The following is a 57,671-nucleotide window of genomic DNA, read 5'->3' as shown; positions in this document are numbered from 1 at the left end:
CAGCAACAGCAGGGCGATCCCCATATAGGGCACCGGCGATTCTGTTTCTTTTTCTGTCGCGCCATTTTCGCCATTGCTGTAATCATTCCCGCCATAGACCGCTACGGCATCTTCTTTCTTGATAATTTCAAATTTATCGGTTCCATCAACCAGAACAATGCGGTAATTGGCATTATTCAAACTCCCTAAAAAAATGTCATAACTGCCCACCGCTTCGCCGGCTTCGCGTTCTAAGGAGCCAAACATCACATCGTCAGCATACAATCCCTTATTAAAACCATCGCCAGCATCATCCTGCCAGACCGTGTAGGTTAATGCCGGGTCTGCTTCGCCCTGAATTTTTGAAACAGAGGCCGGGATAACCGTTACCGAGGCTGGGGTAATGTCGTATTTTTTCTTCGATATAACCGTTTGATTATTAATTGTATAATTATCGGCGTTTGTCCCGTTGATTCCATATAAGTAGAACCCCCCTGTTGCCCATACATAATAACTTCCCACTGCTTTTTGCTGGACATTAATATCTCCGTAGTAGGGATAAAACTTTTCAGATCCAAATGCACCTAATTCTTCACCCTGGATCAGATCCGTTTTGGTAACCGATAGTTGGTAATCATAGAGGTTTGGTGTTCCGTCATAAACCTTGTCCTGACCGGTAATGAGGACTTGCACCGGTTTGGGTAAGATACTTGCAACCAGTGATATGTCGATGCTCGCCAATGGTTTAATCTCTTTTTTTTCATCGACAATGATATAGTTTTTACCCTTGTCGCCTGAAACCGTCATATCTTTGAGGATAATCAGATTGGAATTTACCGGTTTTACATCTTTAAACAAAAAACTGGCAGATTTATAGTTAAATGTAACTTCATTTATATCTGCATCGACAACACCGGTGTTCCCCAATCCCTTTAAGGCATTTTCGGGCGCACTGGTATTCCCATCATAAATTTTAGTAATTGGCTTTTCAGTGAAAAATTCTGTTGTTTTGAGTTCAATGGGTTTTATTTTAATTTCTTTTTTATCGTCAATGCTTTGATAGGCGTCGTCACCGCGATATCCTACAAAAACCATATAGGTTCCTGCCGCTGATGGCGGAATTGTTGATAATGGATAGGTTTCTCCATTTGCCTGAATCCCTTTATAGGTGATCTCAATCCGTTCCGGATTAAGATCAGGTCCATCAACAGCTGGATTTACGACTGCTAAAACTTGGGGATTTCCATTATAAACCGGGTCGGAGGAGAAAACAATAATCGGGATTAATGTTCCCTGTTCAGCCTGGTTTTCTGCCAATACGCCTATTGGAAAGCATGCCACATTCAAAATGATCGTCAAGACTAGGCCCAAAAACAGCCTGATACTTTTGGTCTTTTTCATTGGTTACTTCCTTGTATTATGAATTGTCACTATATCTTGTATTTTTTCCTAATTATACCTATTTATATCTCTGTGTACAATGAAACCAGACCATTGTTCGTTTAGAATTTACTTTGTTGTTATTTGTTTACAATCATTACATAAAAAGAACAAATTAAAACCCACCTTTACGGCGGGTTTTTGGAGTCGATTATTTAGATGATTTCCAATTCATCGCTTTCACTGGTTTTTGGTTTTTTTAAAATCCTGAGCATCAGCATGCTAGCCACTGAGCCGGTCACTAAGGCAATCACGTAACCAAAGGGACTTCCCACTAGCGGAAATACGAAAATCCCCCCATGAGGAGCCATCAGTGTACAGCCAAAGAACATCGATAATCCACCGGCCAGTGCCGAACCGACGATACAGGAAGGAATCACCCGGAGCGGATCTTCTGAGGCAAAAGGGATTGCCCCTTCAGTAATAAAGGAGAGTCCCATCACGTAATTGGCAATCCCGGCTTCCCGCTCTTTTTTGGTGAAGCGACTCTTAAAAATGGTGGTGGCCAGGGCAATGCCCAGCGGTGGAACCATTCCCCCTACCATAACTGCCGCCATAATATCATACTGACCGGTGGCCAGTGATGCCAGACCAAATGTATAAGAAGCCTTGTTAACTGGCCCGCCCATATCCACCGCCATCATGCCGCCAAGGATAATGCCGAGAATGACCTTGCTGGATGTCCCCATACTATTCAACCCGGCACTTAAAGCTGCATTGAGTGCCGCAACGGGGGGATTAATGACAAAGACCATCAAGGCACCAATCAGTAGAATCCCAAAGAAGGGATAAATCAAGATCGGTTTAATACCTTCCAGACTGGCCGGCAGTTTGGCGAAGACTTTTTTAAGTCCCAGTACCAGATAACCGGCAGCAAAACCAGCCAACAATGCGCCAAGGAAACCGGCACCACCAGTGTTGGCAAGCATCCCACCGACAAAACCAACAGCCAGAGCCGGTCGATCACCAATGCTCATGGCAATGTAACCCGCCAACACCGGTAACATAAAGGCAAATGCCGTCCCGCCTACCTTCATCAGAAACGCTGCGAATGGGGTGTTGCTTCCAAAGTTGGCTGGATCAATGCTGTAGTCATCAAACAAAAATGCCAGCGCAATTAGAATCCCGCCGCCAATAACGAAGGGTAGCATATGAGAGACTCCGTTCATCAGATCTTTATAAACCTTACGGCCGACACTTTCCTTTTCCCCGGTGCCGCCGGTTTCTTCCAGACTCTGGGCTCCCCCAGAATACACCGGTACCTTTCCGGCCAGAGCTTCTTCAATGAGTTCCTGGGGTTTGTGAATCCCCCGGGCCACATTGGTTTGAATAACGGGTTTCCCATTAAAGCGGCCCATTGCCACGTTGGTGTCGGCAGCAATAATAATGCAATCCGCCGCTTCAATTTCTGCTGCCGTCAATTGATTTTTGACCCCGCCGGAACCGTTCGTTTCCACCTTGATAGCAATGCCCATTTGTTTAGCCTTGTTTTCCAGACTTTCGGCTGCCATATAGGTATGGGCAATCCCGGTGGGACAGGCGGTGACCGCCAGAAGCTGATAGTTTCTGACCGTATCGGGGGTTTCTGCCGCTTTCACGCCTCCGAATTTTTCCTGTTCTTTTTCATCAACGAGTTTTAAAAACGTTTGCGTATCGGGTGCGGCAATGAGCCTGGCTCTAAATGCTTCATCCATCAAAATAGTGGACAGCCGACTGAGCACTTCCAGATGGAGGTCGTTTGCCGCTTCAGGGGCCGCAATTAAAAAGAACAGATAGGCCGGTTCTCCGTCCAATGCTTCAAAGTCAGTACCTTCTCTAACCACCATGGCGGCCAGCCCGGCATCCTTAACCACGATTGATTTACCATGCGGAATGGCCACCCCTTCGCCGACTCCCGTAGTTCCTTCTTCTTCCCGGGCCATTACCGCTTTTTTGAAGACCTCTTGATCCGTGATCTTTCCGCTTGCAGCCATCAACGCCACGAGTTGTTCAATGATTACTTCCTTGGATGCCGGTTTTCCGGCAAGATCAATGCCCTTTTCGTTTAACAAATCAACAATCCGCATTTTTTCTTCCCCCTTGTCTTTCATTTTCTTCGATTTTATTCAATTGTTTCAGAACCTCTTCCCTGGTGGCCAATGTTTCTGAAAAGGCGGATGCACTTCCCGTTGCTACCCCCATTTTAAAAGCCTCCCGATAATTCTGATTTTTAAGATAGCCGGCAATAAATCCCGCCACCATCGAATCTCCTGCACCGACCGAATTTTTAACCACACCTACCGGCGGTTTCATTTCATGGATATTTCCGTTATCATCTACGAGAATGGCACCTTCTCCGGCCATGGACACCAGCACATTTCCGGCCCCCATTTCCTGCAAGCGCTTAGCATGAATAATAATATCCTCCCGACCATTTAATGTAACCCCAAACATATCTCCCAACTCATGGTTATTGGGTTTAATCAGGAACGGCTGGTACTTAACCACTCTGAGCAACAGTTCCCCGGTAGCATCCACGGCGATTTTAACACCGCGGTTTTCCAGAAATTTCATAATATTTTCGTAGCTGTCCTCTGGCAGTGCCGCGGGAATACTTCCGGCTAAAACCAGCATATCTCCTTTTTCGATCAATTCCAGCTTGTTAAACAGCTGGTCAAGTTCTTTTTTGCTGATGTCGGGCCCCTGTCCATTGATTTCGCTTTCTTGATCCGCTTTTATTTTGACATTAATTCTCGAATTCCCTGATCTCAACTTGACAAAATCCGTATCGCAACCAAATTCTTTGACTCTGCGTTGGATTTCATTACCGGTAAATCCGCCAATGAAACCCAGGGCAATATTTCTGATCTCCAGGTTTTTTAAAACCATGGACACGTTGATGCCTTTCCCCCCCGGATAGAGTTGCTCCCATTCACTGCGATTGACCGCACCTTCCCGAAAGGAATCCAACCCCACAACATAATCCAATGATGGATTAAAGGTTACCGTAAAAATCATGTGATACCACCTCCCAAACCTTCGCGTATTTTGCTACCGTCACTTCTTATCTTTGTATTTATGTTTATTTCATCTTTTGGTTACTTATTACCCACTTTTTCTTCATAAATACAAAAAAAGATAGAACCGCTTGGATCCTATCTCATAAAACTTTTCATATCTTCTCTATTCTGCCAGGGGCAGGATGATCGCCGCTTTGAAGAGATCCCCATCTATTTCCAGTTTCAGTTCGCCTTGCTGGATCGTCATTAAATCCTTGGCAATGGCCAGGCCCAAACCGCTGCCTTCACTGTTTCTGGTTTCATCTCCGCGTTTAAACCGTTCCATCAATTCATCAGGTGAAATGTTCAGGGGTTGCGCCGAGACATTTTTAAATATCACGATTCCTGTTTTATCTTCGTCACATTTTGAAAATTCAATGTATACCCGGGATTCCTTTTGGGCATATTTCAAAATATTGAACAGTAGATTTTCAATGACCCGCCAGATCAGACGGCCGTCAGCCGTGACGACAAACAAATCCTTGGGGTATTGGGTGATAAACTCCAGCTGGGAATTTTGCAGTTCTTCTTCCATCTCGCCGAGGCCTTGGGTCATCAGCATTTCCATGTCGACAGCCTGAAACTCCACTTCAATATTTCCTGATGAAGCTTTGGCAGCTTCAAATAAATCGTCGGTCAGCACTTTCAGGCGGTGAGCCTTATTTTCCAGAATATCTAAATATTTCTGTTCTTCCTCAGGATTCAGTTTTCCGTTTTTCAACAGATCGATGGAGGTGATAATCGACGTCAGCGGAGTTCTGATATCGTGGGATACATTGGTCAGGAGCTCAGTTTTTAACCGTTGGCTTTTTACTTCTTCGGATACTGCCAATGAAATGCCATCGCCAATGGCGTTAATGCCCTCAGCCAATTCTCCCAAAGCACCATCAAAACCCGTCAGTTTATAATCAACCTCACCATTTTTTATGCGTTCCAATCCTTCCCGAATCCCATCATACTTTTTGGCTTTTTTGCCACCCAAATAGAGCAGATAAATAATGCAGATAAACGAGCAGATGCCCAAAATCGGCACCTGTACCGACAAGGCCAGAACAACCAGTAGAATTGCCCAGAACATAAATCGTTTCACAGTCGGAGATCCCTTCATAACATCATTATAATAGCTGATAATTTTCTTGAACTGGTCTTTAACAAATTTCCATGCCTGTCTGATCAGTTTCAGAAACAACAACCGTTCCCCGAAACTGCCATCTTTTAAAATTCGTACCAGTGATAGTAAAAAGTTCAACCCCAAAGCCGCACCCACGGCAAAGAGCATCAACATATCGGCCCGGGGGAAATTCTGATCATAGAAAAAAACAATTGCGGCAATAACCAGGGTTTCTACCATCAGTAATAATAAAAAGTGGGCATCGATCCAGAATGCATCAATCGGCAAAAGTTGAATACCCTCGCGATCTTTTTTACGCCCGGCCGAAATACAGGCCAGCAGCGTACAAATAGCCGCCAGTATCAAAGACACAATAAAGATGCTCATCAGCCACAAAAATTCCAGCCGTTCGGCCTGATACATCACTTCCCGCTGGGCGATATAGGCATCATCGAATCCGATGATGACCTGAAAATCCGGTTCAACAGCGTAGTCCAATGGTTCAAATCGATCAATATTGGGCAAACTGGATGAAATCGCCCCCTTATTATAGGTAAAGTTCACCCGGCGCTTGAGTAGATCATCCTGGACCGCTTCTTTGGGCTGACTGTTTTTAACCCCTTTGCTGTCAATAATATAGGTCAACCCCTGAGTTTGCTCCAGCTCTTTTTTTAATCGTTCATACTGAAACAACCCCTCGTTGATTAGCTGCTTTTTTTTGGCCTCAAGCTCATCGCCGTATGGTTCCCAGAAACTTGCATCATTGAGCATTTCCTGCTCGGTTGCAACGCCCATTTCGTCCGGATCAGTAATATCCACTCCCGCTAAGATATCCCATTTATAGGCTTCGATCGCTTCGGGATCAATGGCATTTCCCGCGCGAATATTTTCTTCACTCTGGTAGAAATTATAAACCTGATCGATATTATCGTAGGCGGTCAACACTTTATTCTGCAGCTCGGCACTCTCTAAATAATTATTGGTATTCGCCATATAATCCCAATTGAACCAGTATGCTTCAAATAGAGCACCAAAACTGATGGTGATTAAGACAACCGTTAAAAACGAACAAGCGATTTTAAATTTCTGATCAGTCCAGATAGTTTTCAATTTTGTAGCCAATGCCCCACACCACCTTTAAATATTTTGGTTCTTTCGGATTAATTTCGATTTTTTCCCGAATCCGCCGAATGTGCACAGCCACGGTATTGTCTGAATTATAGGCCGGTTCTTCCCAGGCGTGCTCGTAAATCTGATCAATAGAAAAAACTTTCCCTTTTTCTGACATTAGAAAAAGCATGATCTTATATTCTACCGGCGTCAATTTAACCTCTTCCCCATCCACGGTCAGGCGTTTATAGTCATCTTCCAGAACCAGTCCCCCAGTGCGGTAGGTTCCCACTTTTTCCGGACATCCCCCCAGGGTATTGTAGCGTCTCAATTGAGATTTTACCCGGGCGATGACCTCCATCGGATTAAAGGGTTTGGTAATATAATCATCGCCGCCCATGGTTAGACCCATGATTTTGTCATTATCTTCGGTTTTGGCCGATAGAAAGATGATCGGGATATTTTTTGTCTCTCTTATTTTCATGGTTGCCCGAAGCCCATCCATCTCTGGCATCATCACATCCATAATGATCAATTGAACCTCTTCTTTTTCCACCAGTGCTATGGCTTCTTTTCCTGTATAGGCTTTTAAAATCGCGTATCCTTCGTTTTTTAAATAAAGTTCCAAAGCTTCAACGATTTCTTTTTCGTCATCGCATATTAAAATACTCATGTTCTAAGCTTCCGCCTTTCCATTTCATCTTGGTTTAACTTTAACACAAACTTCTGTCAAAACAACTCTGAATTTCCTTAAGAAATTCTTACAACCGAACTCCATCTAAGGATGCCGGCAATCCAAACCGCAAAAAAGGCAGCATCCATTGGATTGCTGCCCTTAAAACTGTTTAGATTAAAAATTTAATACCTTCCGGTTTGTTTTTATTTGAGAATTCAAAACCCTGCTGGATCGTGTTTTCGATCATTTCGCCATCCAGATTCATCAGTCTGAACAAATTTCGGATAAAGAAATAAATCATTGCCCGGCTGGTAAACTTAATGTTCTTTTCATAGAAATCTATGAAAAGTTCTTTTCGGGCCCCATATTCTGAACGGGCGATGACTTCCAGATCTGCCTCAATGTAGTTTTTATTGAGAAAATCCAGGCAGGATCGATTGAGGGTATTGGTAATATTGGTTCGTCCGTGAGGATTTACATTTTTAACCAGCACCTCATAATATAGCGTTTTATTATGCTCATCATTTAGTATCGCTTCATAATACAGTACCAGGGAATAACAATACTTGGTATAAAGATTGAGATTCTCAGAAACCGACGAGACATAGTCATACAATGCTAAAAAGAACACATTGTAGATATCAGTGATCATATCGTCTTTCTTTTTATAATAATAAGTAATGGTTCCCAGTTTGACATCGGCGCGATCGGCAATGTCCTGAATGCCGGTTTTATTATAACCATTCTCATAAAATAAAATCTTTGCGGTTGTTATTATATTGCTCTTTGTTTGGGTTCCTTTTCTTGACGTTGCCATGGTTTGCCTTTCCTGTATAAATCATTTTATTAGTTACATTTAATTCATACCTTTGATCTTACGAAAAGTTTTGCGGAATGTCAATAGGAAATTTACGAATATTTCTAATTTACCCTAAGAAGTTAAATTATTTCAGCAACAGGGTTTCGCGATCCAATAGATTTATTTCAGTTACTTTTTCCAGGGTTTCAATGGCCTTCTGCTGAACCTCGTCATCAACCCGAATGATAATGATGGCATTGTCCGTTTTTTTCGGCAAAAAGGAATAGGCGTAGACAATATTTATTTTTGCCTGGGTCAGCGCGTCTACCAAAGTGCTTAATCCGCCGGGATCATCGGAAATCTCTGCTGCCAAAACCGGTGTCACCGTGGTAATGATATCATTTTTCTTAAGAACCTCAATCCCTTTTTCAGTTTCCTGCAAAATTAGTCGCACGATTCCAAAATCGGTGGCATCAGCAATATTCAGGGAGCGAATATTGATCTTATTGTCGGCCAGAATTTTCAAGATATGATTCAGTCGGCCTTCATGGTTTTCGATGAATATGGAAACTTGTCGTATCATTTTTTCTTCTCCTAAATTTTTCTTAAATCGACAACCCGTTGGCTTTTTCCTTCACTTCGGGGCAGGCTTTTGGGTTCCACCAGGGCCACCTTGGCATTGACGCCAATGGTTGATTGGATCCGATCTCTGATCCGTTTTTCCAGGTTCTCCAGATTGCTGATCCGATCCGAGAATAAGGCTTCACTGAGTTCAACCTTTATTTCCAGGGTATCCAGCGAGCCGTCTCGTCTGACCACCAATTGATAATGGGGTTCCACTTCGCCGATTTCCAGCAGCACGCTTTCAATCTGGGTCGGGAAGACGTTAACACCACGGATAATCAGCATATCATCGGTTCGTCCCTGGAGTCGACTGATCCGCAAATGGGTTCGGCCGCAGGCACAGGGTTCCGGTTTGATAGTGGTAATATCCCGGGTCCGGTAACGCAGAATCGGAATTCCCTCCTTGGTGATGGTGGTGATCACTAGTTCACCCTGTTCACCATATGGCAGCACCTTTAAGGTCACCGGATCAATAATTTCCGGAATGAAGTGATCTTCCCAAACATGAAGACCATCCTGACATTCACACTCAATGGCAACGCCTGGTCCCATGATTTCGGATAAACCATAAATGTCATAGGCTTTGATTTTCAGTTTTTTCTCAATATCTTTGCGGATATTTTCTGACCAGGGTTCGGCTCCAAAAATACCAGCCCGAATCTTCAAGCTGGCCGGATCAATGCCGGATTCAGCCAACACCTCTGATAAATAAATAGCATAGGATGGGGTACATGTCAACACCGTTGAGCCAAAATCTTGCATTATCATAATCTGCTTGGCCGTATTCCCCCCGGAGATAGGAATGATCGAGGCGCCCAGTCTTTCGGCCCCATAGTGTACTCCCAAGCCGCCGGTAAACAACCCATAACCATAGGCATTTTGGATCACCGAGTGCGGACCAGCGCCGGCTGCCACCAGACAGCGGGCCATCAGCTCCGACCACATCGAAATATCATTTCGGGTATAACCAACAACCGTCGGTTTACCAGTGGTTCCGGATGATGCATGGATTCGGACGATCTGTTCCAGAGGCACCGTGAAAAGACCATAGGGATAATTATCCCGCAAATCAACCTTGGTGGTAAAGGGCAGCTTCTGAAGGTCTTCCAGTGATTTAACATCCTCTGGCATCAGACCTTTTTCCTGAAATTTATTGCGGTAGAAGGGCACATCGTGATAAATTCGATTGACCATTCGCTTTAATCGTTCCAATTGCAGTTCCTGCAATTTTTCTCTTGGCATGCATTCGTAGCTCTTATTCCAGTACATTTTTTCCTCCAAAATTTTCTTTCTGATTCTAAATAAAAAGACCCGTCCTTATCGAAAAGGACGAGTCTGACTCGCGGTACCACCTAATTTGATTATTAACTAATCCACCTTTATAGAACACGATTCATAAGCATCCTGTTCTTACTTTTGCTAACGGTGAGCGACACCGGATTTGCCTAGTAAACCGGTAAATAAACTAATTTATTCACACTTGTTCAGCCAATCAGCTCCTGAGGGAACTTCACTCACGTCATCGTCATTGGTTTCCAGCCTTACCAACTCTCTGTCGACTCCAACGAAAATTACTTTCCTCATTCACAGCTTTTAATTATTTCAATTATTATATTACTAACCGCAAAATAATGTCAAGATTTTTTTAGACCAGCCTGCTCAAAGACCTCATTTTCAACCAAAATCACCTGCCTGACAACTTATGAATTTGCTGTTTGAAAATAGATTTGATAGGATTAGCGTAATCCGTTATAATTATTTCATTACTTTAATCTTACCCCCTAATTGATAAGGAGGTTCTTATGGACCGGGTTCTTATTTCACTGAACACCATTTCCAAATATTTTGGCAGAAAACTAATCCTAAAAGATATTGATCTTGAGATCACCCCCCAAAGTGCCATTGCCTTACTGGGCCCTAACGGCAGCGGTAAAAGCACCCTGCTGAAAATCATCGCTGGTCTGGCAAAAACTTCTTCTGGCTCTATCAACTATGCGCCGCAACTTAAAATTGCTTATATCCCCGAAAATTTCCCCAAAATTGATCTGACCCCCGCAGAATTTATTATATCTCTGGGTTTGATTGGCGGTCTGACACCGGAACAAGTCAGCACCAGCATGACCGACTTGTTCCAGACCTTTCAGATGGACGAGATGCGCGATGTTCCAATCAAGCATCTTTCCAAAGGCACGATTCAGAAGGTTGCGGTTATCCAGGCTTTGCTTACTACCCCAGATGTCTTACTGCTAGATGAACCGTTATCCGGTCAGGACATCCAATCCCAACAATTGTTTATCCAAATGGTTCAAAAACTGCAGCAACAAGGCGTGGCGACAGTTATGTCCTGCCACGAGCGTTTTCTCGTCAATCAACTGGCTCACACCGCCTACGAAATATCAGACCATCAGTTAATACCCCTCAATTTATCTGGCTTAAAGCAAGTTAAATATGATGTGATGATTTTTGAAGCGCCGGCCGAAACAACGCTTGATTCAGAGCTGGATAGTTTAATTGTGCAAGCCGAATGGGATCATAATCGTTTAAAGCTGATTGTCCCAAGCGATCACAGCGATGTGGTTTTAAAGGAACTGTTAAAACATCAGTTTAAACTGCGGGCCATGGAAGGAATGGAGCAATGAAAAATTTGTTAATTTATCACTTTAAAACCTATCTCAAATCTTATAAATTACTGCTGCCCTTTTTAATCTACCTGATCTATTTATTTGCCGCTTATGGGATCATGCCTTTTTCAATTGTTTCCAGCTTTTCTGAATCGGCCGGCGTTCTTTTCTTTATCATGGCCTATGTTGGATTCAGCTACGCTGAACTTGAAAACCCGGTTACTGAACAGCTGATTTTGCTCCGGATCAATAATGACACCCTTTATTACCTGAGTCGACTGACCGTACTGCTGATCATTGGCTTTGTCATGAGCCTCCTTGGCCTCCTGTATCCGCTGATTTTAAACAGCGTCAACAATAATCACTTATTCACCCGCAGTTTACAGTTAGCAGATGTGACCATCGGGTTTTTCCTGCATTGTTTAATGGCCTTTTTAGGCGCCATGACCGGTTCGTTTTTTCATCCCCGGATTATCAAAAATCGAAAACTGGCCGTGTTGCTGCTGTTCTTTGTCACCGTCATGGGCATATCAAAGGGCGCCCTGGCCAACTATATCCCGCAAACCCGCTTTGTTTCCTGGATTTTTCCGCCTGTTTTTGATATCCTCATCTCATTTACAAAGCTGGATTATTTTGCTATCCCGGCTATGGTATTACCGGTTACGCTGGCCATCGTTTATGGTTTAGTTTTAATGATTGGTCAAATTCAATTGTTAAAACGCTCAAAATTCTAGACCCTTTCCATCACAATCCTTGACGTTATCCAAGTCGATCCTAAAAAAAACCCATCAAAAGATTTCGCTTTTGATGGGCTTTAATACTACAAATTTAATTCTTAGACAACACCCAGGCCAACATCGCCATAGGTTGCCATTTCGCGATTCATGTACAGGGCGGCTTCGACAATATTAAAGGCAATGGCCGCGCCGCTGCCTTCACCCAAACGCATGCCCATATTCAGGAATGGTTTGGCGCCAATAAATTCCGAAGCATAGGCGGCCCCCTTTTCAGCCGAAGCATGGGAACAGATCAGATAACCTTTGACCTCCGGATTGATCCCGATCGCAATGGCAGCAGCCGCTGTCGAGATAAAGCCATCAATCAACACGGGAATGTGATTGGCGGCTCCGGCCAGCATCGCTCCAGCCATGGCGCCGATTTCAAATCCACCGACCTTTGCCAGAACATCCACCGCATCGCTTTTATCGGGCTGATTAAGGGCAATGGCGTCCCGGATTACCTGGGCTTTGACAACCTGTTTATCTTCCGACAGGTTGGCACCAGCACCCGTCAGTTCTGCTGCATCAACACCGCTAAGAGCCGAAATGATGGCCGCACTGGCGGTTGTATTTGAGATCCCTACTTCTCCAGTACCTAAAATATTGTAACCGTTATTAATCGCCCGTTGAGCCACATCGATGCCAACTTCCAGCGATTGAACCGCTTCTTCCCGGGTCATTGCCGGACCTTTTCGCATATTCGATGTTGCTTTTCTGATTTTTTTATCTAAAATTTTCGATTTGGGTTCCAAATCAGCATTCATGCCCACATCGCAAACAAAAATATCCGCTCCGGCTTGTTTACTTAAAGCAGCAACCCCGCTTTTTCCGGTCACAACCATCTGCGCCATCAAACCAGTAACTTCCTGGGGTGCTGCAGCAACGCCTTCTTCAAACACGCCATGGTCGGCGGCAAAAACCAGCATCGCTTTTTTGCTGACATCCGGATACATTTCACCGGTAATGCCAGCCAATTGTACGGCGATCTCTTCCAGCGTTCCCAGACTGCCCACTGGTTTGAGCAGAAAATCTACCCGTTCCTTGGCGGTTTTCATCATTTCTTCATTTAGTGGTTGGATTTTTGCTAATGTTTCATTAAATAAACTCATTCTTATCTCCTGTCAATTCGACTGTTTTTTCTCATTATAACATATCTGCGGAGTTTGAAAATTCAAAATTTAAAGTTTTTCTAGCGGCAGTCGCACTTCAAACCAGACGCCGTTTTCCCGGTTATCCACAGCCACCTTGCCGCCATGGCAGATTATGATGCCTTTGACGATAGCCAGACCCAAACCAGTGCCTTTTTTATCCGACTGAGCCTTATAAAAGTATTCCCAGATCTGATTGATCTCATTTTCCGGGATCGACTTACCCACATTATAAACAGAAACAATCCACTCTTTTTCCCGGATTTCACAGCCAACCTGAATAATCCCATCCGCCGGGCTAACATGTTTGATGGCATTATTTAAGAGATTGTAAAAAACCTGTTCCATCCGTTTGCGATCGATCGTCAATTTTCTTTCCGGTTCACAGTGATTATCAAAGACAATATTTTTTTCGGGATAGGTATTCACAAACCGCTCAACCACCGAAGCGATGACCTCAACCCCGGAAACAGTTTCTTTTTTGAGCTGATAGGCTCCGGATTCGATTTGCGCCAGATCCAGCAGATCGCTGGCGATGCCGCTGATTTTATCGGCTTCCTTCTGGATCGTCACAAAGTATTCCCGTTCTTCCTCGCGATTCTCAAGGATTCCGTCTTCCAGGGCTTCGGCGTAGCTTTTGATCACCGCCAAAGGGGTTTGGATTTCATGGGATACCTGGGCGGTAAAACGCTGCCGCATTTTTTCAAAGGTTCGTTCCTTATCCAATTCTTCCTGAAGCTTCAAAATCGCCCCTTCCAGTTCATCCGAAATATGATTCAGGGTCTCCCCCAACTGACCGATCTCATCCTTTCTTCCGCCCTGATATTTTTGGGTAAAATTCAAATTTCCCATTTCCCGGGAAAGACGATTTAAAGAAATAATCGGCCTGGAAATGCCCCGGGAAAAAAAATAGGCAAAAAGCAACGAACAGGTAAAAACAATCATTAAGAAAATCAGCAGAAAATTTTCCACAATCTCAACGACCTCGTGCACTGAATAAAGCGGAATTCGACCGATGATCTGGGCGCCATCAACAGCGACGACCTTATGGGTCAGCCATTCGACCTGATGATCGTCATTCCCCAAGACAATCACAAAGCTTTCATCCGCCTGATGTTCTTTCACCTGATTCTCAATACTGTTTTGTTGACCAGCACCAGAACCGTGTTCTGTCCCACTGCCGGATCCACTGCCTGATCCACTGCCGGATCCACTGCCCGATCCTGACCCGTTACCGGTACCGCTGCCAGTGCCAGCACCGGCTTCATTCCCTTCACCACTGTGTTCACTGCCTGCTGCCAGACGCTTCTTTTCAACGATGGTCAGTCCCGAACCATCTGTTTGATCCACTCCATCCAACGCTTGACTTGCAGCCATTATTACACTGGTATCAGTTTCCTTAGAAATTTCTTCTGAGCTAGTTTGTTGCTTGATAATCTGAATAACGATCCCTTCTTCTTCGGCGACATCAATATACGCCTGCAGTTCCGAATTTAATCCACCCTGATTATAGAGGACTGCGGCCTGATTCGTTTTATCAATTAAGACTGCCGTTCTTTTCTCGGTATAATACACTTCAAAATAGGAACCAAGCACATAATAAGTCATTAGACACAGCACCAGAAAGAAAGCCCCCAAATAGAGCATTAATCTAGAAAATATCGAAGATCTCATTCTTTAAACTTGTATCCCAGCCCTCTGACGGTTTGGATACATTCTCCTTTTTCGTTCATTTTTTTACGCAGCCGTTTGATGGTGGTGTCAACCACCCGAATATCGCCTTCATAATCATAGCCCCAGACCCGATCCAGGATCTGTTCCCGGGACAAGACCAGCTTATGATGATTGATAAAATAAATCAGCACCTCAAATTCCTTCTGGGTCAGGTTAATAATTTCGTCATCGATGGTTATTTCCCGTTCTTCCGCATTCAAATGCATCCCGCAGACATCAAGCTTGTTGTCTGCAGTGACGACGCCGCTTCGTTTTAATAAGGCTTTGATGCGAACCATCAATTCCCGGGGACTAAAAGGCTTGGTCACATAATCATCCGCTCCGACTTCAAAGCCCTGAATCTTATCATCTTCTTCCCGGCGGGCCGTCAGCATGATCACCGGCACATTGTCGGTTTGCCTGATTTCAGCCAACACCTCAAAGCCATCCATCTTCGGCATGGTGACGTCAAGAATAATGCAATCCGGTTTTTTTTCAGCCCATAAATCCAGAGCCGCTTCCCCATCGGCGGCACCGAAACCTTCATAACCTTCTTTATGCAAATATTTCAAGACGATTTCCCGCAATTTATCTTCATCTTCCGCCACCAGAATACGAATACCCTTCATTGTCATGCGCCTCCCTTTTCTTCTTATTTATAAGAGTTTATCACATTACTAAGACAAGATTGTGTCAATATTAACTGTTCGGCCCAGGCTAATTTCGCTTTCATTTTATCATATGATTTTCATCACTGTCTTTTATTTTTAATTTTTGACACAGGAATGACATATAACCGTCATATAATACAGACATCAACCAAACACAATAAAAAAACGGAGGAATTTAAAATGAAAGCAAAATTAATTTTAGTAACATCATTAGCATTGATGCTGGCAACCGCCGGAAGCGCCATGGCTGCTTCAACCAATGGAGTCGGCAATGGAACTGGTGCCTGTAACGGCCTGACTGAACAACAACGGATCGAACGCCAGGCCAGCCATGATACCAATGGCGACGGTGTCTGTGACACCCCTGGTGCTGGTGGAGCTGGCGCCGGTGCATTTGTTGACGCCGATGGCGACGGAGTATGTGATGTTGGTGGCGGAACTCAACCTCAGGATGGATCCGGCATGCGTCATGGCGGCAGAACCCGCTAATAAGCATCTATAAATTTTAAAGACCCAATGAAATTTTACTTTCATTGGGTCTTTTTTATTTGCTTATTCTACTTCTTTATTCTTAAGCTTGGTAACGTAGGTTCGGGTTTCGGCAACAACCACCCCACTTAAAGCGATTAAGGCAATAAGGTTAGGTAATGCCATTAAACCATTAAAAATATCAGCGATGGTCCAAACGGCTGAAACAGTCATAAATGGTCCAATAAAAACGGCCAGAATATATAAATATCGATAGGTTAGAACGGCCTTTATATTCCCATTTGACAGGTACTCCAGACAGCGTTCCCCGTAATAATTCCAGCCCAAGATGGTGGTAAAGGCAAAGAATACCAGACAGGTCATCAATAGAAAAGAGCTGACTTCCGGGGCAAATGGCAAGCCTGCCTGAAAAGCATTGGTGGTGACTGCTACCCCTTCCAGACCTATATTCCAGGAGCCTGTTAAGACGATGGCCAGTCCGGTCATCGTACAAACCACAATGGTATCTAAAAAGGTTCCCGTCATTGAAACCAGGCCCTGACGTACCGGTTCATTAGTTTGTGCCGCGGCTGCAGCAATTGGCGCGCTCCCAAGACCAGCCTCATTGGAAAAGATTCCCCGGGCAATCCCTTTTTGCATGGCAATCAGCACTGCCCCCAAGGCACCGCCGGCGACAGCCCGCAGACCAAAGGCACTGGCGACAATTTCAGTAATGGCGGCCGGTATCAATCCGGCATTGGTAATTAAAATAATAACACAGCAGATCACATAAATAACCATCATAAAGGGAACAATAATCTGAGAAACATTAGCGATCCGTTTCAGACCCCCAATAACAACCAATCCCACAAAAATGGTAACAATTGTTCCGGTAATAACCACACTCCAGGAATAATCCATTCCCAAAAGATTGACCGTCCATTGGTTATTGGGATCAAAAAAATTATTGGCCGCACTGGCAATCCCGTTGACCTGGGTAAAGGTTCCTATTCCCAACAGACCAACCCCAGCACCAAAAAAGGCAAATATTTTTGCCAGCCAGCGCCATTTTATGCCCATACCATTTTCGATATAGTAAAAAGGTCCGCCCAATACATGTCCGTCCGGTTCAATCACCCGGTATTTAATGGCCAGAACCCCTTCTGCAAATTTGGTCGCCATACCGAATAGGGCGGCAATCCACATCCAAAACAAAGCTCCCGGTCCTCCGGCGACAATCGCAGTGGCAACACCTACAATATTCCCCGTTCCGACGGTTGCTGAAAGGGCCGTACACAGGGCTCCAAAACTGGATACCTCGCCTTTGCCGCCTTCTTCATTCTTCACCATATACTTCAGCGCTTTTGGTAAATAGCGGATCTGAAGTCCGTGCAATCGGATGGTCAGGAAAATCCCCACCACCAGGATCAGCACAATCAATGGCACACCCCATACGAGGTCGTCAAACCATACTAAAAATTCATTAAATTGTTGAAACATTTTGTTCCTCCTTCTCTAAATTGTGAAGAGGGAGAACAACTCCAATGGGTTGCTCTGTCCTTTTGCCTGAGAGATAGCCTGAAATGCTCAGTCGTTGCCGGACCGATATTTTCAGGGGTACACCTTCGGCGCTCATCTTTGAGACTCTCCAGAGTGCTGTGATTTTACGACAGCGTTAAAATAATATCACAATTCATTTGACGGACGCAACATTATTTTGAAAATCAACCCAATCCTGATTTCCAGACAAAAAAAGAAACGCCTCGATTCGAGACGTTTGAGGTAGTCGATAAACTACCGTACCGACCAATTGTTAATCTGTTGTTCGCCGCGGAATCGGACAGGCTCTGCCGTGTCCGCTCCGATGCGTACAACATGATGTAACAATTGTCGGTACTGGGTTATCTTTTCGACAGTCTAAAACACCTTGATTTGAGACGTTTCCCGGACCTTTTGACTTAGGACATCGGTACCACGGCACCCTGATAATTGCTTTCGATAAAGCTGATGACCTTTTCGCTTTGCAGTGCTTTCATCAGCGCCAGGGTTTTTTCGCTAGTTTCTTCGCCGGCACGGACTGCGACAATGTTGGCATAGGTCTGTGCTGCCAGTGAATCTTTTTCTTCTTTGGCAATGGCATCGGTGCCAGCATTCAGCCCGGCTTCAATGGCATAATTACCATTAATGACAGCCAAATCTACATCAGGAAGTGATCGGGCCAGCTGGGCTGCTTCCAGTTCTTTAAAGACGATATTTTTAGGATTTTCGATAACATCTTTTGGTGTTGCTTCCAAACCGACATTGGGATCAACTTTGATCAAGCCAATAGTCTGTAGCAGCAACAGCGCCCGGGCTTCATTGGTGGTATCGTTGGGAATGGCAATGGTCGCGCCACTGGCAATCGCATCCAGGGTTTTTATTTTCCCCGGGTATAAACCCAATGGTTCATAGTGAACGGCGCCGGCACTAACCAGCTTGGTGTTGTTTTTGACATTAAAGTCTTCCAGGTAAGGAAGATGCTGGAAAAAGTTGGCATCCAACTCTTTGTTTTCCAGGGTTAAATTCGGTTGGACATAATCGGTGAATTCTTTAACTTCAAGGGTGTAACCCTCTTCTTTTAATACTTCTCCCGCGACTGCTAAAATCTCTCCATGAGGCGTTGGGCTGGCTCCAACAACGATGGTTTTGTCATCTGTGCCTTTAGCTGCACAGCCTGTGAATAGGGCCAAACCGAGAACGCTGATCAATAATACTGAACCTAATTTCTTCATGATCTTCTCCTTTTCATTTCTTTCATATAATTCCTAGTTGAATAATATGTAATATAACACGGACATCGTCCGCTGTCAACCCCCATCGTCGACTGATCGCAACATCCCGCTACTTTATTTTCGGCGATCCTGTTTCTGGGCGATTTTCATTCCCACTTCCTGGAATAGCTGCACAATTAAAACCAGCAGTACCACAGTAATGACCATCATGCCGGTTTCATAACGATAGTAGCCAAAACGGATGGCGATATCTCCCAAACCGCCGCCACCAACAATCCCCGCCATGGCTGAGTAGCCTAAGATAGTGGTTGTGGCAATAGCCGCACCAATAATCAGCGACGGTTTTGCCTCGGGAATCATCACCTTGGTCACCACCTGCATCGGGCTGGCCCCCATCGACAGCGATGCTTCGATAATGCCATAATCCACCTCTTTGATGGAAGATTCCACCAACCGGGCAATAAATGGTGCCGCTGCAATAACCAGCGGTACGATCGTGGCCGTGGATCCGATGGTAGTTCCGGTGATCAGCCGGGTCAGCGGGATTACCGCAATCAGCAAGATCAAAAATGGGATCGAGCGGGTAATATTGACCACAATATTAAGCACCTGGTTGAGTAACCGCATCGGTACAATCCCCTCGGCATCGCTGGTGACCAGCAAGACCCCCATGGGTAATCCGATCAGATAAGCCAGCAGTGTTGATGCTAATGTCATATAAAGGGTTTCAAAGGTCCCTTGAACAATCAATGCTGTCATTGAACTATCCCACATGACTGCCCACCTCCTCAACTGTTATTTGGTGAGAGCGCAGATAGTTAATGGCCCGGGCCGCACTCAGCTCGTCCTCAGGCAATTGAATCACCATTTGCCCGAAAGCGAAACCATCAATATTTTTCATGTCGGCATGGAGGATATTGACCAGGCATTTTGTTTCCAGAATCATTTTTGCCATTACCGAATCACTGGACGATTTTTCATCAAAAACAATCCGATAGGTGTTTTTGCCCATCACCACCGGACCTTGATCACCTTCAGAAAAGATCATTTTTTTGGCAATCTCGGTTTTCGGGTTTCGGAAGATGTCCTCAACTTCGCCATCTTCGGCAATCCGGCTTTTATCGATGATCGCTACATGGCTGCAGATCTGTTCGACCACACTCATTTCATGAGTGATGATCACAATGGTAATGCCCAATTTATGATTGATTTCTTTTAACAGTTTAAGAATGGAATTGGTTGTGGACGGATCAAGGGCTGATGTGGCCTCGTCACACAGCAGAATCTTGGGATTATTGGCCAACGCTCGGGCAATCGCAATCCGTTGTTTTTGTCCCCCGGACAATTGCGAGGGATAGGCCTTCGCCTTATCTGGCAAGCCCACCAATTCCAAAAGTTCAGCGGTTCGCTTTTTGGCCGTTTCTTTATCCACCCCGGCAATTTCAAGGGGAAAGAGAATATTTTTCTCGGCGGTTCGCTGCATCAGCAAATTAAATTGCTGAAAAATCATACCTACCGAGTAACGCACCGTTCGCAGTTCTTTTTCAGTTATTTTAGATATATCTTGTCCATCAATGAAGACACTGCCGCTGGTGGGCTTTTCAAGCAGATTGATACAGCGAACCAGGGTGCTTTTGCCAGCTCCGCTCATACCAATAATGCCATAAATATCACCCTGGTTGATGCTTAGATTAATACCATCTAAAGCTTTTACTTCGCCACTTTTGGGCCGAAAAGTTTTCCCCAGATCTTTTATTTCAATGATGGGTTTTTGGGACGTCTTTTTCGTTTCGATGTTCCTTACCCTCCTACAATCAACAAATTTATATAAACAAAATCATATTAAAAACAGTGGGTTTATTATACACCCACCGTTTATTATAGTATCGATTTCATTTTCTTGTCAAGCTTAATAGCTTTTTCCCTTACTTAAATATCGGTAATTTGTGCGCCAAAGGGAAACAATGCCAGCTTGGCAAATTTAAACCATTGTAGTCCAAAAGGGATTCCAATCAGAGTAATGCAATAGATAATCCCTAGAATAGCGGATCCTGCTGCCAGACCCCAGCCGAAAATCAGGATCCATAAAATATTTAAGATCACCGAACCGGTTCCCATTTGTGAATAATCAACCGTTTTTCCAAATGGCCAAAAGACCAACTGGGCCATTTTAAAAGCCTGTAACCCCAGCGGTATACCAATAATGGTAATACAACAGAGAATGCCAGCGATCAACCAGGCGATCGCCATAATCAGGCCCCCCAAAATAATCCAGATAATGTTACCAATGATGCTCATGCTTTTTCCTCTTTTCAATATCTCTTTATTTGCTGCTTGTGAAAGTATCCCGGGTTTTGCAAGCAACTTGCCATTACCCACTTCTTATTTTACAGACGGGTCCCGGGCTTCCGCAGCCTTTTTAAATTCACGACTGCCGATGTGGCAATACCCACCGGGATTTTTGATCAGATAGTCCTGATGATAGGCTTCGGCGGAGCTGTAATTTTCCAGCGGCAATACTTCGATGGCCAGTGGCACCCCATATTCCAGTCTCAATTCATGGACTGACTTTAAGATCACTTCCTCATCGGCAGGATCCGAATAATAAATGCCGGTGCGGTATTGGGTCCCGACATCATTCCCCTGACGATTCACCGCCACGGGATCGATGACTTCAAAATACATACTTAACAGAAATGGCAGGCTGATCACCTGATTGTCATAAATCACCTTAACCACCTCGGCATGCCCTGTATTTCGATGACAGACGTCCTCATAGCTGGGGTTTTGGGTTTTTCCATTGGCATAACCCACCTCAGTTTTCAGAACCCCTCTGATGGCCTGAAAGTACATTTCCGTTCCCCAGAAACAGCCACCAGCCAGAATTATTTCTTTAATGTTCTTTTTTTTATTATCATTTACCATCTCAGTTTCCTCTCCAGATTTCCATAATTTTTGCCACCGTCACGGCTTGCTGTTCGACCGACGAAATGGCAGCTATCCCATCGCCGACCTGTGCTCCATAATTACCAAAGCCACTGTGATTGCCACCAGCTATTTCGTGATAACTGGCATTGACCGGCATCTTATTCCGACCTTCAGCAAAGCCCTGTTGGTCGATAATCTGATCTTCGCTGCCATAGAGACTCAGGACCGGATGGCTGCTCTGGGCCAGTGATTGATTGGGATAAGCCCCCAACAAAGCTAACCCATCCACCTGATCTTCATGTCCGGCCAGATAATCCGCAGCCATGGCGCCGCCCAACGAGTGCCCAACCATGATCCACTGCTCTATTTCCGGCATCGTTTCCAACACCTTATCTGCGCCATTGACATTAAACACTGCCAGATTAAAGGGCATCCCCACGACCACCGCCGCATAGCCTTGTTCTGCCAACGAACGCATCAACGGAGCATAGGCAATATCTTCCACCTTGCCGCCGGGATAAAAGATAAAACCCGTTTCATCCTGGCCTGCGGTCGGCGTAAAAATGGTCAGATTTCCCGCTACCCTGACAGTCACCTGATCGTCAGAGATCAGAGCCTCATGAGCCGTTTGATCAGCATGGTAATAATCACCCAGATAGGTCAGTATTCCGATAATGAACGCTACCAATACCAATCCTATTATTTTGATTATGCGCGTTAATATTTGGCCTTTTTTCACAACTGCTCCTTTTTCTATCGACATGACTCTTCGATATCGATTTGCTCTGATTATACCCCAACCTGTTATAAAACAACAATTAAGTCATTTTAACATTTTTCAAAAAATAAAAAAACCGCAATTTCTGCGGTTATGATTTCAAATGGTGACCCATGGGCGACTTGAACGCCCGACACCCTGATTAAAAGTCAGATGCTCTACCAACTGAGCTAATGGGTCAGATAAAATATTAAATTATTGTTTGTCTTCATAGGTTTGTATGATCCATTTGTTTGCCAGACTAAGTGATTCACACCAAATCAAAGATTTGGGTTCTCTACTTTGCAACTGAGCTAATGGGTCATGTGCATTGTTTAGTTTTTTCTGTCGTCTCTGCCTGGTAAAAGTGGCAGGGGTAGCAGGACTCGAACCTACGAAATGCCAGAATCAAAATCTGGTGCCTTACCAACTTGGCTATACCCCTATAACAATAATAATGATATAGAAAATGGGGTGGATAATGGGACTCGAACCCACAACTTCCGGAATCACAATCCGACGCTCTAACCGATTGAACTATACCCACCACGATATAATGTTTTAAATAAAATGGTGCGCCTGAGAGGATTCGAACCTCTGGCACACGGCTTAGAAGGCCGTTGCTCTATCCTACTGAGCTACAGGCGCTCAATTCTTTTCGCAAAAATGGAGCGGGTGAAGGGAATCGGACCCTCGCGACTGGCTTGGAAGGCCAGGGCTCTACCACTGAGCTACACCCGCATTGCCTCTCTTAGAGACAAGTGTTAGTATACTTGAAATAGAAAGAGTTGTCAACTCTTTTTTGTTTTTTCTTTGTTTCTCCATTTTAACGAACCTTCAAATCTGGTCATTAATAATAACCGCAGCTTAGACCGTTTTGATTCCCACGCCTTTTTTGAAGATGTACGCGGCGATTAAAAATGAGCCAATAACCAGTGCCATTGTCAATAGCACATGAATGACAATATTGCCCTCACATACCCCGATATAGGCGTAACGGGACACATTAACCAGCGGATAGATGGGGTTGATATATTTGATGGCTGATAACATGCCCGGCAACTTGGAAATCTCAAAAAATACCCCGCCCAGATAGGTAAGTGGGGTGATGACGATCGCCAGCGCAAAATTCATCTTCTCAAAATTATCCAGCACCAGGCCGGCAATCAAGCCCAGAGATGCAAACACAAAGGATGTCGCGGTTAATGCCAGTACGAAAAAGATGGGGTATTCGACTTCATAACCGACAAAGAAAATTGTTGCCGCATAAGTCAGGATACCGACTAGAACCCCGCGGAACATCCCACCAAAAATAAAGGCCAGAATTTTTTCGGTAATGGATATGGGGTAACTGTTCAAATCCTGAATAGTATTCTGAAATTTCTGTGAGATGATCGAAAAGGACGGATTTTGAAAGGCGGCAAAAATCGCTCCCATTGTTGCTAAGCCCGGCACCAGAAAATTAAGATAACTGATCCCTTCAATCCCAACCGATCTGGTTTGCAACATCCCCCCAAAGATTAACATATATAAAATATTCGAAATCAACGGTGCCAGAACGGTCTGAACTGGCACCTTCATAAACCGATGGATCTCCTTATTAAAGAGGGTTAAAAATCCAACTCTGTTATAAAATATCCTGTTTTTCATGCGCCCTCCTAATGTTTAATGATATTTAAATAAATATCTTCCAATTTTGGTCTTTCCACTACCAGATTAGTGAATTCCATGTTTTTCTCTGAAAGTTGTCTAAAGACTTTGGATAAGTCCTTTTTTGAGGCCTTCAGCTGCAGCCTGGTTTTATCTGCGATATGCGGGTGATACTCGCTTAAAAAATCAAAATCTGCCAGATTAAGCTCCTCATCAAAGTGAACTTCAATGACAGATTCCCGAGAAAATGCATCCATCAGCTCTTCTTTGGGTTCATCGGCAATAATCTTACCACCGTCAATGATCACGATCCGCTTACACAGTTTCTCCGCTTCTTCAATATAGTGAGTGGTCAGAATGATGGTGGTTCCTGATTTGTGCAGTTTAACCAGAAAGTCATATAAGGTGTGACGCATTTCGATATCGACACCGGCGGTGGGCTCATCCAGAATCAGGATTTTAGGTTTATGAACCAAAGCCTTGGCAATTAAAAACCGCCTTCTCATCCCCCCGGATAGGTCCCTGATTCGGGCACTTCTTTTTTCGGTTAAGTACAGTGCGTCAAGAAGTTCATCAATATATTCCTTATTATTCTTGATTCCAAAATAACCCGATTGTTTTTTTAGAGCTTCATCTACCGTAAAGACAAAATCATAGCCGGTATCCTGAGGGACGATGCCAATTATTTTTTTTGTTTCCAACTCCTTTTTATCAATATCATAGCCTCCGATATTGACAGTACCGCTTGTCTTTTTGACATTACCTGCCAAGATATTAATCAAGGTACTTTTCCCGGCACCATTTTGTCCCAGCAAGGCGGTAAACTCACCTTCTTGAATATTTAAACTGACATTTTTTAACGCTTCTTTCTTGCCTTTTTGATAGGTCATTGACACATCGTTAATTTTAAGCATAAATTGCTTCCTTTCAACTTTCATTTAGTCGCATTTTAGTTTTATTGTTTCATAATTATCGAACTTCAAGCGAGCAGACTAAGCTATTTTAGAAAATCCCTGATCGCCTGAACCGCTTCCATGTTAATCTTACAAACTGAACTTTGCCCGATTCGGGTACAATTAATCAAACCGGCATTTTCAAGCTCTTTAAAATGGTGCGAGATGGTAGACTTTGATAAATCGAGACAATCGCAGGTTTTGGTAAAGCACTTTTCCACCCCCTCCTCCAGACACAGGCAGTCCACTGTTCCTTCAGAAGTTGTCCGATTCCATTCATAAAGCATTTTAAAAATATTCAACCGTTGTTCACTTGAAAGAGCCTTGAAAATCTTTACTAAATCAATATTATTCATAGTTCAATACTAATCGAACAATGAAACTTTGTCAAGCATAATTGTTTTATAATTCCCGGTGATCGTTCCAGAGTGGAATGATTTTTGCCTCAATTTCCCCGTTCTCAATAATAATCAGACCGTAGCTTTCGGGATCACCCATTCTCGGTGCCCCCACCGAACCGGGATTCATAATCAGCACACGACCATCGTCTTCAATATAAGCGTGGTGGGTATGGCCATAGAGGATTACTTGGGCATTTTTTTCCAACCCGGCATAGTAAATGCGGTGCAGATCATTTTTGACCCCGTACTTATGGCCATGGCAGGCAAAAAATTTAACCCCACCCAAGGTGGTTTCCAGCGAGATGCTACCATCTTCAGCAAAAGAATCCAAATTTCCCTTCAGGATGTGGACGGGGATATTTGTGATTGTTCGTAGATAGAGGGCATCTTCCACATAATCTCCTAGATGGATGATGACATCCACCTGTCCAATTTCCTCAACCGCCTGTTTCACCGCTTTCAGATTGCCATGACTGTCACTCATTACGCCAATTTTCATTTTTACCCCATCCTCTTCTTTCCGCTAACCAAAAATCCCGATTATCCCGTTTTGTTAAAGCGCCTGATTCAGCATTTCCCGGGCCTTTTCAACGGCTGCCGCCCGATGACTGAGGCGGTTTTTTTCTGCTTTGGTCATATCGCCGTAACAGCGGCCCGACGCTTCGTGGATAAACAGCGGGTCATAGCCGAATCCGCCGGAGCCGCAATAATCAAAGGCAATTTTCCCCCGGACCAGACCTTCGCAGGTCAACTCCCGGCCATCCGGTAAAATCATCGCGATCGCCGTAATAAAAGCCGCACCCCGATTTTCTGCCGGCACAGCTGCCATTTCCTGCAGGAGTTTTTTATTATTGTCAGAATAACTGACATTGTCACCGGCGTAACGGGCTGAATAGATTCCCGGCGCCCCATTAAGACAATCCACCGATAAGCCGGAGTCATCCCCCATAATAATCAGATCTTTTCCCTGAACATAGGGTTGTAACGCCCGGACCTTAATCAGCGCATTCGCTTCATAGGTCAGACCGTCTTCAATGATGTCAATGTCAATCCCAAAATCCTTCATCGTCTGGACTTCGAAATCCTCGCCCAGCATCGCCTTCAGTTCGGTGGCCTTATCCTGATTTGCGGTGGCTAAAAGTATTGTTCTCATTATAACTTACCCGTTAATCCTGTAATGTATCTTTTTGGAAGGCAATGATTTTTTTGATGCTTGCTTCTCCCAGTTCCAGCATCTTTTGAAGTTCTTCCTTTTTAAAGGGACGTTCTTCACCGGTTCCCTGAATTTCGATGATTTCGCCGCTTTCAGTCATGACCATATTCATATCAACCTCGGCGTTCGAATCTTCTTCATAGCACAGGTCAACAATGGCTTCGCCCTGATAAATCCCGACACTGGTGGCGGCGACAAAATTGGTGATTGGCATGGCTTTGATTTTTCCCGCTTCGATCAGCGCTGACAAGGCGTCATGAAGGGCCAGAAATGAACCGGTAATCGCCGCGGTCCGGGTTCCGCCGTCGGCCTGAATCACATCGCAGTCAATCCAGATGGTTCGTTCCCCCAGCATGGTCTGATCGATGACAGACCGCAAACTTCTCCCGATTAAGCGTTGGATTTCCATCGTTCGGCCATCGATTTTGCCGCGGTTACGATCGCGACTTTTGCGGGTGTTGGTGGACCCCGGTATCATTTCATACTCGGCAGTGACCCAGCCCTTTTTCTGGCCTTTTAAAAATGGCGGTACCTTTTCTTCCACCATGGCGGTGCAAATGACTTTGGTATCGCCCACTTCGATGAGCACGGATCCCTGGGCATTTTTAATAAAGTGACGGGTGACCTTTATTGGTCTTAGTTCGTGGACTTCCCGGCCATCAATCCGTTGATTGTTGGTATCAATAGTTATTTCTTTTATTACTTCAATGTTTTCCATGTTTTTCCTTTATTATTCTATTATTTTTTAAGGGATTACTACAAGTCTTGCAGTAATCCCTTAGCTAGTCGAATTATTGTTGTTTTATGCTAAATGTTTGGCTACGACAGCTCGAATAAGCTCGTTGGCGACCTGGGCATTAGCTTTTCCCTTGGTGGCCTTCATCACCTGTCCGGTTAAAAAGCCATAGGCTTTTTCATTGCCGGCGCCAATATCTTCAACCGATTTGGGATTATCCGAAACGATTTTTTCAATGATGGCTTCCAGTTCCCCGGTGTCACTCATTTGTGCCAGACCCTTTTCCTTGACGATGTCGCCCGGGTTTTTGCTGGTACTGAACATTTCTTTTAAGACTTCTTTACCGGTGTTGCCACTGATTTCATTGTTTTTGACCAGTTTCAGCAATTCCACCAATTGCGCCGGCGTAATGGAAATGTTTTCCATACTCAGTTCGTTTTCTTTTAACAGCGGCGGAATTTCAACCATCATCCAGTTAGAAATCTGCTTGGGTTCGTTATACAGAGCGACGGCTTCTTCAAAGAATCGGGCCGTAACACCGGTGGTGGTCAACACCCCGGCATCGTATTCCGGTAATTTATATTCATCAATATAGCGCTTCTTTTTAGCTTCCGGCAATTCCGGCAGTTCGCTTTTGATTTTTTCGATAGTGGCCGGTTCCAGCACAATCGGGACCAGATCCGGTTCCGGGAAATAACGGTAATCGTGGGCTTCTTCCTTGCTTCGCAGCGAAGAAGATGTGCCCTTGGAGTCATCCCATTTCCGGGTTTCCTGAATAATCGTATGGCCCTTTTTAATCTCAATGATCTGTCGTTTACTTTCGTATTGAACCGCCCGGATCAGTGCCCGGAAAGAATTAAGGTTTTTCATTTCGGTTCGGGTTCCCAGTACTTCGGATCCCTTTTCCCGAATCGACAGATTCACGTCAAAACGCATCGAGCCCTGTTCCATTTTACAGTCAGAGACGCCGGTGTATTCCAGAATGTTTCTGACCTTTTCAGCAAAAGCGCGGGCTTCCTCGGCACTGCGCAGATCCGGCTCGGTGACGATCTCAATCAGCGGCACGCCACAACGATTAACGTCCAGAAGGGTTCCGTCGGCCGATTCATGAAGCAGCTTGCCGGCATCTTCTTCAATATGGATGCGGGTAATACCGATATCTTTTTTAACGCCGTCGACTTCAATGCCAACCACGCCACCGGTACAGATGGGTAAATCAAACTGGGAGGTTTGATAGGCTTTTGGCAAATCTGGATAGAAATAGTTTTTTCGGTCCATTTTGCTAAAGTGGGCAATTTCGCAATTAAGCGCCAAGCCAGCCCGAGTCGCGTATTCAACCACTTTTTCATTTAATACCGGCAAAACCCCCGGCATTCCCAGACACACCGGGCAGGTATGGGTGTTCTCATCCTGGCCAAACTCGGTCGGACACGAACAGAATATCTTTGTTTTAGTACCTAACTCAATATGGATTTCCATCCCAATGACAATTTCATATTCCATGATTTAGACCTCCGTTCCCAATGGTGCTTTTAAATTCGTCAGGCCTGATTCATGCTCAAAGGCCCAGGCGGCTTTTAACAGGGTCTCTTCACTTAAGATCGGTCCCAGCAGCTGCATTCCAATCGGCATCCCATTGTTGTCCAGGCCGCAGGGAATTGAAACGCCGGGAATCCCAGCAATGTTAACCGGTACGGTATAAATATCGGTCAGATACATTTCCAGCGGATTGCTGGTTTTTTCGCCGATCCCAAAAGCTGTGGTCGGCGCGGTTGGGGTCAACAGCACATCGCAACCACCAAAGACCTGATCAAAGTCAGCTTTGATGATGGTTCGCACCTGCATGGCTTTTTTGTAATAGGCGTCATAATAACCAGAACTGAGGGCATAGGTACCCAGCATGATCCGGCGCTTTACCTCGTCACCAAAGCCCTGGCTTCTGGTTTTCTTGTAAAGATCAACCAGATCGCTGTATTCTTCCGCTCTGAAACCATAACGGATGCCGTCGTAACGGGCCAGGTTGGAGCTGGCTTCAGCGGACGAAATCATATAATAGGCGGACAGGGCATAGTCCAGATGCTGGAAGGATACGTCAACAATTTCGGCCCCCAGGGTTTTATAGATGGCGATGGCATCTTCCAGACTTTTGCGGACTTCCGGTTGGAGGCCTTCGCCGAAAAATTCTTTGGCCACGCCAATTTTTAACCCCTTAACCCCTTGTTTGAGGTTTTGGGTATAATCGATTTTTTCCAGATTGAGAGAGGTGGAATCCTTGGCATCATGGCCAACAATGGCATTTAACACCAGGGCACAATCTTCAACGTCCTTGGTGAACGGTCCGATCTGATCCAGTGAGGAGGCAAAGGCCACCAGACCATAGCGGGAGACCAGACCATAGGTTGGTTTCATCCCCACCACTCCACAGAAAGAGGCGGGCTGACGGATCGATCCGCCGGTGTCTGATCCCAAAGTATAAAAGGCCGTATCGGCAGCCACGGCAACGGCTGATCCACCACTGGAGCCACCGGGTACCTTGTTTAAATCCCAGGGATTGCGGGTCTTCTTATAGGCTGAATTTTCGGTGGAGGAACCCATGGCAAACTCATCCATATTGGTTTTTCCCAACAAAATGCCGCCATCATCGCTAAGTCGGTCGTACACCTCGGCATTATAAGGGGGATTGAAGTTATACAGCATTTTTGACGCACAGGTGGTCAAGATCCCCTTGGTGCACATGTTATCTTTGAGTCCGTAAGGAATTCCTTCCAGTGGCGTTCTTTGGGTTCGTCCGGACAGCTCATTGTCCAGTCCCTGAGCTGCTTCCAATGCTGCTTCGGTCTGGAGACTGAGATAGGCATCGGTGGCTTTTTCAACTGCGTTAATGCGGTTAACCACCGCTTGGGTCACCTCCGTAACTGTGACTTCTTTTTTATCCAGAAGGTCATTTATTTCATGTATGGTTTTTTGATATAATTCCATTATTGCCTCCTATTCCATAACCCGGGGAACCTTAAAGCACCCGGCTTCGCTTTCCGGCGCATTGGCCAAAGCTTCTTCATTAGTCAGACAGGGCTTGATTTCGTCCTTCCGAAAGACATTCTGAACTGCCAGCACATGTTCGGTGGCTTTGATTTTAGATGTGTCCAATCCGCTGAGGGTTTCCGCATAATCCAGTACGGCCCCCAGTTGGTCAGCCAGAGCGATCACTTCATCCTCAGAAAATTCCAAACGGGCAAGATTGGCCACGTAGGTGACATCTTCTCGTGTTAAACTCATATTCGTTATCCTTTCTTTGCTATTGACTTTCGCGGTTATTCTTCTAATCATTTCTTTAAGCACTTCTTCAAAAATAAATACTGCGCTGATTTTGTATGTTAACAGCCGGAGCTGTCAGTCCGATTCTAAAAATCACCCTTCATTATAGATCAAACCCACCACCCGTGACAAGGGTTAAAAACGCATTTTCATCAATTATTGCAATTCCCAACGACTGGGCTTTTTCATATTTGGACCCGGATTTTTCACCAGATAGAAGAAAATCGGTTTTTTTACTGACGCTGCCAGCTACCTTACCACCATTGGCTTCAATCAATGCTTTCGCTTCCCGGCGGTCAAGCGTGGGTAGAGTGCCGGTGAGCACAAAGGTCTTTCCGGCCAGGGTCTGTGACACTAAGCGGGTTTCCTGAATCATATTTAGCCCCGCGGCCTCCAGTTCTCTGATAATTTCAATATTGGTGGGGGTCTGGAAAAAATCGACAATCTCAGTGGCCATTTTTTCGCCAATTTCAAAAATCGCTTTGAGTTCCTCCACTTGGGCCTGGATCAGATTGTCCATGTTTTGATAATGCTCCGCCAGAATTTTTGCCCCCCGGGCACCCACCAGTGGAATTCCCAAACCAAAAATCAACCGGGATAATTCCCGTGTTTTTGAGGCTTCAATCCCGGCCAAAAGATTGTCCACCGATTTTTCCCCCAGCTTTTCAAGGGTGACCAACTGTTCTCTTTTTTGATCTAAATGATAGATATCCACCGGGTTTATCACCAGTTTATCGGCCATCAGCAGCCGCAGCACTCCCGGTCCCAACCCTTCGATGTTCATCGCATCCCGAGACGTAAAGTGCACCAGTTTGCGAAATACCTGGGCCGGGCAGGCCATATTCAAGCATTTGGTCACGGCTTCCCCGTCAATCCGAAAGGTCGGTTCATCACAAACCGGACAGCGTTTTGGCATTTGAAAAACAACCTCGTTTCCCGATCGCTTTTCAAACACCACATGATCCACCTCCGGAATGACATCACCAGCCTTCTGGATCACCACCTGGTCGCCGATGCGGATATCTTTATCGCGAATATTGTCTTCATTATGGAGGGTTGCCCGAGAGATCACCGACCCCGCCAGTGATACCGGCACAAGTTCGGCCACCGGGGTTAAGGCGCCGGTTCGTCCGACCTGAACGGTAATGGCAGCCACGGTGGTAATGGCCTGGTCCGGGGCAAATTTATAGGCCATCGCCCAGCGAGGGCTTTTTGAGGTATTCCCCAACTGCGCCCGAAAGGATAATTCATCCACTTTAATCACCAGACCGTCAATTTCAAAGGGCAGGTTTCGTCTTTCCGCTTCCATCAGGCTGCAGTATTCAATGATCGCTTCGATATCAGAAAAGGTTTTGACCGCGCTGGTTTTAAAACCAAGGGTTCTCAAATAGTCCAAAGTTTCCTGATGGGTTTTAGGCTCAAAGCCTTCTACCGCTTCCAGATTAAAGACAAAAATATCCAATGGCCGGGAAGCCGTTAGCCTGGGGTCCAATTGTCGCAAGGATCCGGCCGCTGCATTTCTGGGGTTGGCAAAAGGGCTTTCCTCGTCGGCCAGACGCCGCTGATTCAGTTTTTCGAAATCGGCTTTACCCATAAACACTTCGCCCCGAACTTCCAGGGTTACCGGTTCTGAAAGACGCAGTGGGATGGTTCGGATAGTTTTAAGGTTAGTGGTAACATTTTCCCCCACTTCCCCATCACCCCGGGTGGCGCCCTGAACGAACAGACCATTTTCGTAGTTAAGCACCACCGTTAACCCGTCAAATTTGTATTCCACCACATAGCTTGCCTCGGGACAGGTTTGCCGCACCCGGCGGTCAAAATCCCGGAGATCCCCGTCATTAAAAGCATTGCTGAGGCTCAGCTTGGGGCGGCTGTAGACCACCTTGTCAAAACCCTCTGAAGGACTGCCGCCAACCCGCTGGGTTGGGGAATCCGGGGTAATCCATTCCGGGTTTTCAGTTTCCAGCGCAATCAGTTCCTGCATTAGCTGATCATAGTCATAGTCTGAAACCAGGGGGGCGTCATCAATATAATAGGCCCGGTTGTGGGCTTCAATTTCTTTCTTTAACGCTTCAATTCGGGTCTCACTCATACTCGTTTCCAATCCTTCATTACTGTTTTAACTAAATTTTTAACTAGGCCTTTTCCACAAAAGTCGGATCCATTTTTTTGATCCCTACCCCGGGAAATGCGACCGAAATCATATTATTTTTTACTTCAACCACGGTGCCAATGCCAAATTTTTTATGTTTGACCTTATCAGTCAACGCAAATCCATTTTCCGATGGGCCATTGTGAAGGTTAACGGCATTGGCATTATTTCTGCGGATCGCGACCTTCGACTGGGTAACCCGTTCAGAAAAGGTTTTATTCTTTTTGGTTTCAATGTCAATTTCCGGCTTACGCTCGTAACGCTGTTTATTTTCCACACACACCTCATCCGGCATTTCTTTGAGAAACCGGGACGGGGTTTGCAATTGACGACGTCCGTATAGGGTTCTTTCGGCCGCCCAGGAAATATAAAGACGTTTCATGGCCCGGGTAATACCCACATAACAGATGCGTCGTTCTTCTTCAATATCCTCCGGTGAATCCATGGCGCGGCCATGGGGGAAGATTCCTTCTTCCAGACCGGGAATAAAGACAATCGGGAATTCCAGCCCTTTAGCATTATGAAGAGTCATCAGCAGCACCTTACCCTGGTCGCCATCGTATTTATCGGTTTCCGAAGACAAGGCTACGGTTTCCAGATAGGCGCTGAGGCTCTGATCATCACTGTTTTTTTCAAAGTCCGTGGCTGAGGATACCAGTTCTTGAAGATTTTCCAGGCGGCTTTCACCCTTATCCATTTTTCCGGTTTCCAGCATTTCCAGGTAGCCGGTTTTTTCAATCACCGCCGTGATCAGTTCGCTTAAACTGGCGGTCTCCTGAATTGCTTCAAGTTTCTTCATCAGTTCGCTGAAAGCCCGGACCTTATTTTTGACGCTGGGGCTCAGTTCCGGAATTTCTTCGACATGGTGGAAGGCTTGCATCAGACTGAAGCTTTTAAAATTGGCGTATTCGGCAATTTTTTCAATCGTTGCCGAACCGATCCCCCGTTTAGGCACATTGACAATGCGCATGAAACCCATATTGTCTTTGGGATTGCTCAACACATTTAAATAGGCAATGATATCTTTAATTTCAACCCGGGAGTAAAACCCGGTGCCCCCGATTAACTGGAACGGCAAACCGGCCCGCATCAGGGCTTCCTCAAACAACCGGGACTGCGCATTGGTTCGATACAGAATCGCAAAATCGCCGAAGATGCCATTGCCCTTGGTAATATTGTCATTAATCTCATCAACAATAAATCGGGCTTCATCATAACCCTGGTTAAAGGAGGCAATCATTATTTTTTCATCACCATCATTATTGGTCCATAGCGCCTTTTCCTTACGGCCGGTGTTTCTGGCGATGACACCGTTGGCACAATCCAGAATGGTCTGGGTCGAGCGGTAATTCTCTTCCAGTTTAACCACTTTGGCGTTGGCATAATCTTTTTCAAAGTCCAGGATATTATTGATATCCGCTCCCCGCCAGCCATAAATACTCTGGTCATCGTCCCCGCAGACACAAATGTTTTTGTATTTGGCGGCGAGCATGTTGACCAGTTCGTATTGGCTGTGATTGGTATCCTGGTATTCATCAACCATAATATATTTAAAGCGATTCTGATATTGTTCCAGAATTTCAGGAAAACCCTTAAATAATACCAGGGTATTGTAGATCAGATCATCAAAATCCATGGCGTTGTTGGCTTTCAGGCTTTCCTGGTAGCGTTTATAATATAGTCCGACTTTTTCTTTTCGGAAATCGCCGGAATTTTCTTTCATATAGGCTTCCGGACTGACAAAATTATTTTTGGCAGTGGAGACTTCGCCGCTTAAAAACTGGTTGGTAAAATACTTATCATTGAGTCCCAGTTCTTTGATCAGACTTTTATATAAACGCTTCTGGTCGTCCATATCATAAATAACAAAATTGTCATCATAACCCAACCATTGTGCATGGGTTCGCATGATCCGGGCGCACATGGCGTGGAAGGTCGACATCCAAATCCGTTTGCTGTCCGCAATATTCATTTTGGCAATCCGCTCCCGCATTTCTCCAGCGGCTTTATTGGTAAAGGTGATGGCCAGAATCTGCGAGGGCCATGCCTGTCCCGTTTCAATAATATGGGCAATGCGATGGATAATGGTTCGTGTTTTTCCTGATCCGGCCCCTGCCAGTATTAATAGTGGCCCATCGATGGTTTCTGCTGCTTCTCGTTGTCGAGCGTTTAACCCGTCTAATAAACTCATGTATTCTCCTAAATATTTATTTCATCGTTAATCGCAAATATGCTGAGCACTTCAGGCTCAGTTTCGCAATACTCTAATATGCTTCTAAATTAAAATTTCTTCTCACCATAATAAATGCTGGTTAAGACCTTATCCATTTCAGCGGCATCCATTTTTATGGGATTCCGCTGGGTGGAACCCATCAGCGAGTTTTTCAGCAACTCACTGTAGTGGGTTTTGAATTGTTCTTCCGGAATCCCGGCAGCCTGAAAGGAGCTGGGAATGCCGAAGGTTTGATTCAAATCTTTAATTTCAGCGATGATGTTTTTCCCGATTAACCGGGATAGCTGTTCGAGGTCCTCGGCCACCTGGGGATCCTGCCCATTGTATTCCAGCACGTAAGGCAGAGCAATCGCATTGAGGAGTCCGTGACTGGTACCAAAGCGGCCCCCGAAAGCGTGGGCAATGCCATGATCCATTCCCAGGCCGGCATTTTGAAAAGCGAACCCGGCCAGACAGGAAAAATTATGGACACACTGTCGGCTGTCAATATCCCCGGTTTCATAGGACTGACGCAAATGCTTTAACAGACCTTCCACCGCTCCCTTAGCCATGGTTTTGGTGAAGTCGTCGGCATTTTTATTAATAGTTGCTTCCAGACCATGAGTCAGGGCATCCATTCCCGATTCCACCATCACATTGGGTGGCATCGACATGGCCAACTCGCCATCCAGAATCGCCACATCAGGAATAAAGGCCTTGGTTTTCAGACCGATTTTGATGTTTTCTGCCGGGAAGGTAATCACGGCCGCCCGGGTAACCTCAGATGCGGTCCCGGAGGTTGAGGGGATGGCCACGAGTTTAATCCGCTCCCGTTTTTCCGGCGCCTGGCCGGCTTTGATTGCTTCAATGGTTAACCCATCGTACTCACACATCAGGGTCATAACCTTGGCCGCATCGAGAACGGAACCGCCACCGATGGCAACAACGACATCCGGATTGAAGTCCTGCATTTTGATCAAACCCGCCTTCACATCTAAAACGCTGGGGTTTGCACCAATACCACTGAGAATATCGTAATCTTTGGCACTTTCTTTTAAAAGGGTTTCGGCCCGTTTGATTGTCCCATTTCGAAATAAGGCGGACTTCCCGGTTACAATAAAAAACCGTTGTCCCGCGATGTTTTTGATCGTATCCAGGGTGCCGGGCCCGGTGATAATTTCATCCCCGTAAAATTTCAGACTGCTCACTTTTTTTCTACCCCCTTATCAAAATTCAATGTAATTTTTGTTCCTTTTTTTTCTTCACTTTCGATAATCATGCCGGCATGGTGCTCGTCCACAATCCAATTGGCAATCGACAACCCCAGACCGGTTCCACCCTCGGTTCGGGAACGAGCCTTGTCAACCCGATAAAACCGTTGCGTTACCTTGCTTATCTCATCTTTGGGAATCCCGATCCCCTGATCGATGACTTCCACCGATACCCCCTGAAGGGTGTTCTTCCCGATGACGCGAATAACCGTGTTTTCACTACTATATTTAATGGCGTTATCCAAAAGAATCACCAGCAACTGGGTAATTTGTTTTTCATCACCGGTAATGATCAAATCATCCTCCAGTTTATTGATAAAAGCAATTCCTTTCTTCCCGGCTAGCGGTGCCATTTTCTCACAGACTACCTTGATTAAATAGGTTAGATCCACCGGTTCCTGCTGTACCATCATATCCCCGGAATCCGCCCGGGCTAAAAACATCAGATCTTCCACTATATGCTGCATCCATTGAATCTCATCATAGGCGTTGTTGATCCAGGTCAGCTGACTTTCCACACTTTCATCGGTACTGGCCTTGACCACTTCCAGATTCGTCTGGATCACAGCAATCGGTGTCCGTAGCTCATGAGAAGCATCAGCCAGAAATTCCTGCTGTCGTTCCACGCTTTTTTTGATCGGAATCAGGGACCGGCCGGACAAAAAATAACCGCCCAGAAAGGATAATGAGGCTCCGATCAGGATGGTGAATCCCACCATTTCCTGAGCATTTCCCAACAGCGATCGTTCCGATGCCATATTTTTCATGGCTTGGACAATTTTTAATTCGCCATTTTTATTGACCACTGCATAGGTGCAAATTTTATAATCCTTGTCGCCCTGCTTATAATTACTGATCAGATATTTTTCGTTATTACCTGCAAAATAGTGCTTCGATATTTCCACCAGTTTTGCTTCTTCAAGCGGAAGGGAATAGGACTGATCCAGAACGCTGAATTGTTGATCAAAAATAACATAGGAGATATTATTCTGAACGAGACTGCGGGTATATTCAAAATAACCCTGTTTTTCTTCTTCGGCAACCTCTTGTCCGGCTTCCTGACGCTCCAGATATTCAATTTCGTTGGCCAGCTGCGAGCAATATATTTTAAGGTTATTATTCACATTTGTCTCCACATCCATACTCAAAACTACGTACAGAAATATGGAAATAAATAATAGGAGTCCAATCAGGACTCCCGTATTCATCAGGGTGAGGTTGATCCGAAGCTTGTTAAGGCTTAACATTCTCCTTCTCCTTTAAAACATAACCCAAGCCGCGAATGGTCTTAATATAGGCCTGGGAGGTGTCCAGCTTTTTTCGCAAATAGTGGACATAGATCTCCACACTATTTTCCATAGCCATGCTCTCGATTCCCCAGATCCGGTCCAGAATCTGCTCTTTTGAGATGGTCATACCAGGATTACGAATAAACATTTCCAGCAATTGGGCTTCCTTGGCGGTGAGTCGGTTTAAAACATCATCGACATACAATTCCCCGGAGTTGATATTCAGGGAAATGTTTGAAAAGCGGATCACATTGTCCTGATAAACCTCCCAGGGTCGTCGTCCCAGGGCTCTAACCCGGGCAATTAACTCTTCGGTCACAAACGGCTTAACCAGATAATCATCGGCGCCCATGTTTAGTCCGTTGACCTTGTCTTTGGTGTCATCTTTGGCGGTTAACAAGAGAATCGGAACATTCTTTCCGGCCTCCCGGATCGAGCGTAAAATTTCTAAACCAGTCATTCCCGGAAGCATTATATCCAAAATAATCACGTCATAGACATCATGCTCGCTAAGCAACTTACCTTCAATGCCATCATTAACAACATCAACTAATATTTTATTTTTTTCAAAAATCTTCCCCAATGCCGCAGCCAGGGGCTTTTCATCCTCAACTAAAAGAACACGCATGATTTTTCTCCTCTACAGGTTGCTCTCTTCTTTCTTTTTTTCTGGAAATACTTCTTGCAGCAGTTCGTCCATCGGCAGAATCGTTCCTTCAAAATTGGGTTCTTCAATAACCCGGCGACATTCAAGGAAAATTCGCACAGCGCCCTCATAGTTATCTAGAAAATTATCCGACTGAAGGATTTCACGATCCATCAGATGGTAGATGAATAGTCCCATAAAATAGACCTTATCTGGTTCAATGTTCTTGAGATTAACATATTTGAAAAATGCTGACAAGGCATTATCTTCTTTATCCAGAAGTTCACCGGCAATCCGCACCCATTCCTGTGACAAGGTCTCAGTAACAGCCTCTTTGAAAGCCACCCATAAAATCGCCCGGGCTACCGAATCTTCGACAATATTCAATGAGCTCTGAACCGCCTCAGCTCCCTGGTTGAAGGCTTCGATAATTTTTGGGGCATAAGTTATCTGACCCAGGGTATAGTTTTTCCTCAGGCCGGCATCGGTATCGATGAGTTTATTCAACAGGATATCATCTTTTTTCAGCTCAGTCTGAATCACATACCACTCATCATAGATACAATAGGGCATAAATCCGAAATCATTGAAAATATGATTGATAATCCGCTGTACTTGCAGATATTTCTCCCGTTTTCGCTGAACTTCTTTTTGTTTTTTGAGAAAGGTCTCCATTTGATAATAGAGGTTATGGCGTTCAAAAAAACGCTCCATTTGAGTAATGGTTTCGGGTTCATCACTATAAAAGATCAGTTCGTCCAGTTCCCGTTGCTCTTCCCCGAGACTTCGGCCATTGTTCATAATCAGCTGTAAATATTGTTTGTCTTCATAGGTGACCCGGTTACAGGGATGATACAGGGGATTGGGGAAGGTTTCAGTATAGATGAAAAACACCTGCCGACTGCGACGGAAATAAATAATATAACCCTTGGTTGTGAAAAAGCCCCAGCCTTTGTCGCTTGGTTTATTGCCATGCTTGATATTGAACCCTTCAGTATAAAGACAATTTTTCAAAAGATAGGTAACGATCTTTTCATTATTGTCAATGCCCATATTTCGCAGATTTTGTCGATAATAAGCCCAGAGCAGTTCAATGGCAGTGCCTTTGGGATCAAACAAAGCTTCCATCGAAAACATCTTCTGGCTTTTTAAATTTTTGACAATACACAAAAGCAAACAATCCAAATGGATTGCCTCAATAAATTCGCCAGGTTTTATTTTTTCCAGATCTTCGACAACCCGGTCGTTAAAATATTCCAGACTGTCTTTTTTCAGTTTGTCCTGTAGCTTGCTGGTCTTCTGATTGAACCGGTCAATGGCGTTGGCCACTGAAAACAAAACACTTTCTGAAACAAGGGTCAGGACCACCTTTTTTTTCTTATCCCAGGGATAGAAAACATTTTTCAGAATCACTTCATTAATAATTTCCGAAGATTGAACCTGATAATCTACCAGTACATCGCTGGGGATCGAAATATAGATCAGTTTAGGATTATCAAGGGTATCAATGATCAAACCCCGACGGCTCAAAAACACATTGGCCTTGATGAGTTCGTCCTCAACCCCGCAATTGACTTCCACTTCTTCCAGAAATTGTTCATTTTGGATCATATAGGCAATGAAATTTCGGGTAGTATCCAATCCCTGTTCTTTTAAATTGGTTTCAAACCCGTAAAGCAGCAGAATGTGCACAATCCGCACAATATCCCGTTGCCGGTCGACGCCCCGGCTCTCTTTAGCCCGAATAAAGGTCTGGTTGAGGGGGGAATCTAAATGGTAATAGTCAGGTGCAACCGAAAAAAGAGCCTCAACTGCCAGCAGAATCAGTAGGTCTGCCTCAACCGAAACCATTCCATTTTTTTGAACATCCTTATTTTTTTTAAGGTTATTCATCATCCATTGATACATATCGTCTAATTTTTCGATGCCTTTTTTTAAGACATTATTACAGTCGCCACAAAGAACATCATATTTTATGTTTAACTTTTCATTATCTATATTATAATTTCTGTCAAAAAAACCGATTGTTTTTCCACATTTATTACACGGCGTTTTCATTATTTACAATCCTTCCCTATCGTCCTGCTTACTTTTCTCTATATTAACGAATTCTTACTTGTTTTATTACAGGCTTCACCCATTGTATTGATGTCACTGTGTATAGTTTACCATAAAACTGCGCTTTTTACTCAAAAAAAATAAAAGAGCAAGCTAAATTAAGGTTGCTCTTTTATGAATAAAATCAAGTTTATTAAATCATTTCGACAGAATCAATGGTTCCGCCCCCAAGGCAGATATTATCCTGGTATAAAACCACAACCTGTCCCGGAGTTACCGCTTTTTGCGGTTGATCAAATTCAACATAAACCCGGTCCGGGGCCACTCGAACCGATACGCCCTGGTCAGCTTGGCGATACCGGAATTTAGCAGTGCATGTAAACTCTTTCGCCGGTGGATAACCGCCCACCCAATTCATTTCAGTGGCTTCCAGCGATTTTGAATACAACGCCGCATGACTTTCGCCCTGAACCACCACCAGTTCATTCTTATCCAAGTCTTTACTGACCACAAACCATGGTTCTCCGGTTCCTTCACCGCCAATGCCCAGGCCTTTTCTTTGCCCCAGGGTATAATACATCAGCCCCTGATGGGTGCCCTTTACATTGCCGGCCAAATCAACGATCTGGCCCGGCTGAGCCGGCAGATACTGACTGAGAAACTGCGTAAAATTACGTTCGCCGATAAAGCAAATCCCCGTCGAATCCTTTTTCTTGGCTGTTGCCAGGTTGTTTTTGACCGCAATGTGGCGAACCTCATCTTTGGAAAGATGTCCAATCGGAAACATTACGTCAGCCAGTTCTTTTTGTCCCAATTGGCAAAGAAAATAGGTTTGATCCTTGTTGTGATCAAAAGCCCTCTTGAGCCGATATTGTTCATTGACAAAATCGATTTGCGAATAATGTCCGGTGGCCAGATAATCACCGCCAACCACCTTAAGCGCATAATCCAAAAACCGTTTGAATTTTATTTCTCGGTTACAGAGAACATCCGGATTGGGCGTTCTCCCTTTTTTATATTCTTCCAGAAAATAAGAAAAAACAGAGTCGTAATATTCTTTGGCAAAATTCACTGTATAGTAGGGAATATCAATGGTGTCGCACACCCGTCGCACATCATCATAATCTTCTGTGGCGGTACATACCCCCGATTCATCCTGTTCTTCCCAATTTTTCATGAAGACACCGATGACCTCGTAGCCACGCTCCTTTAACAATAATGCTGCAACCGATGAATCAACCCCTCCTGACATTCCCACAACGATTTTCATTTATGTTTTCCCCCTCTGTTTTTTGTACCAAATCCACTTTGTTTTTTACTGGACCATTTCATTTGCCATTTTTTTGGCCAATTCATTTAAATTAATAACATCCTGTCCATCTGGCGTTCCCTTGATCATTAGTATTTCATCGATGGTATCCACTTTTGCTTCGTCGATAAAATAATTAAAGTTCTTATCGGCTCCGCCGCTCCAACTGTAATCTGCAAAAAATCCAACCTTGTGATTGTCTACTTTTATTTCGCCCAGTTTGTAAAGCAGATTAGCCATTTTGGGAAAAATCTGACCGTAATAGGATGGAGCGCCCAAAAACAGACCCTTGTATTTCCAGATATCAGAAATAATAAAGGAAATATCGGTTTTGGCCACATCGTAAAGCTTCACGTCTTTAACGCCTTCATTCTTTAAGGCAATCGCTAAAATTTCTGCAGCCTTCTGGGTACAACCGTACATGGAACCATAGGCGATGACAACCCCGGGATCGGTTTCTTTAGCGCTCATTTTTACGTACATATCCAGAATATATTTTGGATTATCCCGCCAGATCAAACCATGAGACGGACAAATCGTTCCGATTTCAATTCCACCCAGCTTGTTTAGTGCTTTCAATGCCTGCCCAGCTACCTTGCCAACAATACAGGCATAGTAGCGGCGGGTCGGTTCTTCAAAAGCTGCCAGATTATTTTCATCATCAAAAATGCTTCCCACTGGTGCTTTAAAGCTGCCAAAGACATCCATGGAAAAGAGTACCTTATCGTTGGTATCATAGGTGACCATGGATTCTGGCCAGTGGACCATCGGTGTCATGAAAAACTGGAGGGTATGTTTCCCCAGACAAAGGGTGTCACCTTCACCAACCTCGTGAAGGTTTTCGGTAATTTTATAAAAATTATTCATAATCGGGAAGGTTTTTTTATTCCCCACGATTTTCATATCCGGATACTCGGCCAACAGATCGGTAATGCCACTGGAATGATCCGGCTCCATATGATTAACAATCAGGTAATCCACCTTTTTGTCTCCGATAATGGATTTGATTTTTTCTATATATTCATCGGCTTTGATGGTTTTTACGGTATCGATAATGGCTACTTTTTCATCATTGATCACATAGGCGTTATAAGAAACACCTTCCTGATCAATTGGCCACATTCCTTCAAAAAGTGTTGTTTGATAATCATTCACGCCTACCCAATAAATATCATCTTTAATTTTTACTGCATTCATATTATTCCCCACTTTCCTGATGTTTTCTCGAACTTAAATATAACCTTAAATTGAAAATATTTCAAGAGAAAAAAACGGATAGTCCGGAATGGGTCTAGAGAATAGACCAAAACTGAGCCATTGTATGGATAGACAGATAGTCTCCAAAAAATAAAAAAGAGATGCGTACACACCTCTTTTTTAAGAAAATTAAGAAAGGAAATTAAAACGTTTTCACACCATGGGTTTATTATAACCGATTACATTTTAAAAATCCAGTACTTTTTCTGTTTTTTTATGCATTATTTTAATTTTTTTTCCATTTACTGCCTTTGCAGCTTAACTAAAGCTTTGAATAATTTTTACCCTCCATTCCATTTACAGTTTTTTTGAAGCTGTGCTATAATGACGTTGCAAACATTTATCTGAAGTGAAAGGAGCTGGTAAAATGATTGAAACAATGGATTCCGCCTCTTCAACTGATTCACAATGGACCGAAAAAGAAATCAAAGAAGAATTGCGGCGATTATTCCTGGGCGGAGATGACTGGAATAAGGAAGCCTGCATGGGATACTTTCTAAAAACCTGCCAACGCACAAATCTGGATATCAAAACGACCCAAACTCTGGCGATCACCCTCTATCATCTTTTCGATGAATTAACCGTGAGCGATGCAAAAAAATTCTACTACAACGAATGTCACGCCATTTTATCCGGACGTAATCATATTTAGTTTTTGAATTTATTAAAGGGCTTTCTCTTATTTACTGAGGAAGTCCTTTTTTTACATATTTGAGTAGGCGGAGTATATATCAAAAACCGGCAGCATGATCGCCGCTAGAATAAAAAGCACCAGTCCTCCGAAAATCAGCAAGATAAGGGGTTCCAGTGATGTATTCAGCAATTGGATTCGCATCCGGACTTCATCTGCGTACACAAGATTCAGCGTTTCCAGCACTTTCGGCAGAGATCCGGAGACTTCTCCAATGGTGACCAGCTGACAAAAAAGACTGGGAAATGCATCGCTTTCTGCCATTCCCTGACCCAGACTTTTTCCATTAACTACCTTTTCCCGAAGTAGGATCAACTCTTTTTTTATATATCGATTTTCAGTAACGCCCTCCAAACGATTTAATGCCGCCAATAAATCCACACCGCTAGCCAAAAGCATTCCCAGGGTTGAGGCAATTCTGGCCAGATACCGTTTATGATTCAAACTTCCAATTAACGGGAGTCTTATTTTTAGCCAATCCTTCACGTTCGCAACTGTATCGATTTCCATTAAAAAGTAAATCCCTGCTGCCAGCCCGGCCAGGATTATGATCAGCATTGGCCATTCGGTACTTAATCCTTGACTCATATTGATCAAAAAACGGGTTGGGCCCGGCAGTTCTGCATTCATTACCGTAAACATGTCGATAAAGCTCGGTAACACCGTAGTGATTAAAAAGGTCAACACCAGGACAAAAACAACGCTCAGGATCATCGGATAAAAAAGGGTCTGCTCGAGCTGACGGCGGTTTTTGACATCAGTTTCATAATGCTCTGCCATTTTTAACAGGATCTCATTGAGATTTCCACTTATTTCAGCAGCTTCCACCATAAATACAAATAAGGATGGAAATGATTTTGGATAAACTGCCATCGCCCGGGAAAGGCTCTCCCCGGCTTGGATTCGATGACTAACCCCCAAAATATCCTGGGCAAATCCGCTATTTTCCGTCTCATCACTGATGAGCTCCAGGCATTTTAAAATCGGAATCCCCGCGTTTATCATGATGTGAAACTGTCGGCAAAAGCGGCTGAAGGCATCACCGCTTACCGAACGGATCCGAACTCGATACTCTTTTTTTAAAAATTCTGCTGCCTTCTTTTTTTCGCTGATTTCCAGCACAATCAAATTTTGAGTCTGAAGATACTGGGCTGCCTCGCGCTTTGTTTGTCCCGTAAATATTCCGGTGACAGTCTCCCCACGGTGGTCTTTTGCTTTATAACTAAACTGTTTATCCATCATCCCACCCTAACGATGCCATTCATTTTCGAAGGCTAAAATCTCCAATCCCTGGGAAATCGATGTGTTTCCCAACAGCAGCTGACGTTTCAGCGACTCCTCAATCGGCTTGAGCCCTTCTTCAATGGCTATTTTTCGAATCGTATCATAGTCCTCTCCGATGCCGATGGCCTCGCGGATCCTTCTGGTAATTTTCAGTACTTCCTGTACTGCAATTCGTCCGCGATAACCGGTACCATGACAAAAAGAACACCCCACCGGGTAGAAGAGCTCGACAACCTGATCTGAGATACCCAGCAGCCTTTTTTCAGCCTCAGTTGCCAGGGCCTTTTTACGGCAGTCAGGACATAAACGTTTGATCAATTTTTGGGAAATCACCCCTCTGAGGGCTGCCGATAACAGGTATAAAGGGATCTTCATGTCCATCAAACGATTGATGGAGGCAATCGCATTATTTGTATGAATGGTGGAGAGCACAAAATGCCCGGTAATGGCCGCTCTGATCGCCGTTTCCGCCGTATCTTCGTCGCGAATTTCCCCGACCATAATCACATTGGGGTCCTGTCTCAGAATGGCCCGAAGTCCATTAGCAAAATTGAGCCCGGTTTTTTCGTTTACCTGAATCTGGTTGATACCTTCCATTTGGAATTCCACCGGGTCTTCAATGGTAATAATATTCTGCATGCGGGGATCCATGCCATTGAGCAGGCTGTACAGGGTGGTTGATTTTCCGCTTCCAGTCGGGCCGCAGACCAGCAGCATACCATGAGGTGCTTCCATTATTTCCTGCAACAACTGTTTTTGTGTATTAGAAAAGCCCAGCTCATCAACTGACATTAAAAAATTCTTTTGATCCAACAGACGCAACACTATCTTTTCTCCATGAATAGTGGGGATAATGGATAAGCGCACATCAATTTGGCGATGCTCATAGGTGGTCGTGAAAGCACCATCCTGGGGATGACGCTGCTCGGCAATATCACAGCCGCCAAGTATTTTCAGCCGGGTAACCACCCCTTTCCAGGTTTCTTTACTCAACTGTCCAACGGTTTTTAAGACACCATCAATCCGAAACCGTACCTGGATCTTCCGGGGAAAAGCTTCCACATGAATATCACTGGCACCCTGGAAAACACCTTCATTGATCAGATCATTTACAAGGGTGACTATGGTTTTCTCCTGAGAAGGTTCCTTGCTTTCTCGTTGCTTTATTAAACCATCTGTACTTTTCTGATTAGCATATTTTTGATGATAATGTTTGCCGATCAAGCTTTGAATATTGTCCTTTTCGGCGACTAAAATTTTTAGTCGTTTGTCAGCGATCCGCTTAACATTGCGCAGGGTTTCTTCGTTGGTGGGGTCTGCCATCAGTACCGTCAGCTGATCTTGATGCTCCTGTTTCAGGGGAAACACCAAATGCTTCATCGCTTGATCTTTCGAAAACAACGGCAAAACCCGGGGATCGATCACATCCTTGCGGGGATCATAAATATCAAATCCCCGTTCATTGTGAAACGTTATCACTAACATCCCCTGAGTAATAACCCGATCCTTTAACAATAAATCTAAAACCGAAATTCCTGACCGCTCTGCTTCTTCAAACCTTTCAGCTATGTGCTCTCGGGTAATCATCTTGTTTTTGAGAAGCATTTCCAAAACCAACATATTTTCCTTCATCTCGCCTCCTATGGACAGGGCTGATTCGTTTGTTCCAGTAATTGCAGTATATCTGATTTGCTTATAAATATCCATACAAATTAACACGCTTCTCAATTTTTCAAGGATTGACTTTAATGGCCGTCAATCGTTACTGCAAAGGATCACTTATTTTCGCATTCAATCCGCATATTGCAAATCGTTAAGCGATTATATATAATGAACGTTATTGAATCGCTGATAAAAATTATTAACCTTAGGAGTCCCACTATGAACATCGTAATCGCAGGAGCCGGAAAAGTCGGTGAAGTTCTCTGCAGTGATCTGGCCAGTGAAAACCACAATATTATGCTGATTGAACTTAATGAATCCCGGCTGGATCAGTTTATCAACCTCTATGACATTAGTGGCATTCTCGGTAATGGCGCGATGTTTGATATCCAAACTGAAGCCGGTGTCGATTCTTGTGACGTTTTTATTGCGGTAACCCGAAACGATGAAACCAACCTCATTGCCGCCATAACAGCCAGAAAATTGGGGGCAAAGTTTACCGTAGCCCGGGTCCGCGATCCGGAGTATTCCAAACAAATGAGCTTTCTGAGAGAAAGTCTGGGGATCACCTTGATTATCAACCCGGAACTGGAAGCTGCCCAGGAAATCGCCCGCACCCTGATCTTTCCCTCTGCTTTACATGTTGAATCTTTTGAACATGGCCGGGTCAACATGATTGAGGTAGTTTTGCAAAAAAATACCGCTCCGGTAGGTATCAAGCTTAAAGACCATAATGGCCGCTTCGGGGATGTGGTCATCTGCATTGTCATCCGGGATGATCAGGTCATGATCCCGGATGGCGAAACGATTCTGCGAGCCGGAGACCACGTGATGGTTACCGGCAGTCCGGGCGAAGTCCGAACCTTCAGCAAGCTCTGCCAACCTGACCTGGTCAAGATTAACTCTGCTGTGATCATCGGTGGCGGTAAACTGACCGACTATCTTTTATCTCGGTTGATAAAAATGCGCATGAAAATCAAAGTAATCGAAATCGACACTGAAAACGCGGATCGCCTGGCCATAAAATATCCCCAAACCGAAATTATTTTTGGCGATGGTACCAAACAGGCCTTTTTAAATGAAGAACATTTCTCCGACTATGACGCCGTTATTCCCCTGACTGGCGTCGATGAAGAAAACATCCTGATCGCCATTTATGCCTACCGTAAGGGAGTAAAGAAAACAATTACCAAGGTTAACCGTACTGATTTGCTGAAAGTTCTGGACAATGTCGGGCTCCAATCCATCATCACGCCCCAGCGGCTGATTGCCAACCATATTATCCGCTTTATCCGTTCCATTGAGAACTCTCAAGGTTCCAATATCAGCGCCTTCTATCGGCTGTTGGATGGCCGGGTGGAGGTCTTACAGTTCAAGGTCAAAGGCACCTGCTGCGAGGTTGATATTCCTCTGATGGATCTGAAAACAAAACCAGGTCTTCTGATTGCCTGTATCGTCCGTAATGGCAAGCTCATCTACCCCAATGGCACCAACAGGATTCTGCCCAATGATGACGTGATTGTTGTGACCACCAAACACAAAAACTTTCAAGATATCGATGATATCTTTGAGAAGAACCGAGGTCTGTAATGAATCACCAGATGGTCAGTTACGTGCTCGGTCGAATTTTGTTTATCACCGGAGTCCTGATGATCCCCGCCCTTATTGTTGCTCTGATTTATCAGGAAGGCTGGCTGGGTTTGTGGCCTTTTCTTGCGAGCATCGGGATTACCAGTGCCGTCGGCCTGCTCATTAGTATGAAAAAACCCCTCAGAACCGATTTTTATGCCCGGGAAGGTCTGGTGGTGGTGGCCTTATCCTGGCTGGCCTTGTCATTTTTCGGGAGTCTGCCGTTTATCTTAAGCGGCGCGATCCCCAATCCTATCGATGCCTTTTTTGAAACGGCCAGCGGTTTTTCAACCACCGGGGCCAGTATCTTGGCCAATGTGGAAGCCCTTCCCCACTCACTGTTGTGGTGGCGAAGCTTTACTCACCTGATTGGTGGAATGGGTGTGCTGGTGCTGGCCCTGGCGGTTATGCCCAAAATTGAATCCGGTGATGTATTTATCATGCGGGCTGAGGTTCCCGGCCCAACCTTCGGAAAAGTCAGGACCAAATTAAGAAGTTCAGCCCGGATTCTCTATGTCATCTATCTGTCGATGACCGGTATCCTGGTTTTCATGCTGGCTCTGGGCGGGATGCCTCTCTTCGACAGCTTTGTCCATGCTTTCGGAGCGGCTGGTACGGGTGGGTTTGGAATTAAGTCCAACTCCATCGCTTATTATAACAGTGCCTATATTGATTACCTGCTGGCCATCAGCATGATCCTGTTTGGCGTTAATTTTAATCTCTATTATGCACTGCTGTTTATGCGGATGAAAAATATTTTTAAAAACGAGGAGCTGCGTTGGTATCTTGGGTTTATTGCCGTTGGTTTCGCGCTGATCTGCATCAATGTCAGTCACCTTTACAGCTCAGTTTCTCTGCTGTTTCGGGATGTCTTTTTTACGGTTTCATCGATCATTACCACCACTGGCTACGCAACCGCCAATTTTGATACCTGGCCGGTATTTTCCCAGGTCATCCTCCTGTTTCTGATGTTCGTCGGCGGAATGGCCGGTTCCACCGCTGGCGGCATTAAGGTCAGTCGGATTGCTATTTACATTAAGACCACCATTCAGGAAATCCGCTTGAACGTCAGTCCCAACCGCCGGCTGCCAATTCTCTTTGAGGGTAAACCAATCAGTGCCCTGCTCAGCCGCCAGACCAGTGTTTATCTAATCACCTATGCCTTTATGTTTGTGGTTTTTCTGATGATAACCGCTTTATCATCCCCCAATTTTATTACCGCCTTCAGCGCTGTCGCTGCTACCTTTAACAATATTGGTCCCGGTCTGGATATGGTTGGACCAATGGGGAATTATTCAGGCTTCAATAACCTGACAAAATTTGCCCTGAGTCTGGTCATGATTATGGGTCGGTTGGAATTATTCCCGATCCTGGTGCTGTTCAGTCCCCGCACCTGGCGACGGGGCTAGCTCGCCATAACTGCAAATAAAAAAACCTGAAACCAAAACGGTTTCAGGTTTTTTGCTGGCTGCTACATATCGAATTTTTTATGAATAAGAAAAGCCTTTTTAGTTTTTTACTTGTTTATTTAGTGGTATTCTTCCTTGATTATACCAAAATGTGTCTTGTTAATCTTGTTATTTTAATTCGTATCTGTTTATAATGGGTAACATTATTATTCTCTGACTTTAAATATTTATATATGGTATCGATTTATCTCCACTTAAAACTGGTAGTCTATTTTTTTATTTTTGGGGGAGTTCAAAATAAAGATATGCACTATAGTTGTTTAAGAGAGTTAATTTTACATCGCTTTTTTGAGTCAACCACTTATATTCATAAACATCATTGTCGTCATAATCTCCGTAATCTTGGATGACTTTATCTAAAAGGTTATAGTAAGAGATCACATCTTCTTTCCCAAAAGGAATCAAATAAGCGCCACCTTTAAGTAGGCCGTTTTTATCGAAAAAATAATCAACTCGTGTCAATCCGTCGTGATATTCAGATTTTTCAAAACGGTAGCTTATCTGGTCGTTGTCCGACAAATTTTCCGAGAATTCGCCGTCACTTTTTGCTTCCATCGCTTTAACTTCATCCATCGTCATGCCCCACTGGACATTCCGGAAATGTCCATCTTTGCTGCTTTGAGTCATGAGTACACCTAGAATAGCTAAGACTAATACAATTCCCGCTGTGATAAATATCCGTTTGTCGATTCCTGTTATTTTTCTACTTTTTTCATCAACAACAGCTAACACTTTTTGTTTCTTAACGTTTTTTGCTATTTGATATCCACAATTAGGAAACGCTGAAGCAGTGTCTGAAATACCTTCTTTTTCACATTCAGGACATCTAATTAAAGCCATGATCTCATCCCCTTTCGTTCGACAATCTTCCTTTTCATTAATAATTGCCTATTTCGGCTTAAAAAAAGTTCTGAATCCATTGTTGATATTCACTTCAGAACTTTTACCCTACTATTTTTGTGAACCAGCAGTGAAATATTAGCAGTGCATTTAAATTTTAAACCTTATGCTTATATTTTACACAGACGCGATCGACTTTATTTGTCAATACACCTGTCATGACAGACCATCTTCAATTTAATACTTGAATCTGTTGTGAGCCACATTTAGGGCAGCAGACAACATCATTTTTTATCGTTTTTTTCTGGCAAACCACATTTGTATTCTTTCTAGTTGCTTCATTCTGAGTGACAGGGCAAGCATTTCATTATGTTTTTTTGTGCTAGCTTTTTCCGATATTCTTCCGGATCGTTTGAAAATTGTTCAAATTAACATCATTGTTTTTTCAACTCTAAATATCCACCATGCAAAAGAAAAAAGGAGAAAAAACTACAAATCAAAAATAATACACTCGGGAATTTAGAACCATCACCTTAAAAAATATTCCAAATACTGGGATAATCTTTGGCCTTAGATCAAGGCTGTCTAATCTCGACTTTGCCAAGAAACTTCAGTTTGACGAATAAATAATATTCTTACTGAAGATTGACTTAGCATCCTCTTTAGGTATATACTAAGTATATACCTAGCGAAAGGAAATTAATCGAATGCAAACAACAATTGTAAAATGGGGCAATTCTCAAGGAGTCCGACTGCCAAAACATATTTTGAATCGTGTCCATTTATCTGATAAAGATCCAGTCGATATTCGAGTTGAAGGCGATCGTATTATCATCAAAAAAATTAATAAAGACGTAAAACATCAAACTATTCAAGAACTCTTTGCCAATTTTCAAGGCGAATATGAACCAACTGAAATAAGTTGGGGTGAACCTATAGGTAAAGAGATATGGTAAAACAAGGGGATATCATCAAATTGAACTTCAATCCTCAGAGTGGGCATGAGCAGGCAGGCTTTCGACCCGCGGTAGTTATCAGTAATGATTTTTTCAATGAAAAAGTCAATATGACTATTGTTAGTCCGATCACGAATAGTAATCGCTCATTTCCCCTTCATGTTCCGCTTGATGATCGAACAAAAACAACTGGATTTGTATTATGTGAACATATCAAATCAATTGATTTAGAAGCACGGTCATACAATTATGTTGAAGCTATACCAAAAGATTTGTTAGAAAGAATTATTTCGATCATTTTTTCAGAGATTGAGACTATTTAAGCAAGAGTATAAACAATAACTTTTAACAGGGCTTCTACCGGCGGTACTGGCTCTCATCCCAATGTAATGCCATGACCTTTATCCCCGTGCTCAAAAACACCGAAATGAAAATGGTTGAGTTGGGTAAATCAATGGGTAAAAATTTAAAACAAAAATTAAAAAAGCTCTGAAACCGTTGCTATCAAACGATCTCAGAGCTTTCAATTATTTACATATCAAATTTTTTATGAATATGGACCATTGCTTCTTTGCCCCGCTCTTTATCAATCAGACAGGAAATCTTAATTTCCGAGGTGCTGATGGTCTGGATGTTAATGCCCAGTTCAAACAACGCTTCAAAGAACTTGGAGGCAATCTCGGCATTGGCGACGATCCCGGTACCGATCACGGAAAGTTTGGCAACGCCCTGATCGTATTCGACTTTTTGGGCATTGACCTCAAAGGCAAATTTCTGGGCCACGGATACGGCTTCCTGCAGTTCATCCACATCAATGGTGAACGAAATATCATTAACGGATGTCCGGTTGACATTCTGAACAATCATATCCACATGAATGTTCGATTTTGCCAGAGCACTAAACAGTCTAAAGGCAATCCCCGGTTGATCGGGTACTTCAAAGATTGAAATTTTTGCGATATTTTCATCAAGAGAAACCCCTCGAACTAATACTTTTTCCATAATAACTTCCTCCTTAATAATGGTTCCTTCGTTGTAATTATAGCTTGATCGTACCACCAGGGGTACCTTAAACTTTTCAGCCATTTCCACCGACCGGGGATGCAATACCTTGGCCCCGGTGCTGGCCATTTCCAAAACCTCTTCATAGGAGATTTCATCGATTTTTGAAGCCTCTTCGACAATCCGGGGATCGGCGGTGTACACCCCATCAACGTCGGTATAGATTTCACATAGTTCCGCCTTTAAAGCAGCCGCTACGGCAACTGCCGAAGTATCGGAACCACCGCGGCCAAGGGTGGTAATATCTTTGTTTTCATTGATACCCTGAAAACCGGCGACGATGACAATCTTTCCGGCAGCCAGTTCCTTTTCAATCCGGTGGGTATGAATATCATTAATCCGGGCCCGTTTATGAACATTGGATGTGACGATTCCGCACTGGGCACCGGTTAAACTCACCACATCGTGCCCCATCGACTGAATCGCCATCGCCAGCAACGATATCGAAACCTGCTCGCCGGTTGCCAGCAGCATATCCATTTCCCGATGGGGTGGGTGTTCGTTAATCTTTTGGGCCAGTTCAATCAAATCATCGGTGGTATCGCCCATGGCGGAAACCACGACCACAACTTTTTTTCCTTTTTCCTTGGTCTCAATAATCCGACCAGCAACCCGTTTTATTCTTTCCACATTGGCGACACTGGAGCCGCCATATTTCTGTACGATTAGATTTTGCATTTACCTCAGTCACTCTTTCCTTAGTCATAGATCCGGGCATAAAAACATTCAGGCACCGTTTCTTTCAATTTTTCTGCCATTATATTAAAATCATGAGCTGCAATGGCATTTGTCACCACATACACCTGATTAGCATTAACAATAACGGTTTTTCGGGCCGCCACCGTTTCCACTGCCGTCAGCACCTGATCGAGCATTTCTTTATCATCCAGATTTGCTCTTAAATAATATTTGCCTTTGAATACTTCGGTACCCATTTTATTGAGCTGACGATTAAGCCGCAGGGGCTTGGGTAAATTCTGTTCCCCGACAATATTGAGGATATATAGTACATCTCCGACAACAGCATTGGCGGTGGCGTCTTTTCCGGCGCCTTTTCCATAAAACTGCAGCTCACCGATGATGTCCCCAGTGATGGAGATAATATTGAATTCGCTGTTGACGTTACTCATAATCGAGGCTTCTTTAAACAGCACCGGTTCCACGGTGGTATAGACATTTTTTTCTTGAAGAATCGAATGTCCCAGATACTTGACCACATAACCCATCGATCCGATCATTTCAATATCGGCGGCCCGAATATCGGTAATCCCCCGTTTATAAACATCTTCATCGCGGATAATGCTTTCATAGGCCATTGATGAGAGAATCGAGAGCTTACGGGATACATCGTAACCTTCAACATCCGCGGTGGGATCGGCTTCGGCAAAACCAATGGACTGAGCCAACGCCAGGGTATCACCGAAATCTGCCCCTTCTTCGGTCATTTTCGATAGGATGAAGTTGGTGGTGCCATTCAGGATCCCTTTGATTTCGGTAACCCGATTGATTTTCATTTCTTCTTTCAAACTGCCGATGATCGGAATCCCGCCACCGACAGAAGCCTCGTAACGCAGGACCACGCCATTTTCTTCGGCCAGCGTCAGCAATTCCTGAAAGTACTCGGAGATGACGGCCTTATTGGCGGTCACGACATGTTTTCCCGCCCGGAGACATTCTTTGATCATTTCATATTCAAAGTCCATGCCACCCATCAGGGCAATCACCAGGCCAATACTGTCATCTTCCAGGATCTCACTGGGGTGAGTCACAATTTTTCCCACGGTATCACCCAGATCCTTGGACGCATCACGTTCCAGCACCTTGGTTATGACCGGGCTTGATTTTCGGGACTCCACATCGGTAAAATTACCAGCAAACTTTCCTTTATTTAAATTGATGAGTTCATAGACCCCAGAACCAATGGTTCCAAAGCCTAAAAGTGCGATATTCAATAAAATTCACCTCGTATATGTATTTATTCTAAAAACACTTGTTTTTTCAGTGAAAACATTCTATCATATACCTAGGGGTTATTCAATACCCTCCGGGGAAGATTTTTTCAAGATTTTTCTCGGCACACCATAAATTTTTGGAGGAATTACATGAAAAAAGGCTATAACAGCACGCGATCCAAAGACATCAAAGTTACTGCATCTCAGGGCATCCTGCAAGGATTGGCTCCGGATGGTGGACTCTTTGTCCCCAACTTTATTGATACGATTAATTTAGACCCAACGCAATTCATGGGAAAAAGCTATGGCGAGATGGCTAAGCTCATCTTTTCGGCTTTTCTCGATGATTTCAGTGCCAAGCAAATTGATGATTCGATTCAGGGCGCTTATTATTCCGGTAAATTTGAAGAAAAAGAACCGGTCGCTCTGGAAAAGGTCAAAGACCGATATTTTCTGGAACTCTTTCACGGGCCAACCTGTGCCTTTAAAGATATGGCTCTGACTATTTTACCATATCTGATGGTAGAGTCCATGAAAAACGTCAATAATCAGCAGAAAATTATGATCTTAACGGCAACTTCGGGAGATACCGGCAAGGCAGCCCTGGAAGGTTTTGCCAATGTTCCCGACATCAGCATCATTGTGTTTTATCCCAAGGATGGCGTCAGCACCGTTCAGGAAAAACAGATGCTGACCCAGATCGGCGACAACACCTGTGTGGTGGGAATTGACGGCAATTTTGACGATACCCAGAATGGCGTTAAAGTGATCCTCAACGATCCTCAATTAGCGGCTGAACTGGCCCAAGCCAATGTGATCTTTTCCTCGGCCAATTCGATTAATATCGGCCGGCTGCTGCCTCAGGTTGTTTATTATTTCTATAGTTATTATGAACTGCTTAAGCGGGGCGAAATCCAGCGGGATGAAAAAATAAATTTCGTCGTCCCGACTGGGAATTTCGGCAATATCCTGGCTGGTTACTATGCCTCACTACTAGGGTTGCCGATTAACAAGCTGATCTGCGCATCCAACGCCAATAAAGTCTTGACCGACTTTTTTAAGACCGGCCACTATGACCGTAATCGGGATTTTTATAAAACGTCATCACCTTCCATGGATATTCTGATTTCCAGCAATCTGGAGCGTCTGCTTTACGATGTCTCCGGCGCTGATCCGGATGCCGTTAGTAATCTGATGGCGCAGCTTAAAAATCAGGGCGCTTATCAGGCCTCTAAAACCCTGATGGAAAAAACCCGTCTTTTCTATGCCGGTGCTGCCGATGAAGCCGAAACCGCCCAGGCCATCAAAGCTATTTTTGATGAAAGCCGTTATCTGATGGATCCCCACACCGCCGTTGCCAACAAGGTTTACGAAGACTATCTTAACGAAACCGGGGATGCCACCAAAACCGTGATTGTCTCCACCGCCAGCCCTTACAAGTTTGGCCGTTCAGTTTATGAGAGCATTTTCGGCGCCTGTGACTGCAACGATTATGAGCTGTTAACTGTTCTGGCGGAAAAAACCGGCACCGCCATTCCGCAACCATTAAAGGATCTGGACAAAAAAGCCAATCAGCATCAGGTTCAATGCGATAAAACGGAAATGTCCCAGGCCGTTCTTGATTTTTTAAAAGATCAGGTGGACAAAAATGATTAAGGTTCGGGTACCGGGAACCAGTGCCAACATCGGCCCGGGCTTCGATGCCTTTGGTCTGGCGCTGTCGATTTATAACACCTTCAGTTTTGAAGAAAAAAATGACGGCAAGCTGACGATCCGGGGGGTTGAACGGAAGTATCAAAGCGATACCAACCTGGTTTACCGTTCGATGCAGAAGGTGTTTAAAAAAGTGGGCTACCGCCCCAAAGGACTTTATATCCACACCGATGTGGATATCCCCATCAGCCGGGGCCTGGGCAGTTCAGCCACCTGTATTGTCGGGGGGCTTTTTGGAGCCAATGCTCTGATTGGATCACCCTTGTCAACTGCAGAACTGTTTGATATTGCCGTGGAGATGGAAGGACATCCGGACAACGTCGCCCCGGCTATCTTTGGGGGTCTGGTGGTGTCGATGAACGATCATGGCAAGAACGTCCACATCAAGAGCCAGGTTCATCCCTGTTATGAGTTTTACGCCCTGGTGCCGGACTTTCCCTTATCGACATCCGATGCCCGGCAGGTTTTGCCGAAAAAAATCAGTTTCAGCGATGCCACCCATAATTTGCCCCGGGCCACCATGACCTACCTGGCCCTGGCCAACGGTTCTGAGGATATTTTAAAGCTATGCATGAAGGACCGCCTGCACCAGCCCTATCGCAAAAAACTGATTGCCCACTACGATGTCATTACCAAAAAAGCCCGGGAAATGGGCTGCCTCAACACCTGCATCAGCGGTGCCGGCCCCACGATTCTGGCCATTAATTCTGTTGATAACCATGGCTTTCAGCCGGACATGCTGGCTTATTTAGCGGAAAAAGCACCGGGCTGGCAGATTATTCCCCTGGCACCCGATAATAGCGGTGTCCAGGTTTTGGGAGATTAAGCCGATGATTAAAGATTATTTGATTGTTAATAAAAAAATACTGCCCGATTATTATTCCAAGGTGGTGGAAGCCCGGATCTTAATGGAGTCCTCCCAGTGTAAATCGGTGAGTGACGCAGTAAAAAAGGTGGGGATCAGCCGCAGTACCTATTATAAGTATAAGGACTATATTTTCACCCCTTCAGAAAACTATGGTCGAAAGTTCACCCTTTCTTTTAAACTGGATGACCAGCCCGGAATCCTTTCCAATATTTTGAATATTCTCCGGGATCACCAGACCAGCATCATCACCATTCATCAGGATATTCCCATTAACCAGGCCGCCATTGTGATTGTGACCCTGGACGGAAAAGATCTGGTCTTAACCATCGATGAATTGATGGCCGTGCTGGAAGCATTGGACGGCGTTCACGGTGTTCATCTGATTGCGATGGAATCGGGTAGGAGGCTGACCATTAATTGATCAGCCGACCTCCCACACCACCGTAC

General features: G+C 44.5%; 51 protein-coding genes, 5 tRNA genes, 1 riboswitch and 1 other annotated feature (1 of these 58 running past the window's edge). Of the genes, 11 read left to right on the top strand and 45 right to left on the bottom strand.

Annotated features, from left to right (window positions below; translation table 11 throughout):
- From ABGU93_RS06170 to ABGU93_RS06135, 8 genes are all read right to left on the bottom strand, one after another.
- Positions 1 to 1,380: the 5' portion of an MBG domain-containing protein gene (locus tag ABGU93_RS06170; protein ID WP_347412604.1), read on the bottom strand. The gene continues 57 nt to the left of window position 1, outside the view; only the first 1,380 of its 1,437 coding nucleotides appear in the window; it begins with the start codon at positions 1,378 to 1,380; its stop codon lies beyond the left edge, outside the window.
- Between the two features lie 194 nt (positions 1,381 to 1,574).
- Positions 1,575 to 3,485, bottom strand: a complete 1,911-nt coding sequence (locus ABGU93_RS06165; protein WP_347412607.1) for a fructose-specific PTS transporter subunit EIIC — start codon at positions 3,483 to 3,485, stop codon at positions 1,575 to 1,577.
- Positions 3,472 to 4,416: a 1-phosphofructokinase gene (pfkB, locus tag ABGU93_RS06160; protein WP_347412603.1), complete on the bottom strand. Its 945-nt coding sequence runs from the start codon at positions 4,414 to 4,416 to the stop codon at positions 3,472 to 3,474. The genes ABGU93_RS06165 and pfkB overlap by 14 nt, the downstream gene beginning before the upstream one ends.
- 165 nt (positions 4,417 to 4,581) lie before the next feature.
- A complete protein-coding gene (locus ABGU93_RS06155) occupies positions 4,582 to 6,690 on the bottom strand; it encodes a HAMP domain-containing sensor histidine kinase (RefSeq protein ID WP_347412602.1) in 2,109 nt (702 codons plus the stop codon).
- Positions 6,659 to 7,351, bottom strand: coding sequence for a response regulator transcription factor (locus ABGU93_RS06150; protein WP_347412601.1), 693 nt, complete (start codon positions 7,349 to 7,351; stop codon positions 6,659 to 6,661). Before ABGU93_RS06150 ends, ABGU93_RS06155 begins: the two co-directional genes overlap by 32 nt.
- A 172-nt stretch (positions 7,352 to 7,523) precedes the next feature.
- The gene (locus ABGU93_RS06145) at positions 7,524 to 8,171 is read right to left on the bottom strand and encodes a TetR/AcrR family transcriptional regulator (RefSeq protein ID WP_347412600.1); all 648 of its coding nucleotides are present in this window, start codon (positions 8,169 to 8,171) and stop codon (positions 7,524 to 7,526) included.
- Positions 8,172 to 8,298: 127 nt separating this feature from the next.
- Positions 8,299 to 8,736, bottom strand: coding sequence for an ACT domain-containing protein (locus tag ABGU93_RS06140; RefSeq protein ID WP_347412599.1), 438 nt, complete (start codon positions 8,734 to 8,736; stop codon positions 8,299 to 8,301).
- A gap of 11 nt (positions 8,737 to 8,747) precedes the next feature.
- Positions 8,748 to 10,046 (bottom strand): phenylacetate--CoA ligase, encoded by a 1,299-nt coding sequence (locus tag ABGU93_RS06135; RefSeq protein ID WP_347412598.1) that lies wholly within the window; start codon positions 10,044 to 10,046, stop codon positions 8,748 to 8,750.
- A 53-nt stretch (positions 10,047 to 10,099) separates the two neighbouring features.
- Positions 10,100 to 10,374: a binding site (T-box leader), on the bottom strand.
- A gap of 205 nt (positions 10,375 to 10,579) precedes the next feature.
- Here ABGU93_RS06135 and ABGU93_RS06130 point away from each other — a divergent pair.
- On the top strand, positions 10,580 to 11,416 hold the full coding sequence (locus ABGU93_RS06130; protein ID WP_347412597.1) for an ABC transporter ATP-binding protein: 837 nt from the start codon (positions 10,580 to 10,582) through the stop codon (positions 11,414 to 11,416).
- Entirely contained in the window at positions 11,413 to 12,132 is a 720-nt protein-coding gene (locus tag ABGU93_RS06125; protein WP_347412596.1) for a hypothetical protein, read from the top strand. The genes ABGU93_RS06130 and ABGU93_RS06125 overlap by 4 nt, the downstream gene beginning before the upstream one ends.
- Before the next feature lie 101 nt (positions 12,133 to 12,233).
- Here ABGU93_RS06125 and cobT read toward each other — a convergent pair whose 3' ends face one another.
- The 3 genes from cobT to ABGU93_RS06110 all read right to left on the bottom strand — a co-directional run bounded on the left by cobT (position 12,234) and on the right by ABGU93_RS06110 (position 15,667).
- Positions 12,234 to 13,286 (bottom strand): nicotinate-nucleotide--dimethylbenzimidazole phosphoribosyltransferase, encoded by a 1,053-nt coding sequence (gene cobT, locus ABGU93_RS06120; protein WP_347412595.1) that lies wholly within the window; start codon positions 13,284 to 13,286, stop codon positions 12,234 to 12,236.
- 69 nt (positions 13,287 to 13,355) lie between these two features.
- The gene (locus ABGU93_RS06115; protein WP_347412594.1) at positions 13,356 to 14,933 is read right to left on the bottom strand and encodes a HAMP domain-containing sensor histidine kinase; all 1,578 of its coding nucleotides are present in this window, start codon (positions 14,931 to 14,933) and stop codon (positions 13,356 to 13,358) included.
- 62 nt (positions 14,934 to 14,995) lie between these two features.
- Positions 14,996 to 15,667, bottom strand: a complete 672-nt coding sequence (locus ABGU93_RS06110) for a response regulator transcription factor (RefSeq protein WP_347412593.1) — start codon at positions 15,665 to 15,667, stop codon at positions 14,996 to 14,998.
- A gap of 222 nt (positions 15,668 to 15,889) precedes the next feature.
- Here ABGU93_RS06110 and ABGU93_RS06105 point away from each other — a divergent pair, with 222 nt between their 5' ends.
- Entirely contained in the window at positions 15,890 to 16,198 is a 309-nt protein-coding gene (locus tag ABGU93_RS06105) for a hypothetical protein (protein ID WP_347412592.1), read from the top strand.
- 63 nt (positions 16,199 to 16,261) lie between these two features.
- Here the strand turns inward: ABGU93_RS06105 and ABGU93_RS06100 are convergent, their stop codons facing one another.
- The 29 genes from ABGU93_RS06100 to ABGU93_RS05960 all read right to left on the bottom strand — a co-directional run bounded on the left by ABGU93_RS06100 (position 16,262) and on the right by ABGU93_RS05960 (position 43,038).
- Positions 16,262 to 17,677 (bottom strand): sodium:alanine symporter family protein, encoded by a 1,416-nt coding sequence (locus tag ABGU93_RS06100; protein WP_347412591.1) that lies wholly within the window; start codon positions 17,675 to 17,677, stop codon positions 16,262 to 16,264.
- 44 nt (positions 17,678 to 17,721) lie between these two features.
- Positions 17,722 to 17,839: riboswitch (glycine riboswitch) on the bottom strand.
- Positions 17,840 to 18,135: 296 nt separating this feature from the next.
- A complete protein-coding gene (locus ABGU93_RS06095; RefSeq protein ID WP_347412590.1) occupies positions 18,136 to 18,948 on the bottom strand; it encodes a MetQ/NlpA family ABC transporter substrate-binding protein in 813 nt (270 codons plus the stop codon).
- A gap of 114 nt (positions 18,949 to 19,062) precedes the next feature.
- On the bottom strand, positions 19,063 to 19,722 hold the full coding sequence (locus ABGU93_RS06090) for a methionine ABC transporter permease (protein WP_347412589.1): 660 nt from the start codon (positions 19,720 to 19,722) through the stop codon (positions 19,063 to 19,065).
- The gene (locus ABGU93_RS06085) at positions 19,712 to 20,743 is read right to left on the bottom strand and encodes an ATP-binding cassette domain-containing protein (protein WP_347412606.1); all 1,032 of its coding nucleotides are present in this window, start codon (positions 20,741 to 20,743) and stop codon (positions 19,712 to 19,714) included. Before ABGU93_RS06085 ends, ABGU93_RS06090 begins: the two co-directional genes overlap by 11 nt.
- 134 nt (positions 20,744 to 20,877) lie before the next feature.
- A complete protein-coding gene (locus ABGU93_RS06080; RefSeq protein WP_347412588.1) occupies positions 20,878 to 21,246 on the bottom strand; it encodes a YccF domain-containing protein in 369 nt (122 codons plus the stop codon).
- A gap of 84 nt (positions 21,247 to 21,330) precedes the next feature.
- Positions 21,331 to 21,873, bottom strand: coding sequence for a peptide-methionine (S)-S-oxide reductase MsrA (gene msrA / locus ABGU93_RS06075; protein WP_347412587.1), 543 nt, complete (start codon positions 21,871 to 21,873; stop codon positions 21,331 to 21,333).
- Between the two features lies 1 nt (position 21,874).
- On the bottom strand, positions 21,875 to 22,615 hold the full coding sequence (locus ABGU93_RS06070; RefSeq protein WP_347412586.1) for an alpha/beta fold hydrolase: 741 nt from the start codon (positions 22,613 to 22,615) through the stop codon (positions 21,875 to 21,877).
- Positions 22,616 to 22,758: 143 nt separating this feature from the next.
- A tRNA-Lys gene (locus ABGU93_RS06065) sits at positions 22,759 to 22,834 on the bottom strand.
- Positions 22,835 to 23,001: 167 nt separating this feature from the next.
- Positions 23,002 to 23,078: transfer RNA gene (locus ABGU93_RS06060), tRNA-Gln, on the bottom strand.
- A 25-nt stretch (positions 23,079 to 23,103) separates the two neighbouring features.
- A tRNA-His gene (locus ABGU93_RS06055) sits at positions 23,104 to 23,180 on the bottom strand.
- Between the two features lie 24 nt (positions 23,181 to 23,204).
- Positions 23,205 to 23,281 (bottom strand) — tRNA-Arg (locus ABGU93_RS06050).
- Positions 23,282 to 23,300: 19 nt separating this feature from the next.
- Positions 23,301 to 23,374, bottom strand: a tRNA-Gly gene (locus ABGU93_RS06045).
- Positions 23,375 to 23,500: 126 nt separating this feature from the next.
- A complete protein-coding gene (locus ABGU93_RS06040; RefSeq protein WP_347412585.1) occupies positions 23,501 to 24,283 on the bottom strand; it encodes an ABC transporter permease in 783 nt (260 codons plus the stop codon).
- A gap of 8 nt (positions 24,284 to 24,291) precedes the next feature.
- A complete protein-coding gene (locus ABGU93_RS06035; protein WP_347412584.1) occupies positions 24,292 to 25,197 on the bottom strand; it encodes an ABC transporter ATP-binding protein in 906 nt (301 codons plus the stop codon).
- An 83-nt stretch (positions 25,198 to 25,280) separates the two neighbouring features.
- Entirely contained in the window at positions 25,281 to 25,592 is a 312-nt protein-coding gene (locus ABGU93_RS06030; protein WP_347412583.1) for a metalloregulator ArsR/SmtB family transcription factor, read from the bottom strand.
- A 46-nt stretch (positions 25,593 to 25,638) separates the two neighbouring features.
- Positions 25,639 to 26,136: a metallophosphoesterase gene (locus tag ABGU93_RS06025; protein ID WP_347412582.1), complete on the bottom strand. Its 498-nt coding sequence runs from the start codon at positions 26,134 to 26,136 to the stop codon at positions 25,639 to 25,641.
- 54 nt (positions 26,137 to 26,190) lie between these two features.
- Complete coding sequence (gene rdgB, locus ABGU93_RS06020) at positions 26,191 to 26,790, bottom strand: RdgB/HAM1 family non-canonical purine NTP pyrophosphatase (RefSeq protein WP_347412581.1); 600 nt, start codon at positions 26,788 to 26,790, stop codon at positions 26,191 to 26,193.
- Positions 26,791 to 26,803: 13 nt separating this feature from the next.
- Entirely contained in the window at positions 26,804 to 27,568 is a 765-nt protein-coding gene (rph, locus tag ABGU93_RS06015) for a ribonuclease PH (protein WP_347412580.1), read from the bottom strand.
- A gap of 84 nt (positions 27,569 to 27,652) precedes the next feature.
- Positions 27,653 to 29,089: an Asp-tRNA(Asn)/Glu-tRNA(Gln) amidotransferase subunit GatB gene (gene gatB, locus ABGU93_RS06010; protein ID WP_347412579.1), complete on the bottom strand. Its 1,437-nt coding sequence runs from the start codon at positions 29,087 to 29,089 to the stop codon at positions 27,653 to 27,655.
- A 3-nt stretch (positions 29,090 to 29,092) separates the two neighbouring features.
- The gene (gatA, locus tag ABGU93_RS06005; protein WP_347412578.1) at positions 29,093 to 30,565 is read right to left on the bottom strand and encodes an Asp-tRNA(Asn)/Glu-tRNA(Gln) amidotransferase subunit GatA; all 1,473 of its coding nucleotides are present in this window, start codon (positions 30,563 to 30,565) and stop codon (positions 29,093 to 29,095) included.
- Between the two features lie 9 nt (positions 30,566 to 30,574).
- The gene (gene gatC, locus ABGU93_RS06000; protein ID WP_347412577.1) at positions 30,575 to 30,862 is read right to left on the bottom strand and encodes an Asp-tRNA(Asn)/Glu-tRNA(Gln) amidotransferase subunit GatC; all 288 of its coding nucleotides are present in this window, start codon (positions 30,860 to 30,862) and stop codon (positions 30,575 to 30,577) included.
- Positions 30,863 to 31,004: 142 nt separating this feature from the next.
- The gene (gene ligA, locus ABGU93_RS05995) at positions 31,005 to 32,996 is read right to left on the bottom strand and encodes an NAD-dependent DNA ligase LigA (protein ID WP_347412576.1); all 1,992 of its coding nucleotides are present in this window, start codon (positions 32,994 to 32,996) and stop codon (positions 31,005 to 31,007) included.
- A 43-nt stretch (positions 32,997 to 33,039) separates the two neighbouring features.
- Entirely contained in the window at positions 33,040 to 35,247 is a 2,208-nt protein-coding gene (locus tag ABGU93_RS05990) for a UvrD-helicase domain-containing protein (RefSeq protein WP_347412575.1), read from the bottom strand.
- Between the two features lie 89 nt (positions 35,248 to 35,336).
- Complete coding sequence (locus ABGU93_RS05985; protein ID WP_347412574.1) at positions 35,337 to 36,476, bottom strand: iron-containing alcohol dehydrogenase; 1,140 nt, start codon at positions 36,474 to 36,476, stop codon at positions 35,337 to 35,339.
- Complete coding sequence (locus ABGU93_RS05980; protein ID WP_347412573.1) at positions 36,473 to 37,786, bottom strand: ATP-binding protein; 1,314 nt, start codon at positions 37,784 to 37,786, stop codon at positions 36,473 to 36,475. The genes ABGU93_RS05985 and ABGU93_RS05980 overlap by 4 nt, the downstream gene beginning before the upstream one ends.
- Positions 37,773 to 38,456 carry a response regulator transcription factor gene (locus tag ABGU93_RS05975; RefSeq protein WP_347412572.1) on the bottom strand — a complete coding sequence of 228 codons (684 nt, stop codon included), beginning with the start codon at positions 38,454 to 38,456 and terminating at the stop codon, positions 37,773 to 37,775. Before ABGU93_RS05975 ends, ABGU93_RS05980 begins: the two co-directional genes overlap by 14 nt.
- 12 nt (positions 38,457 to 38,468) lie before the next feature.
- Positions 38,469 to 40,532 (bottom strand): hypothetical protein, encoded by a 2,064-nt coding sequence (locus ABGU93_RS05970; RefSeq protein ID WP_347412571.1) that lies wholly within the window; start codon positions 40,530 to 40,532, stop codon positions 38,469 to 38,471.
- 193 nt (positions 40,533 to 40,725) lie between these two features.
- Positions 40,726 to 41,802, bottom strand: a complete 1,077-nt coding sequence (gene mnmA / locus ABGU93_RS05965; protein WP_347412570.1) for a tRNA 2-thiouridine(34) synthase MnmA — start codon at positions 41,800 to 41,802, stop codon at positions 40,726 to 40,728.
- A 45-nt stretch (positions 41,803 to 41,847) separates the two neighbouring features.
- Positions 41,848 to 43,038, bottom strand: a complete 1,191-nt coding sequence (locus ABGU93_RS05960) for an FprA family A-type flavoprotein (protein ID WP_347412569.1) — start codon at positions 43,036 to 43,038, stop codon at positions 41,848 to 41,850.
- 427 nt (positions 43,039 to 43,465) lie between these two features.
- Between ABGU93_RS05960 and ABGU93_RS05955 the strand changes: the two genes are divergently transcribed.
- The gene (locus ABGU93_RS05955) at positions 43,466 to 43,750 is read left to right on the top strand and encodes a hypothetical protein (RefSeq protein WP_347412568.1); all 285 of its coding nucleotides are present in this window, start codon (positions 43,466 to 43,468) and stop codon (positions 43,748 to 43,750) included.
- Between the two features lie 51 nt (positions 43,751 to 43,801).
- On the opposite strand, the gene ABGU93_RS05950 is transcribed toward ABGU93_RS05955, so the two are convergent.
- Positions 43,802 to 45,028: a type II secretion system F family protein gene (locus tag ABGU93_RS05950; protein ID WP_347412567.1), complete on the bottom strand. Its 1,227-nt coding sequence runs from the start codon at positions 45,026 to 45,028 to the stop codon at positions 43,802 to 43,804.
- Between the two features lie 9 nt (positions 45,029 to 45,037).
- On the bottom strand, positions 45,038 to 46,705 hold the full coding sequence (locus tag ABGU93_RS05945; protein WP_347412566.1) for a GspE/PulE family protein: 1,668 nt from the start codon (positions 46,703 to 46,705) through the stop codon (positions 45,038 to 45,040).
- Between the two features lie 249 nt (positions 46,706 to 46,954).
- On the opposite strand from ABGU93_RS05945, the gene trkA reads away from it, so the two are divergent.
- Both trkA and ABGU93_RS05935 read left to right on the top strand, forming a co-directional pair.
- Positions 46,955 to 48,325, top strand: coding sequence for a Trk system potassium transporter TrkA (gene trkA / locus ABGU93_RS05940; protein ID WP_347412565.1), 1,371 nt, complete (start codon positions 46,955 to 46,957; stop codon positions 48,323 to 48,325).
- Complete coding sequence (locus tag ABGU93_RS05935) at positions 48,325 to 49,773, top strand: TrkH family potassium uptake protein (RefSeq protein WP_347412564.1); 1,449 nt, start codon at positions 48,325 to 48,327, stop codon at positions 49,771 to 49,773. Before trkA ends, ABGU93_RS05935 begins: the two co-directional genes overlap by 1 nt.
- Before the next feature lie 276 nt (positions 49,774 to 50,049).
- On the opposite strand, the gene ABGU93_RS05930 is transcribed toward ABGU93_RS05935, so the two are convergent.
- Positions 50,050 to 50,673 carry a hypothetical protein gene (locus ABGU93_RS05930; RefSeq protein ID WP_347412563.1) on the bottom strand — a complete coding sequence of 208 codons (624 nt, stop codon included), beginning with the start codon at positions 50,671 to 50,673 and terminating at the stop codon, positions 50,050 to 50,052.
- Positions 50,674 to 51,380: 707 nt separating this feature from the next.
- On the opposite strand from ABGU93_RS05930, the gene ABGU93_RS05925 reads away from it, so the two are divergent.
- The gene (locus tag ABGU93_RS05925; RefSeq protein WP_347412562.1) at positions 51,381 to 51,629 is read left to right on the top strand and encodes an AbrB/MazE/SpoVT family DNA-binding domain-containing protein; all 249 of its coding nucleotides are present in this window, start codon (positions 51,381 to 51,383) and stop codon (positions 51,627 to 51,629) included.
- Positions 51,623 to 51,952, top strand: a complete 330-nt coding sequence (locus ABGU93_RS05920; protein WP_347412561.1) for a type II toxin-antitoxin system PemK/MazF family toxin — start codon at positions 51,623 to 51,625, stop codon at positions 51,950 to 51,952. The genes ABGU93_RS05925 and ABGU93_RS05920 overlap by 7 nt, the downstream gene beginning before the upstream one ends.
- 208 nt (positions 51,953 to 52,160) lie before the next feature.
- On the opposite strand, the gene ABGU93_RS05915 is transcribed toward ABGU93_RS05920, so the two are convergent.
- A complete protein-coding gene (locus ABGU93_RS05915) occupies positions 52,161 to 53,369 on the bottom strand; it encodes an aspartate kinase (RefSeq protein WP_347412560.1) in 1,209 nt (402 codons plus the stop codon).
- A 20-nt stretch (positions 53,370 to 53,389) separates the two neighbouring features.
- Positions 53,390 to 54,643: a homoserine dehydrogenase gene (locus ABGU93_RS05910; RefSeq protein ID WP_347412559.1), complete on the bottom strand. Its 1,254-nt coding sequence runs from the start codon at positions 54,641 to 54,643 to the stop codon at positions 53,390 to 53,392.
- 150 nt (positions 54,644 to 54,793) lie between these two features.
- On the opposite strand from ABGU93_RS05910, the gene thrC reads away from it, so the two are divergent.
- The 3 genes from thrC to ABGU93_RS05895 are packed head-to-tail and all read left to right on the top strand — an operon-like array spanning position 54,794 to position 57,645.
- Complete coding sequence (gene thrC / locus ABGU93_RS05905) at positions 54,794 to 56,299, top strand: threonine synthase (protein ID WP_347412558.1); 1,506 nt, start codon at positions 54,794 to 54,796, stop codon at positions 56,297 to 56,299.
- Positions 56,292 to 57,182, top strand: coding sequence for a homoserine kinase (thrB, locus tag ABGU93_RS05900; RefSeq protein WP_347412557.1), 891 nt, complete (start codon positions 56,292 to 56,294; stop codon positions 57,180 to 57,182). Before thrC ends, thrB begins: the two co-directional genes overlap by 8 nt.
- Positions 57,183 to 57,186: 4 nt before the next feature.
- Complete coding sequence (locus tag ABGU93_RS05895) at positions 57,187 to 57,645, top strand: ACT domain-containing protein (protein ID WP_347412556.1); 459 nt, start codon at positions 57,187 to 57,189, stop codon at positions 57,643 to 57,645.
- Positions 57,646 to 57,671 lie beyond the last annotated feature (26 nt).

This window comes from Acetobacterium sp. (genome assembly GCF_039830195.1).
Taxonomy (GTDB): Bacteria; Bacillota; Clostridia; order Eubacteriales; family Eubacteriaceae; genus Acetobacterium.
Note: the sequence above shows the minus strand (reverse complement) of the source record. Positions and strands in the feature narration are given on the sequence as shown.

Excerpts from the sequence above, each read along its gene's own strand:
- rph (WP_347412580.1), bottom strand. The coding sequence starts at position 27,568 with ATGGAAAACATTGAAGTAATAAAAGAAATAACTATTGATACCAACAAT.
- ABGU93_RS06145 (WP_347412600.1), bottom strand. The coding sequence starts at position 8,171 with ATGGCAACGTCAAGAAAAGGAACCCAAACAAAGAGCAATATAATAACA.
- cobT (WP_347412595.1), bottom strand. The coding sequence starts at position 13,286 with ATGAGTTTATTTAATGAAACATTAGCAAAAATCCAACCACTAAATGAA.
- ABGU93_RS06025 (WP_347412582.1), bottom strand. The coding sequence starts at position 26,136 with ATGAAAATTGGCGTAATGAGTGACAGTCATGGCAATCTGAAAGCGGTG.
- ABGU93_RS05895 (WP_347412556.1), top strand. The coding sequence starts at position 57,187 with ATGATTAAAGATTATTTGATTGTTAATAAAAAAATACTGCCCGATTAT.
- msrA (WP_347412587.1), bottom strand. The coding sequence starts at position 21,873 with ATGGTAAATGATAATAAAAAAAAGAACATTAAAGAAATAATTCTGGCT.
- ABGU93_RS06165 (WP_347412607.1), bottom strand. The coding sequence starts at position 3,485 with ATGCGGATTGTTGATTTGTTAAACGAAAAGGGCATTGATCTTGCCGGA.
- trkA (WP_347412565.1), top strand. The coding sequence starts at position 46,955 with ATGAACATCGTAATCGCAGGAGCCGGAAAAGTCGGTGAAGTTCTCTGC.
- ABGU93_RS06030 (WP_347412583.1), bottom strand. The coding sequence starts at position 25,592 with ATGAATAATATTGATTTAGTAAAGATTTTCAAGGCTCTTTCAAGTGAA.
- ABGU93_RS05920 (WP_347412561.1), top strand. The coding sequence starts at position 51,623 with ATGGTAAAACAAGGGGATATCATCAAATTGAACTTCAATCCTCAGAGT.
- ABGU93_RS06130 (WP_347412597.1), top strand. The coding sequence starts at position 10,580 with ATGGACCGGGTTCTTATTTCACTGAACACCATTTCCAAATATTTTGGC.
- ABGU93_RS06035 (WP_347412584.1), bottom strand. The coding sequence starts at position 25,197 with ATGCTTAAAATTAACGATGTGTCAATGACCTATCAAAAAGGCAAGAAA.
- ABGU93_RS06125 (WP_347412596.1), top strand. The coding sequence starts at position 11,413 with ATGAAAAATTTGTTAATTTATCACTTTAAAACCTATCTCAAATCTTAT.
- gatA (WP_347412578.1), bottom strand. The coding sequence starts at position 30,565 with ATGGAATTATATCAAAAAACCATACATGAAATAAATGACCTTCTGGAT.
- ABGU93_RS05980 (WP_347412573.1), bottom strand. The coding sequence starts at position 37,786 with ATGTTAAGCCTTAACAAGCTTCGGATCAACCTCACCCTGATGAATACG.
- ABGU93_RS06150 (WP_347412601.1), bottom strand. The coding sequence starts at position 7,351 with ATGAGTATTTTAATATGCGATGACGAAAAAGAAATCGTTGAAGCTTTG.
- ABGU93_RS06090 (WP_347412589.1), bottom strand. The coding sequence starts at position 19,722 with ATGTGGGATAGTTCAATGACAGCATTGATTGTTCAAGGGACCTTTGAA.
- ABGU93_RS05925 (WP_347412562.1), top strand. The coding sequence starts at position 51,381 with ATGCAAACAACAATTGTAAAATGGGGCAATTCTCAAGGAGTCCGACTG.
- gatC (WP_347412577.1), bottom strand. The coding sequence starts at position 30,862 with ATGAGTTTAACACGAGAAGATGTCACCTACGTGGCCAATCTTGCCCGT.
- ABGU93_RS06115 (WP_347412594.1), bottom strand. The coding sequence starts at position 14,933 with ATGACTTATTATGTGCTTGGTTCCTATTTTGAAGTGTATTATACCGAG.
- ABGU93_RS05960 (WP_347412569.1), bottom strand. The coding sequence starts at position 43,038 with ATGAATGCAGTAAAAATTAAAGATGATATTTATTGGGTAGGCGTGAAT.
- ABGU93_RS06110 (WP_347412593.1), bottom strand. The coding sequence starts at position 15,667 with ATGAAGGGTATTCGTATTCTGGTGGCGGAAGATGAAGATAAATTGCGG.
- ABGU93_RS06135 (WP_347412598.1), bottom strand. The coding sequence starts at position 10,046 with ATGTACTGGAATAAGAGCTACGAATGCATGCCAAGAGAAAAATTGCAG.
- pfkB (WP_347412603.1), bottom strand. The coding sequence starts at position 4,416 with ATGATTTTTACGGTAACCTTTAATCCATCATTGGATTATGTTGTGGGG.
- ABGU93_RS06140 (WP_347412599.1), bottom strand. The coding sequence starts at position 8,736 with ATGATACGACAAGTTTCCATATTCATCGAAAACCATGAAGGCCGACTG.
- ABGU93_RS06095 (WP_347412590.1), bottom strand. The coding sequence starts at position 18,948 with ATGAAGAAATTAGGTTCAGTATTATTGATCAGCGTTCTCGGTTTGGCC.
- gatB (WP_347412579.1), bottom strand. The coding sequence starts at position 29,089 with ATGGAATATGAAATTGTCATTGGGATGGAAATCCATATTGAGTTAGGT.
- ABGU93_RS05935 (WP_347412564.1), top strand. The coding sequence starts at position 48,325 with ATGAATCACCAGATGGTCAGTTACGTGCTCGGTCGAATTTTGTTTATC.
- ABGU93_RS05930 (WP_347412563.1), bottom strand. The coding sequence starts at position 50,673 with ATGGCTTTAATTAGATGTCCTGAATGTGAAAAAGAAGGTATTTCAGAC.
- ABGU93_RS06040 (WP_347412585.1), bottom strand. The coding sequence starts at position 24,283 with ATGAAAAACAGGATATTTTATAACAGAGTTGGATTTTTAACCCTCTTT.
- ABGU93_RS06080 (WP_347412588.1), bottom strand. The coding sequence starts at position 21,246 with ATGAGCATCATTGGTAACATTATCTGGATTATTTTGGGGGGCCTGATT.
- ABGU93_RS05990 (WP_347412575.1), bottom strand. The coding sequence starts at position 35,247 with ATGAGTTTATTAGACGGGTTAAACGCTCGACAACGAGAAGCAGCAGAA.
- ABGU93_RS05975 (WP_347412572.1), bottom strand. The coding sequence starts at position 38,456 with ATGCGTGTTCTTTTAGTTGAGGATGAAAAGCCCCTGGCTGCGGCATTG.
- ABGU93_RS05950 (WP_347412567.1), bottom strand. The coding sequence starts at position 45,028 with ATGGATAAACAGTTTAGTTATAAAGCAAAAGACCACCGTGGGGAGACT.
- ABGU93_RS05970 (WP_347412571.1), bottom strand. The coding sequence starts at position 40,532 with ATGAAAACGCCGTGTAATAAATGTGGAAAAACAATCGGTTTTTTTGAC.
- thrB (WP_347412557.1), top strand. The coding sequence starts at position 56,292 with ATGATTAAGGTTCGGGTACCGGGAACCAGTGCCAACATCGGCCCGGGC.
- ABGU93_RS05915 (WP_347412560.1), bottom strand. The coding sequence starts at position 53,369 with ATGCAAAATCTAATCGTACAGAAATATGGCGGCTCCAGTGTCGCCAAT.
- thrC (WP_347412558.1), top strand. The coding sequence starts at position 54,794 with ATGAAAAAAGGCTATAACAGCACGCGATCCAAAGACATCAAAGTTACT.
- ABGU93_RS06105 (WP_347412592.1), top strand. The coding sequence starts at position 15,890 with ATGAAAGCAAAATTAATTTTAGTAACATCATTAGCATTGATGCTGGCA.
- ABGU93_RS05945 (WP_347412566.1), bottom strand. The coding sequence starts at position 46,705 with ATGAAGGAAAATATGTTGGTTTTGGAAATGCTTCTCAAAAACAAGATG.
- ABGU93_RS06100 (WP_347412591.1), bottom strand. The coding sequence starts at position 17,677 with ATGTTTCAACAATTTAATGAATTTTTAGTATGGTTTGACGACCTCGTA.
- ligA (WP_347412576.1), bottom strand. The coding sequence starts at position 32,996 with ATGAGTGAGACCCGAATTGAAGCGTTAAAGAAAGAAATTGAAGCCCAC.
- mnmA (WP_347412570.1), bottom strand. The coding sequence starts at position 41,802 with ATGAAAATCGTTGTGGGAATGTCAGGAGGGGTTGATTCATCGGTTGCA.
- rdgB (WP_347412581.1), bottom strand. The coding sequence starts at position 26,790 with ATGAGAACAATACTTTTAGCCACCGCAAATCAGGATAAGGCCACCGAA.
- ABGU93_RS05955 (WP_347412568.1), top strand. The coding sequence starts at position 43,466 with ATGATTGAAACAATGGATTCCGCCTCTTCAACTGATTCACAATGGACC.